This window comes from Sphingomonas sp. JUb134 (assembly GCF_004341505.2).
Classification (GTDB): domain Bacteria; phylum Pseudomonadota; class Alphaproteobacteria; order Sphingomonadales; family Sphingomonadaceae; genus Sphingomonas.
Genome location: NZ_SLYP02000001.1, coordinates 1 through 57,671 on the forward strand (window position 1 = coordinate 1; position 57,671 = coordinate 57,671).

Annotated in this window: 48 protein-coding genes and 2 tRNA genes (1 of these 50 running past the window's edge); 30 read left to right on the plus strand and 20 right to left on the minus strand. The window is 66.7% G+C overall.

Annotated features, from left to right (window positions below; genetic code table 11):
- Positions 1-303: CDP-alcohol phosphatidyltransferase family protein (locus tag EDF69_RS00005; RefSeq protein ID WP_204991275.1), on the minus strand; the 303-nt coding region annotated here is incomplete at its 3' end.
- A 238-nt stretch (positions 304-541) separates the two neighbouring features.
- On the opposite strand from EDF69_RS00005, the gene EDF69_RS00010 reads away from it, so the two are divergent.
- The 5 genes from EDF69_RS00010 to EDF69_RS00030 all read left to right on the plus strand — a co-directional run bounded on the left by EDF69_RS00010 (position 542) and on the right by EDF69_RS00030 (position 6,221).
- Complete coding sequence (locus EDF69_RS00010) at positions 542-877, plus strand: DUF6481 family protein (RefSeq protein WP_132883482.1); 336 nt, start codon at positions 542-544, stop codon at positions 875-877.
- Positions 874-1,551 carry a spermidine synthase gene (locus EDF69_RS00015; protein WP_132883481.1) on the plus strand — a complete coding sequence of 226 codons (678 nt, stop codon included), beginning with the start codon at positions 874-876 and terminating at the stop codon, positions 1,549-1,551. Before EDF69_RS00010 ends, EDF69_RS00015 begins: the two co-directional genes overlap by 4 nt.
- Positions 1,552-1,721: 170 nt before the next feature.
- Positions 1,722-2,153 (plus strand): 50S ribosomal protein L11, encoded by a 432-nt coding sequence (gene rplK, locus EDF69_RS00020; protein ID WP_125960771.1) that lies wholly within the window; start codon positions 1,722-1,724, stop codon positions 2,151-2,153.
- A gap of 4 nt (positions 2,154-2,157) precedes the next feature.
- On the plus strand, positions 2,158-2,850 hold the full coding sequence (rplA, locus tag EDF69_RS00025; RefSeq protein WP_125960770.1) for a 50S ribosomal protein L1: 693 nt from the start codon (positions 2,158-2,160) through the stop codon (positions 2,848-2,850).
- A 245-nt stretch (positions 2,851-3,095) separates the two neighbouring features.
- Positions 3,096-6,221, plus strand: a complete 3,126-nt coding sequence (locus tag EDF69_RS00030) for a TonB-dependent receptor domain-containing protein (protein WP_132883480.1) — start codon at positions 3,096-3,098, stop codon at positions 6,219-6,221.
- Between the two features lie 84 nt (positions 6,222-6,305).
- Here EDF69_RS00030 and EDF69_RS00035 read toward each other — a convergent pair whose 3' ends face one another.
- Together EDF69_RS00035 and EDF69_RS19755 are read right to left on the minus strand one after the other, a co-directional pair.
- Positions 6,306-6,872 (minus strand): L,D-transpeptidase family protein, encoded by a 567-nt coding sequence (locus EDF69_RS00035; protein WP_132883479.1) that lies wholly within the window; start codon positions 6,870-6,872, stop codon positions 6,306-6,308.
- 247 nt (positions 6,873-7,119) lie between these two features.
- Positions 7,120-7,251, minus strand: coding sequence for a hypothetical protein (locus EDF69_RS19755; RefSeq protein WP_274611200.1), 132 nt, complete (start codon positions 7,249-7,251; stop codon positions 7,120-7,122).
- 46 nt (positions 7,252-7,297) lie between these two features.
- Between EDF69_RS19755 and rplJ the strand changes: the two genes are divergently transcribed.
- Together rplJ and rplL are read left to right on the plus strand one after the other, a co-directional pair.
- Positions 7,298-7,819 (plus strand): 50S ribosomal protein L10, encoded by a 522-nt coding sequence (rplJ, locus tag EDF69_RS00040; RefSeq protein ID WP_125960767.1) that lies wholly within the window; start codon positions 7,298-7,300, stop codon positions 7,817-7,819.
- Between the two features lie 54 nt (positions 7,820-7,873).
- Positions 7,874-8,254 carry a 50S ribosomal protein L7/L12 gene (gene rplL / locus EDF69_RS00045; RefSeq protein WP_125960766.1) on the plus strand — a complete coding sequence of 127 codons (381 nt, stop codon included), beginning with the start codon at positions 7,874-7,876 and terminating at the stop codon, positions 8,252-8,254.
- A 331-nt stretch (positions 8,255-8,585) separates the two neighbouring features.
- Here rplL and EDF69_RS00050 read toward each other — a convergent pair whose 3' ends face one another.
- On the minus strand, positions 8,586-9,467 hold the full coding sequence (locus tag EDF69_RS00050; protein WP_132883478.1) for a hypothetical protein: 882 nt from the start codon (positions 9,465-9,467) through the stop codon (positions 8,586-8,588).
- Between the two features lie 812 nt (positions 9,468-10,279).
- Between EDF69_RS00050 and rpoB the strand changes: the two genes are divergently transcribed.
- The 4 genes from rpoB to EDF69_RS00070 all read left to right on the plus strand — a co-directional run bounded on the left by rpoB (position 10,280) and on the right by EDF69_RS00070 (position 20,272).
- Entirely contained in the window at positions 10,280-14,425 is a 4,146-nt protein-coding gene (gene rpoB, locus EDF69_RS00055; RefSeq protein WP_132883477.1) for a DNA-directed RNA polymerase subunit beta, read from the plus strand.
- 73 nt (positions 14,426-14,498) lie between these two features.
- Positions 14,499-18,764: a DNA-directed RNA polymerase subunit beta' gene (gene rpoC / locus EDF69_RS00060; RefSeq protein ID WP_132883476.1), complete on the plus strand. Its 4,266-nt coding sequence runs from the start codon at positions 14,499-14,501 to the stop codon at positions 18,762-18,764.
- Positions 18,765-19,009: 245 nt separating this feature from the next.
- A complete protein-coding gene (locus EDF69_RS00065; protein ID WP_132883475.1) occupies positions 19,010-19,798 on the plus strand; it encodes a TorF family putative porin in 789 nt (262 codons plus the stop codon).
- A 63-nt stretch (positions 19,799-19,861) separates the two neighbouring features.
- Positions 19,862-20,272: a low affinity iron permease family protein gene (locus EDF69_RS00070; RefSeq protein ID WP_125960812.1), complete on the plus strand. Its 411-nt coding sequence runs from the start codon at positions 19,862-19,864 to the stop codon at positions 20,270-20,272.
- Between the two features lie 65 nt (positions 20,273-20,337).
- Here the strand turns inward: EDF69_RS00070 and EDF69_RS00075 are convergent, their stop codons facing one another.
- From EDF69_RS00075 to EDF69_RS00085, 3 genes are all read right to left on the minus strand, one after another.
- Entirely contained in the window at positions 20,338-21,840 is a 1,503-nt protein-coding gene (locus tag EDF69_RS00075) for a S10 family peptidase (protein WP_132883474.1), read from the minus strand.
- Between the two features lie 70 nt (positions 21,841-21,910).
- Positions 21,911-22,654 carry a 2-phosphosulfolactate phosphatase gene (locus tag EDF69_RS00080; RefSeq protein ID WP_239555179.1) on the minus strand — a complete coding sequence of 248 codons (744 nt, stop codon included), beginning with the start codon at positions 22,652-22,654 and terminating at the stop codon, positions 21,911-21,913.
- A gap of 35 nt (positions 22,655-22,689) precedes the next feature.
- Positions 22,690-24,558 carry an ABC-F family ATP-binding cassette domain-containing protein gene (locus EDF69_RS00085; RefSeq protein WP_132883473.1) on the minus strand — a complete coding sequence of 623 codons (1,869 nt, stop codon included), beginning with the start codon at positions 24,556-24,558 and terminating at the stop codon, positions 22,690-22,692.
- 96 nt (positions 24,559-24,654) lie between these two features.
- On the opposite strand from EDF69_RS00085, the gene EDF69_RS00090 reads away from it, so the two are divergent.
- From EDF69_RS00090 to EDF69_RS00100, 3 genes are read left to right on the plus strand one after another with little or no spacing between them, the layout of a single operon-like run.
- A complete protein-coding gene (locus tag EDF69_RS00090; protein ID WP_132883472.1) occupies positions 24,655-25,614 on the plus strand; it encodes a cation diffusion facilitator family transporter in 960 nt (319 codons plus the stop codon).
- 3 nt (positions 25,615-25,617) lie between these two features.
- Positions 25,618-26,790, plus strand: coding sequence for an NAD(P)/FAD-dependent oxidoreductase (locus EDF69_RS00095; RefSeq protein ID WP_132883471.1), 1,173 nt, complete (start codon positions 25,618-25,620; stop codon positions 26,788-26,790).
- Positions 26,787-27,284, plus strand: a complete 498-nt coding sequence (locus EDF69_RS00100; RefSeq protein WP_339537386.1) for a DNA-deoxyinosine glycosylase — start codon at positions 26,787-26,789, stop codon at positions 27,282-27,284. The genes EDF69_RS00095 and EDF69_RS00100 overlap by 4 nt, the downstream gene beginning before the upstream one ends.
- A gap of 4 nt (positions 27,285-27,288) precedes the next feature.
- Here the strand turns inward: EDF69_RS00100 and EDF69_RS00105 are convergent, their stop codons facing one another.
- Positions 27,289-27,462, minus strand: coding sequence for a hypothetical protein (locus tag EDF69_RS00105; protein ID WP_165890021.1), 174 nt, complete (start codon positions 27,460-27,462; stop codon positions 27,289-27,291).
- Between the two features lie 131 nt (positions 27,463-27,593).
- Here EDF69_RS00105 and EDF69_RS00110 point away from each other — a divergent pair, with 131 nt between their 5' ends.
- The 3 genes from EDF69_RS00110 to EDF69_RS00120 all read left to right on the plus strand — a co-directional run bounded on the left by EDF69_RS00110 (position 27,594) and on the right by EDF69_RS00120 (position 32,976).
- Complete coding sequence (locus tag EDF69_RS00110; protein WP_339537390.1) at positions 27,594-29,027, plus strand: L,D-transpeptidase family protein; 1,434 nt, start codon at positions 27,594-27,596, stop codon at positions 29,025-29,027.
- A gap of 254 nt (positions 29,028-29,281) precedes the next feature.
- Complete coding sequence (locus EDF69_RS00115) at positions 29,282-31,789, plus strand: TonB-dependent receptor (RefSeq protein WP_132883469.1); 2,508 nt, start codon at positions 29,282-29,284, stop codon at positions 31,787-31,789.
- On the plus strand, positions 31,783-32,976 hold the full coding sequence (locus tag EDF69_RS00120) for a YdcF family protein (RefSeq protein WP_339537393.1): 1,194 nt from the start codon (positions 31,783-31,785) through the stop codon (positions 32,974-32,976). Before EDF69_RS00115 ends, EDF69_RS00120 begins: the two co-directional genes overlap by 7 nt.
- A 150-nt stretch (positions 32,977-33,126) precedes the next feature.
- On the opposite strand, the gene EDF69_RS00125 is transcribed toward EDF69_RS00120, so the two are convergent.
- Both EDF69_RS00125 and cpdR read right to left on the minus strand, forming a co-directional pair.
- Positions 33,127-33,201: transfer RNA gene (locus EDF69_RS00125), tRNA-Val, on the minus strand.
- A gap of 74 nt (positions 33,202-33,275) precedes the next feature.
- A complete protein-coding gene (cpdR, locus tag EDF69_RS00130; RefSeq protein ID WP_125960709.1) occupies positions 33,276-33,653 on the minus strand; it encodes a cell cycle two-component system response regulator CpdR in 378 nt (125 codons plus the stop codon).
- A 96-nt stretch (positions 33,654-33,749) separates the two neighbouring features.
- On the opposite strand from cpdR, the gene EDF69_RS00135 reads away from it, so the two are divergent.
- Complete coding sequence (locus EDF69_RS00135) at positions 33,750-34,598, plus strand: N-formylglutamate amidohydrolase (RefSeq protein ID WP_339537395.1); 849 nt, start codon at positions 33,750-33,752, stop codon at positions 34,596-34,598.
- A gap of 270 nt (positions 34,599-34,868) precedes the next feature.
- Here EDF69_RS00135 and EDF69_RS00140 read toward each other — a convergent pair whose 3' ends face one another.
- On the minus strand, positions 34,869-35,642 hold the full coding sequence (locus EDF69_RS00140) for a SapC family protein (RefSeq protein ID WP_125960707.1): 774 nt from the start codon (positions 35,640-35,642) through the stop codon (positions 34,869-34,871).
- Positions 35,643-35,672: 30 nt separating this feature from the next.
- Positions 35,673-37,118, minus strand: a complete 1,446-nt coding sequence (locus EDF69_RS00145) for an FAD-binding oxidoreductase (protein ID WP_132883468.1) — start codon at positions 37,116-37,118, stop codon at positions 35,673-35,675.
- A 77-nt stretch (positions 37,119-37,195) separates the two neighbouring features.
- Here EDF69_RS00145 and EDF69_RS00150 point away from each other — a divergent pair, with 77 nt between their 5' ends.
- From EDF69_RS00150 to EDF69_RS00160, 3 genes are all read left to right on the plus strand, one after another.
- Complete coding sequence (locus EDF69_RS00150) at positions 37,196-37,663, plus strand: hypothetical protein (RefSeq protein WP_132883467.1); 468 nt, start codon at positions 37,196-37,198, stop codon at positions 37,661-37,663.
- An 88-nt stretch (positions 37,664-37,751) separates the two neighbouring features.
- A complete protein-coding gene (locus tag EDF69_RS00155) occupies positions 37,752-39,110 on the plus strand; it encodes a DEAD/DEAH box helicase (RefSeq protein ID WP_132883466.1) in 1,359 nt (452 codons plus the stop codon).
- A 14-nt stretch (positions 39,111-39,124) separates the two neighbouring features.
- The gene (locus EDF69_RS00160) at positions 39,125-39,349 is read left to right on the plus strand and encodes a DUF1289 domain-containing protein (protein ID WP_204991276.1); all 225 of its coding nucleotides are present in this window, start codon (positions 39,125-39,127) and stop codon (positions 39,347-39,349) included.
- Positions 39,350-39,366: 17 nt separating this feature from the next.
- Here EDF69_RS00160 and EDF69_RS00165 read toward each other — a convergent pair whose 3' ends face one another.
- The 4 genes from EDF69_RS00165 to EDF69_RS00180 form a co-directional block, all read right to left on the minus strand.
- On the minus strand, positions 39,367-40,245 hold the full coding sequence (locus EDF69_RS00165) for a dienelactone hydrolase family protein (protein ID WP_132883465.1): 879 nt from the start codon (positions 40,243-40,245) through the stop codon (positions 39,367-39,369).
- A 122-nt stretch (positions 40,246-40,367) separates the two neighbouring features.
- The gene (locus EDF69_RS00170) at positions 40,368-41,030 is read right to left on the minus strand and encodes a DUF1013 domain-containing protein (protein ID WP_204991407.1); all 663 of its coding nucleotides are present in this window, start codon (positions 41,028-41,030) and stop codon (positions 40,368-40,370) included.
- A 211-nt stretch (positions 41,031-41,241) separates the two neighbouring features.
- Positions 41,242-42,951 carry a flotillin family protein gene (locus EDF69_RS00175; protein ID WP_132883464.1) on the minus strand — a complete coding sequence of 570 codons (1,710 nt, stop codon included), beginning with the start codon at positions 42,949-42,951 and terminating at the stop codon, positions 41,242-41,244.
- Between the two features lie 2 nt (positions 42,952-42,953).
- Positions 42,954-43,571: a YqiJ family protein gene (locus EDF69_RS00180; RefSeq protein ID WP_132883463.1), complete on the minus strand. Its 618-nt coding sequence runs from the start codon at positions 43,569-43,571 to the stop codon at positions 42,954-42,956.
- A gap of 190 nt (positions 43,572-43,761) precedes the next feature.
- Here EDF69_RS00180 and EDF69_RS00185 point away from each other — a divergent pair, with 190 nt between their 5' ends.
- Positions 43,762-44,958, plus strand: a complete 1,197-nt coding sequence (locus tag EDF69_RS00185; protein WP_132883462.1) for a threonine ammonia-lyase — start codon at positions 43,762-43,764, stop codon at positions 44,956-44,958.
- Between the two features lie 33 nt (positions 44,959-44,991).
- Here the strand turns inward: EDF69_RS00185 and EDF69_RS00190 are convergent, their stop codons facing one another.
- Entirely contained in the window at positions 44,992-46,005 is a 1,014-nt protein-coding gene (locus tag EDF69_RS00190) for an NAD(P)H-quinone oxidoreductase (protein ID WP_239555183.1), read from the minus strand.
- A 79-nt stretch (positions 46,006-46,084) separates the two neighbouring features.
- Here EDF69_RS00190 and EDF69_RS00195 point away from each other — a divergent pair, with 79 nt between their 5' ends.
- The 4 genes from EDF69_RS00195 to EDF69_RS19915 all read left to right on the plus strand — a co-directional run bounded on the left by EDF69_RS00195 (position 46,085) and on the right by EDF69_RS19915 (position 50,517).
- Positions 46,085-46,282, plus strand: a complete 198-nt coding sequence (locus tag EDF69_RS00195) for a DUF1192 domain-containing protein (RefSeq protein ID WP_125960698.1) — start codon at positions 46,085-46,087, stop codon at positions 46,280-46,282.
- Positions 46,283-46,415: 133 nt separating this feature from the next.
- Positions 46,416-48,728 carry an ATP-dependent Clp protease ATP-binding subunit ClpA gene (clpA, locus tag EDF69_RS00200; protein ID WP_132883461.1) on the plus strand — a complete coding sequence of 771 codons (2,313 nt, stop codon included), beginning with the start codon at positions 46,416-46,418 and terminating at the stop codon, positions 48,726-48,728.
- 105 nt (positions 48,729-48,833) lie between these two features.
- Positions 48,834-50,435 carry a 7TM diverse intracellular signaling domain-containing protein gene (locus EDF69_RS00205; protein WP_132883460.1) on the plus strand — a complete coding sequence of 534 codons (1,602 nt, stop codon included), beginning with the start codon at positions 48,834-48,836 and terminating at the stop codon, positions 50,433-50,435.
- Positions 50,377-50,517: a hypothetical protein gene (locus EDF69_RS19915; protein WP_425336662.1), complete on the plus strand. Its 141-nt coding sequence runs from the start codon at positions 50,377-50,379 to the stop codon at positions 50,515-50,517. Before EDF69_RS00205 ends, EDF69_RS19915 begins: the two co-directional genes overlap by 59 nt.
- A 33-nt stretch (positions 50,518-50,550) precedes the next feature.
- Here the strand turns inward: EDF69_RS19915 and lepA are convergent, their stop codons facing one another.
- Positions 50,551-52,359 (minus strand): translation elongation factor 4, encoded by a 1,809-nt coding sequence (gene lepA / locus EDF69_RS00210; protein ID WP_132883458.1) that lies wholly within the window; start codon positions 52,357-52,359, stop codon positions 50,551-50,553.
- Positions 52,360-52,521: 162 nt separating this feature from the next.
- Between lepA and EDF69_RS00215 the strand changes: the two genes are divergently transcribed.
- Positions 52,522-52,598 (plus strand) — tRNA-Pro (locus EDF69_RS00215).
- Between the two features lie 102 nt (positions 52,599-52,700).
- On the opposite strand, the gene EDF69_RS00220 is transcribed toward EDF69_RS00215, so the two are convergent.
- Complete coding sequence (locus EDF69_RS00220) at positions 52,701-53,297, minus strand: hypothetical protein (protein WP_132883457.1); 597 nt, start codon at positions 53,295-53,297, stop codon at positions 52,701-52,703.
- A gap of 260 nt (positions 53,298-53,557) precedes the next feature.
- On the opposite strand from EDF69_RS00220, the gene EDF69_RS00225 reads away from it, so the two are divergent.
- The 3 genes from EDF69_RS00225 to EDF69_RS00235 all read left to right on the plus strand — a co-directional run bounded on the left by EDF69_RS00225 (position 53,558) and on the right by EDF69_RS00235 (position 57,535).
- Entirely contained in the window at positions 53,558-55,102 is a 1,545-nt protein-coding gene (locus tag EDF69_RS00225) for an MDR family MFS transporter (RefSeq protein WP_132883456.1), read from the plus strand.
- A gap of 72 nt (positions 55,103-55,174) precedes the next feature.
- A complete protein-coding gene (locus tag EDF69_RS00230) occupies positions 55,175-56,965 on the plus strand; it encodes a DUF885 domain-containing protein (RefSeq protein WP_132883455.1) in 1,791 nt (596 codons plus the stop codon).
- Between the two features lie 126 nt (positions 56,966-57,091).
- Positions 57,092-57,535, plus strand: a complete 444-nt coding sequence (locus tag EDF69_RS00235) for a DMT family transporter (protein ID WP_164521252.1) — start codon at positions 57,092-57,094, stop codon at positions 57,533-57,535.
- Here EDF69_RS00235 and EDF69_RS00240 read toward each other — a convergent pair.
- Positions 57,532-57,671: the 3' portion of a general secretion pathway protein GspK gene (locus EDF69_RS00240; protein ID WP_132883453.1), read on the minus strand. The gene runs 748 nt beyond the window's last position; the window shows 140 of its 888 coding nt (coding positions 749-888); its start codon lies beyond the right edge, outside the window; the stop codon is at positions 57,532-57,534. The genes EDF69_RS00235 and EDF69_RS00240 overlap by 4 nt on opposite strands.

Sequence of the window (57,671 nt, forward strand, 5' to 3'; positions counted from 1 at the left end):
TGCCCGGCCCAGCGGGCTAGCCGTGCCGGTGGCCCTCGCGATCATGCCGTCGAGTCCGTCCGCGATCAGCCAAGTGACCGACAGCACCGATCCCGCCACGACGAACGGCCAATGTTCCCAGCGGCCGAAGGCAAGAGCGGCCAAGACGCCGAGCGTCAGCCCCCCGACCGACACGGCGTTCGCCGAGATTCCCCGTGCGATGAACCAGGGCAGCAGCATCCGCCCCGCCGGGTGTATGACCCACAGGTTGGTAGGATCCTCGATCCGGCGATCGCGTGACTGGTCCGGTGGAGGGGGGGTCATCGAAATGTCACGTACAGGTGCATCGGCCTTTCCAGCAAGCAGTTTGCGACGAGGCATCAAGCACTCAAGCCTTGAAGTGGGCGCGGCCACGCAGCTGGGCATGAATACTGGAGGGTTTTGCAGGCCGCTTTCGACATCGCTGCCGGATCCGCACCATTCGCATGCGAGACTCTGCGGGAGATTGGTCTAAAGGGCTCCCTCTCCGGTCGCGACGGTCGCGACCCAAGACGGACTAGACATGGCAGGGTACAAGACTCCCAATTTCTCCGAACGTGCAGCCGCATCGCGTGCCGCCAAGCAGACGGCGCTCGAAAAGCTCCGCAACAAGCCCGCCGCGGATCCGGCGACCATCGCGGCGCGCGAGGCGACCCAGGCAGCCCGCAAGGCTGCCGCGGCCGAGCGTCGTGCCGAGCGCCTGAAGGCCGCCGAGGCCGAGAGGGCAGCCAAGCTGGCCGAGGCGGAGGCAGCCCGTGCCGCCCAGGCACCTGCTGCGCCCAAGCCCCAGAAGACGGCGGAAGAGCTGAAAGCCGCTCGCGACGCCCGCTACGCTGCGCGCAAAGCCCGCAAACGGTGACTCCGCGCGAGCTGATCGGAGTCGCCGAGGTCCCGGGAGGGCCGCCGCTGCGGCTAGTCCGCCGCGGCAGCGACTTCATGATCCTGCTCGAACGCAATGAGTTGATGAGCAGCCGCATGCGCGGATCCGAGGTGGCGCTGGGCACGATGACCTGCGATCGACTCGGGACGCGCCCGGCACCGCGGCTGCTGATCGGCGGCTATGGCATGGGCTTCACGCTGCGTGCAGTGCTCGGCCTGGTGGGTCCCGAGGCCCAAGTGACCGTTGCCGAACTGGTGCCCGGCATCATCGAATGGGCGCGCGGCCCGATGGCGGAACTCGCCCAGGGATGTCTGGACGATCCGCGCGTCACCATCCGGATAGGCGACGTAGGCTCGGCAATCGGCGAGGCTGCAGCAGGCCCCGAGCGCTATGACGCGATCCTGCTGGACGTCGACAATGGTCCGGACGGTCTTACCCGGCAAGAGAATGACGGCCTGTACACGGCGCGCGGGCTGGCGCGGGCGCGGGCAGCGCTACGACCGGGCGGCATCCTCGCCGTGTGGTCGGCCGCGCCCGATCCGGCATTCGCACGGCGACTTGCCCAGGCGGGCTTTGCCGTCGACGAGGTCCGCGTCCGCGCCCGGGAGAATGGCAAGGGACCGATGCACGTCATCTGGTTCGCACGGGTCTGAGGCTCCGGCACGGCCAATTGCCTTTCGCCCCGGCTTCGGCTATGCGCGCGCCTTCCAACGTCATGCGTGGAAAACTTGCGGGAGGCGTCTGTCCATCGGACGGCCGATCGAACCGCTAAACTTGAAACGGGCGAGGTCGCCAGACCCTGCCCCGCTACAGAGTGAGAAACATGGCAAAGAAGATCACCGGCTATATCAAGCTGCAGGTTGCAGCTGGTGCCGCCAACCCGTCGCCGCCGATCGGCCCGGCGCTGGGTCAGCGCGGCGTGAACATCATGGAATTCTGCAAGGCGTTCAACGCGCAGACCGGCGACGTAGAGAAGGGTACCCCCCTCCCCACCGTCATCACCGTCTATGCCGACCGCTCCTTCTCGTTCGAGACTAAAACGCCGCCGGCGACCTACCTTCTCAAGAAGGCAGCGAACCTGAAGTCGGGCTCCAAGGAGCCGGGCAAGGTGACCGCGGGTTCGATCAAGCGTTCGCAGGTGGCCGACATCGCCACCGCGAAGATGAAGGACCTGAACGCCAACGACATCGAGGCAGCGACCAAGATCATCGAAGGCTCCGCCCGCGCGATGGGCCTCGAAGTGGTGGAGGGCTGAGATCATGGCCAAGCTGACCAAGAAGCAGAAGACCTGGACGATCGACAGCGAGAAGCTGCACGGCGTTGACGAAGCGATCGCGCTGGTGAAGTCCAACGCGACCTCCAAGTTCGACGAGACCGTCGAAGTCGCGCTGAACCTGGGCGTCGATCCGCGCCACGCCGACCAGATGGTCCGCGGCGTCGTGACCCTGCCCAAGGGCACCGGCAAGACGGTGCGCGTGGGCGTGTTCGCCCGCGGCGCCAAGGCTGACGAAGCCACGGCAGCCGGTGCGGACGTCGTCGGCGCCGAGGACCTGATGGAAGCGATCCAGGGCGGCAAGATCGACTTCGATCGCTGCATCGCCACCCCGGACATGATGGGCCTGGTCGGCCGCCTCGGTAAGGTGCTGGGTCCCAAGGGCCTGATGCCGAACCCGAAGCTCGGCACCGTGACCATGAACGTCGCAGCCGCCGTGGAAGCCGCCAAGGGCGGTCAGGTCGAGTATCGCGTCGAGAAGGCCGGCATCATCCATTCCGGCATCGGCAAGGCGAGCTTCTCGGCCGAGGACCTGCGCGAGAACTTCGACGCGCTGGTCGATGCGGTCGTCAAGGCTAAGCCGTCGGGCGCCAAGGGCAAGTACCTCAAGAAGGTCGCGCTCTCGTCGTCGATGGGCCCGGGCGTGCGGGTGGACGTGGCGGAAGTCGCCACCGCCTGATCCCTTCGGGACTCGAGACAAACGGAAAGGGGCCGGGAGCGATCCCAGCCCTTTTTGTTTGTGCGGCCGGGAGGATCTGCGGGACGGCACTATTTACCTTTGTTTACATAGTGTTGCCCGTAGACAACACCCTGCATGTTTTTGCAGCAATGCTGCGCAGCATGTTGTTCTTCGTGCGGGAGGGGTGTCTCACGTCTAGCTGGCGCAGCCGAGTAACGGGCAGCCGTGTAGACAGAGGGTTTCACATGACACGCGTATTTGTACGGAAGGCAGTCCTCGGGCTGACGGCCTCCACCATCGCATTGGCTCTCGCTGGCAGCGCTGCTGCGCAGACCACCACCCCGGCCGACGCGGAGTCGGCCTCCACCGACCAGAACCAGATCGGCGCTCCCCAGACCGAGGTTCCGGCTCCCGCGCTCGAGGATACGGGCGGCGAAGTCATCGTTACCGGCTCGCGCATTTCCCGCCCGACGCTCAACTCGCCGATTCCGGTAACCAGCGTGACTGCGGCGGACCTGACTCGCACGGGCGCAGTCGTCGTCGGCGACGTTCTGAACGACCTGCCGTCGCTGCGCTCGACCTACAGTCAGGCGAACTCGACTCAGTACATCGGCACTTCGGGCGTCAACTTCCTCGACCTTCGGGGCCTCGGCGTCACCCGCACGCTGGTGCTGGTCAACGGCCGCCGTCACATTACCGGATCGGAAGGCGACTTCCTAGTCGACACCAACACCATTCCAACCGACCTGCTCGACCGGGTGGACGTAGTCACGGGTGGCAGCTCGGCCGTGTACGGTTCCGACGCGATGGCCGGCGTGGTCAACTTCGTGCTCAAGCGGAACTTCGACGGCATCACGCTAAACGCACAGGGCGGCCTCAGTGATGAGGGGGACCGCGGCACCTATCGCGTATCGGGCACGTTCGGAAAGAACTTCGCCGAGGGTCGCGGCAACATCGCGCTTGCACTTGAGTATAACCGTCAGAACCTGCTGACCTACAGCGACCGTCCGGATCTCACCGGCGCCTTCACGGGCCGCCGCCAGTTCCAGCTGGTCGACAGCCCGGCTGCCGACAACGACACCCCCAACCGCACCTATCTGAACCGTGTTCGCAGCTTCGGCTATGACAACGGCGGCAACTTCATTGCGTACAGCGGCGCGGGCATCGGGACGTGCGGCAACGGCGTGACCATGGCGTGCCTGCCGAACGGCTATCCGCGCGTGTTCGGCTTCAACACCGACGGTTCGCTGCGCGAGTACAACTACGGCCAGGACTTCCGTCCTGCCGGCTCGAACAACAACAATGGCGGCGACGGCGCGATCCTCAACGACCGCGGCACACTCAACCCGTCGTTGAAGCGCTATGTCGCGAACCTGCTTGGTCACTACGACGTGTCGGAGGGATTTAAGCCGTTCTTCGAAGCCAAGTTCGTCCGAGTGGAGAGCTTCAACCAGGGCACGCCGACCTTCGCCCAGGGTGGCGAGCAGGGCCTGGTTGCAGATACCGATGATGACGGGAACGATATTCTCCGCCCCGCAAATTCGGGCTTCGCGCGCCAGTCGATCGGCATCCCGATCTCGCTCGACAACCCGTATCTGCAGCCCGGCGCAGCGGCGACGATCCGCTCGATGCTGCCGGCAGGTGCGACCTTCTTCCGTCTGAACCGGAACAACAACGACTTCGGCACGCGCGACGAATATGACCGCCGCGACACCTATCGCATCGTCGTCGGCGCCGAAGGTACGTTCAACGAGGACTGGAAGTACGATTTCTCGGTCAACTATGGCGAGTTCCGTAGTCGTTCGACCTTCTATAACAACCGCATCAATCAGAACTTCTACAACGCGGTCGACGCGGTGCGGAACGGTGCGGGCGAGATCGTCTGCCGGATCAACCAGGCGTCGGTCACCGACCCGAACTGCGTGCCGCTCAACGTCCTTGGCGAAGGTGCGCCGAGCCAGGCGGCGCTGAACTACATCAACACCAACTCGACTCGCACGGGCAAGGCCACCGAATTCGACATCAATGCGAACGTCGTCGGCGACAGCTCGCAGCTGTTCGAACTGCCGGGTGGTCCAGTTCGCTTCGCCTTGGGCGCAGAATATCGGCGCGAAACCGCGTCCTATGCCTATGACGAGCTCGTGAGCAGCGGCGCGACTTTCCTGAACGCCATCCCGCCGTTCAACCCGCCGTCCTTCGAAGTGAAGGAAGCCTATGGCGAGATTGAACTGCCGGTTCTACGCGACATGGCATTTGCAGAGGAACTGACCGCAACCGGCGCCGTGCGCGTCGCCGACTACAAGGGCTCGACGGGGACCGTCTGGGCCTACAACGTGGGCGGCATCTACGCACCAGTCCGCGACATCAAATTCCGCGTGAACTATTCGAAGGCGGTACGCGCACCGACCCTGTCGGACCTCTACTCCTCGCCCACGCAGAACTTCGCGCAGCTCAACGATCCGTGCGATGTGAACTTCATCAACACGGGTCGACCAAACCGCGTCGCCAACTGCGCCGCAGCGGGCGTTCCGACGGGCTTCGTCAACAATGCGGCACGCGCGGGCAGCACGGAGATCCTGTCTGGCGGCAATCCGAACCTGGAAGCCGAGCGCTCGCGCAGCTGGACCTATGGCGTCATCGTTCAGCCGTCGTTCCTGCCGGGACTCGCGATCACCGCTGACTACTACGACATCAAGATCAGCAACGTGATCGCTTCGGTCGACGCGCAGACCATCCTCGACGCGTGCTATGACGCGGCTTCGCTGGAGAACCAGTTCTGCGGTCTGATCAATCCGCGCCAGGCGAATGGCGAGTTCGCACCAACCGCGCTGCTGCAGAGCACGGTGAACTTCGCGGCGCTCCAGGCACGCGGTATCGACATGGATATCGCCTACAACCACAGCTTCGACGCGGACAACCGCCTCGCGCTGCGGGCAGTCGGCACCTGGGTGCGCACGCGGGACGACTATCCGTACCTCGACAATCCGGAGCAGCGCGAGCGGATCAAGGGCGAGCTTGGTGATCCGATCTGGAACATCAACTTGTCGGCGGATTACACCCACAAGAACGTCACGCTGGGCTATCAGCTGCGCTACATCGGCCGTCAGTCGATCACCGACTGGGAGGCCCAGCACGACACCTATGGCGTGCCCGCGCTTGATCCAAACTATGCGGACGTCGTCTACTATCCGCGTGTGTTCTACCATGCGATTCGTGCGTCGGCGGAGGTGAACGACCAGTTCCGTCTCTATGGCGGCATCGACAACCTCACCGACAAGCGGCCGCCCTATGGCCTGCTGGGCAACGGCGAGGACGCGATCTACGACAACGTCGGTCGCTTCATGTACGTGGGCGTCTCGGTGAAGATGTAAGCCAAGCGCTTTTGAATAAGAGACAGCCGGTCGGACCCATGGTCCGGCCGGCTTTTTTTTGCGTTCGGCTCCGCGAGCACCTCGCTAGTCTGCGGAGGCCACCTGCACCCCTTCGGCACCATACACCTCCGGCATCCAGTCGCGCGTCACTAGGACGGTGTCGCCCTTCCTGGCCTGCGCATAGAGCAGCGCTGCGAACTCGTCGGGGACGCCGATGCAGCCGTGGGTCGCGTAGCGGCTGTCGACGTCTTCGCCCGACCCGTGGATCGCGACCCCGCCCCAGGTGAGCCGCAGCATGTACGGCATCGGCGCATTGTAGAGGTTCGAGACATGGTCGCGATCCTTTTCCAGGATCGGGAAGCTCCCCGTCGGCGTCGGCTTGTGGTCCGCACCATAGATGATCAGCGTCCGCCCGATTTCCACGCCGCCGCGATAGACGTAGAGCCGCTCGCGCCGGAGATCGACCACGATGGCGAGCTTGCCCGGCGGCACGCCTTCCGGCGCCCAGAGATACTCGCCGGGTTGCAGCACGCCGCCGGTCTCCATCACGCTCACCACCTTCGGCTGCGGTGGCGCAGCTAGAACCGGCGCGGCCGCGAGCACCGTGCCCGCGAGCGCAGTTGCAAGGAAAAGGGAACGGGCGAAACGCATTGAACGGCCTCCGGGCCCTGGCACCGTGCCACGAGCCGAGTCTTAACGTTTCGTTTACCAGCTTGGCTCCCGATGTTTACCAGCAGCAGCTAAGTTGCTGGGACCGGCTTGTTTCGTTCCGGGACCCCGATCGGTTTCGCTTGCTTCGCCGCGCCGGTCTGCTATGGGCGCCACCTGATCCGGCGCGCGTGCGCGTCCGGCTCGCCGTCCGAGACAGCAGGTGCCGGCTTCCGGCTTAATGCCCTGCCTAGACGGGGAAGGTGATTCTATCCCTGGCGACCTGCATCCGCAGCGCCGGGTCCGCCATCGGGTTGATCCGCTGGCACCAGAGCCCATGCCCCTCGGACACGTCGCCCCCGGTGGTTCGCCATCGGGACATGTACCGGGCTGTGCCTAGCGCACCGCCCATTTGTGAGGAGAACGGCATGGATCGCGCTCAAAAGAGTGAGCTGGTATCCGAGCTGAACCGCACCTTCAACGAGGTCGGCGTGGTGGTCATCACCCGCAACCTCGGGATGACCGTCGCCCAGTCGACGGCACTCCGTACGAAGATGCGTGAAGCCGGCGCCAGCTACAAGGTCGCGAAGAACCGCCTTGCCAAGATCGCAGCGGAAGGCACCGACTATTCGGTCATCGCCGACCTGCTGACCGGGCCGACCGCGCTTGCGACGTCTGCCGATCCCGTGGCTGCTGCCCGGGTCGTCAACGACTTCGCCAAGACCACGGACAAGCTCGAGATCGTCGGCGGGGCGATGGGCGGCCAGCTTCTCGACGCGGAAGGTATCAAGGCACTTGCCGGCCTGCCGTCGCTCGACGAGCTGCGCGCAAAGATCGTGGGGCTCATCGTGGCACCTGCGACCAAGCTCGCGACCATCACCCAGGCACCGGCGGCGCAGATCGCTCGCGTGCTTGCGGCGCATGCGGACAAGGAACAGGAGGCCGCCTGATCGGCGCCCCTGCCCTGACTATCAACCCGAACTATCTGATTTTGGAGATTACACATGGCTGACCTGAACGCGATCGTCGACCAGCTGAGCGAACTGACTGTCCTCGAGGCCGCTGAGCTCTCGAAGCTGCTCGAAGAGAAGTGGGGCGTTTCGGCCGCTGCTGCGGTTGCGGCTGCTCCGGCTGCTGGCGGCGCTGCTGGCGGCGCTGCTGCTGTCGAAGAGAAGACCGAGTTCGACGTGATCCTCACCGGCGACGGTGGCAAGAAGATCAACGTCATCAAGGAAGTCCGCGCGATCACCGGCCTGGGCCTGACCGAAGCGAAGGCTCTCGTCGAGGGCGCGCCGAAGCCGGTCAAGGAAGGCATCGCCAAGGACGAAGCCGACAAGATCAAGGCGCAGCTGGAAGGCGCCGGCGCGACCGTCGAGGTCAAGTAAGCGGCGCCCGGCTTCGGCCGGGCGGCACTTGCCGACAAGAAGAGGGGCGGCTCCGACCAGGAGCCGCCCCTTTTTCGTGCTTGAAGACGCCGGATGCGGGTCGCCGCGCCGACCGAAGCAGACACGGCCCTGCGCCTTGCCGTGCAAACGCGCCTTAGAAGCCCGACACCGGAGCTCACGCGCTTTTCTGTAAGGCCGGTCGAGTACAGCGGCTTAGGCCCTGGGCCCCTGCCTGCGCAGGAGCCCGATGCTCTCGGAAGCCCCAGCTTCCGCCGGCAATGTCACGGCCCCGCCCGCCTCCTGGAAGAGGCTAGGCGAGGCTGTGCCTCCCTCAGTCCCGACGAACCTCGCCGTGGAGCCGCGCCTCGAGCCGATCGACCATCCGGTCGCCACGGTCGAGGAACACCGGTGCCAGCTTGTCGCTGCCCTGGATCTGACGACCGACCACGAAGGCGACGCGCGTCCGGGCCTCGCGCCCGTCGGCCCAGCGATACCGCGCGTCGATCGCCATCACGGGCACGAAGAAGCGGCGATCACCCGCGCTCAGCACCGGCAGGTTGTCGAGCGGGAGCGACACGGTCGCCTCGACCTTGCGCGCCTCGCCCGCCTCAACCGGGAACGGCTGGAGCTGCGCGTGGAGCGGCATCTCCGCAAAGAAGCGTTCGATCTCCGCGTCCTGCTGGGGGCTGGCTCCGAACAGGCCGGCGGCGAAGCGCAGCTCGGGCACAGCCATGTCGGTCGAATTGCCGGCCCCGAGTTCGAAGCGGATCACCGCATTGTTGCCGTCCGTGCCCATCGCCATCGGCAGGAAGGTGAAGTCGAGCGGCGCCCGCTCCGTCGCCGGCGCTGGAGCCGGGGCCGGTAAGACGGGCGGCGTGCGGAAAGCGGTCGACACGACCAGGCCCTCTGGTTCCGGCATCGGGCGCGTGAGGAAGCTCGGGCCTTCCGGCTCGGATGCTTGGACCGGAGCCGCAGGCGCTGGTGCCGGCACAGGGCCGGGCACCGCGCGGGTCAGGAAGCGCGGCTGCGCAGGCGTTGCGGGTTCCACCGGAGCGGCAGGCTCCGGTGCGGCCATCACGCGCGGCGGGGCGACCGGCGCAGGATCCGCCGTCACTTCGGCAACCTCGTCTGAGGTTTCTTCGGGCTTGCGGCGGCGCCAGAACAGCAGCGCGGCCAGTGCGGCGACCAGCCCTGCCGCGAGCAGGATCCACAACAGCGAACTCCGCGACTCCCCTGCGGGCTCTGGCCTCGCCGGCGGCAGGTCGGTTGGGACCGATGGCTCCGGCGCGAGTTCGGCCTCGGGCTCGGCCTGGATCACCGGCGTCGGCTCAGCAGTCGGCGCGGCTTCCGGGATTGTTTCAGCCGTCGGTAACGCTTCGGGAGTCGGCGAAGGAGTTGGCCGCGGTCGTGGCGCCGCGACCGGTGCTGGCGCAGGCGTCGCGGTCGGCTGCGGGCGCGCCGTCCGGCGCGGGGTTGGCGTCGGTCGGGGCTCAGCTTCCGGACCGGGCGGCGTCGCTGCCGGCGGCTCGACCGCTGGCGGTGTCACACTGTTGCCGGGCGGCAGCGTCCAGGGAAGCGGAACCGGTCCTGGCGCCGCATCCTGCGCGGCGGCTGCCAGAGGCAGGAGAAGAACGGTGGTTGCAGCAATGGCGCGAATGGTCATGCGTTCCGCCAACGCCGATCCGCGTCTGCGCCGCCAGCACCCATCACGCCCCGGCGCGCCGAACCGTGGCAATGCTGCGCCAGGCCGAACCATACCCCGGATCGGGATCAAGCCGCGCCCTCGCCCGACGTTCGCGTTTCCTTGACTGTTTCCGGCCCCTGCCCTATATCCCGGCTCTGCCTCACGATCGGGAAATGATGCGTCGTCGCGCAACGCATTGGACGAATGGATCGGCCGAGGTCTTTCGAGACGCCCCGAAGCTGCGATCCCATCAGGGATGACGCGGCTTTTTGCGTCTCGTTCGCGCACCTGCCCGGGCCAGCCCGGGCGCGAAATTTGACCAAGCGAGGCGACCTACTCCCATGGCGACCAAGGCAATCGAGAACGGCACCGCGAAGCGCCGTATCCGCAAGGTGTTCGGCGACATCCACGAAGTGGTGCAGATGCCGAACCTGATCGAGGTTCAGCGCGAATCCTACGAACAGTTCCTGCGGAGCGATCCGTCGACGGGCTATGTCTCGGGCCTCGAGAAGACGCTGCGCAGCGTGTTCCCGATCCGCGACTTCGCCGGCACTGCCGAGCTCGACTTCGTGACCTACGAACTCGAGGATCCCAAGTTCGACGTCGAAGAGTGCCGCCAGCGCGGCATCACCTATGCGGCGCCGATGCGCGTGACGCTTCGCCTCATCGTGTTCGAGGTCGATCCCGATACGGAAGCTCGCTCGGTCCTCGATATCAAGGAGCAGGACGTTTACATGGGCGACATGCCGCTCATGACCGAGAACGGCACCTTCTTCATCAACGGCACCGAGCGCGTCATCGTCTCGCAGATGCACCGTTCGCCGGGCGTCCTGTTCGACCATGATCGTGGCAAGACCCACGCGTCGGGCAAGTATCTGTTCGCGGCGCGCGTGATCCCGTATCGCGGCTCGTGGCTCGACTTCGAATTCGACGCCAAGGACATCGTCAACGTCCGCATCGACCGTAAGCGCAAGCTGCCGGTGACGTCGCTGCTGTACGCGCTCGGCCTGAACTCGGAAGAGATCCTCAACCACTTCTACAACACCGTCACCTTCGTGCGCGGTCAGGGTGGCTGGCAGATCCCGTACGCGGCCGAGAACTGGCGCGGCCAGAAGCCGGCGTTCGACATCGTCGACGCGAAGTCTGGCGAGGTCATCTTCCCGGCCGGCCAGAAGATCAGCCCGCGTGCGGCCAACAAGGCCGGCAAGGACGGCCTGACCGACCTGCTGATCCCGACCGAAGAGATCTACGGCCGCTACAGCGCCTATGACCTGATCGACGAGACGACGGGCCGCATCTACATCGAGGCGGGCGACGAAGTGTCGGCCGAGAACCTCGAGCTGCTGGACAAGGCCGGCATCGATCGCATCGAGCTGCTCGACATCGATCACGTGACCACCGGCCCTTGGATCCGCAACACGCTGAAGGCCGACAAGGCCGAGGAGCGCGAGCAGGCGCTGTCCGACATCTATCGCGTCATGCGCCCGGGCGAGCCGCCGACGCTGGAAACCGCGGAGTCGCTGTTCGGCGGCCTGTTCTTCGATCCCGAGCGCTATGACCTCTCGGCCGTCGGCCGCGTGAAGCTCAACATGCGCCTGGACCTCGACGCCGAGGACACGGTCACGACGCTGCGCACCGAGGACATCCTCGCGGTCGTGAAGACCTTGGTCGACCTGAAGGACGGCAAGGGCGAAGTCGACGACATCGACAACCTGGGCAACCGTCGCGTGCGTTCGGTGGGCGAGCTGCTGGAGAACCAGTATCGCGTCGGCCTGCTGCGCATGGAGCGTGCGGTCAAGGAGCGTATGTCGTCGGTCGACGTCTCGACCGTGATGCCGAACGACCTGATCAACGCGAAGCCCGCGGTCGCCGCGGTGCGCGAGTTCTTCGGTTCGTCGCAGCTGTCGCAGTTCATGGACCAGACCAACCCGCTGTCCGAAGTGACGCACAAGCGTCGCGTCTCGGCGCTCGGGCCGGGCGGCCTGACGCGTGAGCGTGCGGGCTTCGAAGTCCGCGACGTTCACCCGACCCACTATGGCCGTATCTGCCCGATCGAAACGCCGGAAGGCCCGAACATCGGCCTGATCAACTCGCTGGCGTCGTTCTCGCGCGTCAACAAGTACGGCTTCATCGAGACGCCGTACCGCAAGGTCATCGACGGCAAGGTCAGCGACGAGGTCGTCTACCTGTCGGCGATGGAAGAGCAGAAGCACACCGTCGCGCAGGCGAACGCCGAGCTCGATGCCGAGGGTCGCTTCGTCGAGGACCTGATCTCCGCGCGTCAGGCAGGCGAGTTCCTGATGGCGATGCGCGATCAGATCACCCTGATGGACGTCAGCCCCAAGCAGCTGGTGTCGGTCGCGGCCTCGCTCATTCCGTTCCTGGAGAACGATGACGCGAACCGCGCGCTGATGGGCTCGAACATGCAGCGCCAGGCGGTGCCGCTGGTCCAGGCCGAGGCTCCGTTCGTGGGCACCGGCATGGAAGAGACCGTTGCCCGGGATTCCGGCGCCGCGATCTCGGCCAAGCGTGCCGGCGTGGTCGACCAGGTCGACGCGACCCGCATCGTGATCCGTGCAACCGGCGATGTCGATGCGAACGAAAGCGGCGTGGACATCTACACGCTGATGAAGTTCCAGCGCTCGAACCAGTCAACCTGCATCAACCAGCGCCCGCTGGTGAAGGTGGGCGACGTGGTGAAGGCGGGCGACGTGCTGGCCGACGGTCCGTCGACCGAGTTCGGCGAGCTGGCGCTGGGCCGCAACGCCCTCGTCGCGTTCATGCCCTGGAACGGCTATAACTACGAGGACTCGATCCTCATCTCCGAGCGGATCGTGAAGGACGACGTGTTCACGTCGATCCACATCGACGAGTTCGAGGTGATGGCGCGCGACACCAAGCTCGGGCCGGAGGACATCACTCGCGATATCCCGAACGTCGGCGAGGAAGCGCTGCGCAACCTCGACGAGGCGGGCATCGTGTACGTGGGTGCCGAGGTCGAGCCGGGCGACATCCTGGTCGGCAAGATCACGCCGAAGGGCGAAAGCCCGATGACACCGGAGGAAAAGCTCCTGCGCGCCATCTTCGGTGAAAAGGCCTCCGACGTCCGCGACACCTCGCTGCGTCTGCCGCCGGGTGTTGCCGGCACGATCGTCGACGTCCGCGTCTTCAATCGTCACGGCATCGACAAGGACGAGCGCGCGATGGCGATCGAGCGCGAGGAGATCGAGCGCCTGAAGAAGGACTCGGACGACGAGCGCACGATCCTCAACCGGGCGACCTGGAGCCGCCTGCGCGAGATGCTGCTCGACCAGACCGCCGCCGCGGCGCCCAAGGGCGTCAAGAAGGGCGTCGTGATCGACAGCGACGTGCTCGACAGCGTCGACCGCCACGAATGGTGGAAGTTCGCGGTCGCCGACGACACGGTCCAGTCGAACCTGGAAGCCGTGAAGGCGCAGTACGACGAGGCTGCCCGCAAGATCCGCGAGAAGTTCGAGGATCGCCGCGAGAAGCTGGAGCGTGGCGACGAGCTGCCGCCGGGCGTGCTCAAGATGGTCAAGGTCTTCGTCGCGGTGAAGCGCAAGCTGCAGCCGGGCGACAAGATGGCCGGCCGTCACGGCAACAAGGGCGTCATCAGCCGCATCCTGCCGCAGGAGGACATGCCGTTCCTGGAAGACGGCACTCCCGTCGACCTGGTGCTCAACCCGCTGGGCGTGCCGTCGCGCATGAACGTCGGGCAGATCTTCGAGACCCACCTGGGCATGGCCGCGCGCGGTCTTGGCCGGCAGGTCACCGAAGCGCTGGAGCAGTGGCGTGAGGCCAATCCGAACCCGTCGATCGGCGCCATGCCGGACGCGGTCAAGGATCGCCTCAAGACCATCTACGGCGAGCAGTACCATGCGGAGATCGACGCCCGTGACGGCGAGGAGATCGTCGAGCTGGCGCAGAACCTGAAGAACGGCGTGCCGATGGCGACGCCGGTGTTCGACGGCGCCCGCGAAGCGGACGTGTCGCGGATGCTGGAGATGGCAGGGCTCGATCCGTCGGGTCAGGTGACGCTCTACGACGGGCGCACCGGCGACGCGTTCGACCGCAAGGTGACCGTGGGCTACATCTACATGCTGAAGCTCCACCACCTGGTCGACGACAAGATCCACGCGCGTTCCATCGGGCCGTACAGCCTCGTCACCCAGCAGCCGCTGGGCGGTAAGGCGCAGTTCGGCGGTCAGCGCTTCGGCGAAATGGAGGTCTGGGCACTGCAGGCGTATGGCGCGGCCTATACCCTGCAGGAGATGCTGACGGTGAAGTCGGACGACGTGGTCGGCCGCACCAAGGTCTACGAAGCGATCGTCAAGGGCGACGACACCTTCGAGGCCGGCATCCCGGAGAGCTTCAACGTGCTCGTCAAGGAAATGCGTTCGCTGGGCCTCAACGTCGAGCTCAAGGCACTCGAGGAAGACGACGGTCTGGCCGAGGCGGCGGAATAAGGGAGCGGGGGCGCCGCGCAGGCGGTGCCCCTCCCCGTTTCGCCCGGAGTTTTGCCCCTAGAGGGAATACGACATGAACGAACTGACCAACTTCGCGAATCCGGTCCAGAAGCCGGAGACCTTCGACCAGATCCAGATCGGCATCGCCTCCCCCGAGCGCATCCGTTCCTGGTCGTTCGGCGAGATCAAGAAGCCCGAGACGATCAACTATCGCACGTTCAAGCCCGAGCGTGACGGCCTGTTCTGCGCGCGCATCTTCGGTCCGATCAAGGACTACGAATGCCTGTGCGGCAAGTACAAGCGCATGAAGTACAAGGGCATCGTCTGCGAGAAGTGCGGCGTCGAGGTGACCGTCTCGAAGGTCCGCCGCGAGCGCATGGGCCACATCGAGCTGGCCGCACCGGTCGCGCACATCTGGTTCCTGAAGTCGCTGCCGTCGCGCATCGGCCTGCTGCTCGACATGCAGCTCAAGCAGCTCGAGCGCGTGCTCTACTTCGAGAGCTACATCGTGATCGAGCCGGGCCTCACCAGCCTGGAGAAGTATCAGCTCCTCACCGAGGACGAGCTGCTCGAGGCGCAGGACCAGTTCGGCGAGGACGCCTTCTCCGCCGGCATCGGCGCCGAAGCGGTCAAGACGATGCTGATGGAGCTCGACCTCGAAGGTGAGCGCAAGGAGCTTCTCGAAGAGCTCGCCGTCACCAAGTCCGAGCTGAAGCCCAAGAAGATCATCAAGCGCCTGAAGGTCGTCGAGAGCTTCATCGACTCGGGCAACCGCCCCGAGTGGATGATCCTGGACGTCGTTCCGGTCATTCCGCCCGAGCTGCGCCCGCTGGTGCCGCTGGACGGTGGCCGCTTCGCGACCTCGGATCTCAACGATCTGTATCGCCGCGTGATCAACCGTAACAACCGCCTCAAGCGGCTGATGGAGCTGCGTGCGCCGGACATCATCGTCCGCAACGAAAAGCGCATGCTGCAGGAAGCCGTCGATGCGCTGTTCGACAACGGCCGCCGCGGTCGCACGATCACGGGTGCCAACAAGCGTCCGCTCAAGTCGCTGTCCGACATGCTCAAGGGCAAGCAGGGCCGTTTCCGCCAGAACCTGCTCGGCAAGCGCGTCGACTATTCGGGTCGTTCGGTCATCGTGACCGGCCCGGAGCTCAAGCTGCACCAGTGCGGCCTGCCCAAGAAGATGGCGCTCGAGTTGTTCAAGCCATTCATCTACGCGCGCCTCGATGCCAAGGGTCTGTCCATGACCCTGAAGCAGGCCAAGAAGTGGGTCGAGAAGGAGCGCAAGGAAGTCTGGGACATCCTGGACGAGGTGATCCGCGAGCACCCCGTGATGCTCAACCGCGCACCGACGCTCCACCGTCTCGGCATTCAGGCGTTCGAGCCGGTGCTGATCGAGGGCAAGGCGATCCAGCTTCACCCGCTGGTCTGCTCGGCGTTCAACGCCGACTTCGACGGTGACCAGATGGCCGTGCACGTTCCCCTGAGCCTCGAGGCTCAGCTGGAAGCGCGCGTCCTGATGATGTCGACCAACAACATCCTGAGCCCTGCAAACGGCAAGCCGATCATCGTGCCGTCGCAGGACATGGTCCTGGGCCTCTACTACATCTCCATGGAGAAGCAGAACGAGCCCGGCGAAGGCATGATGCTGTCGGACATGGCGGAGGTGCACCAGGCACTGCATGCCGGCGCCGTCACGCTGCACACCAAGATCATCAGCCGCGTTCCGCAGACGGACGAGGACGGCAACACCTACATGAAGCGCGTCGAGACGACGCCGGGCCGCATGCTGCTCGGCGAGACGCTGCCGAAGAGCCACAAGGTGCCGTTCGAGACCGTCAACCGCCTTCTCACCAAGAAGGACGTGGGCGACGTGATCGACGAGGTCTATCGCCACACCGGCCAGAAGGAGACGGTGCTGTTCGCCGACGCCATCATGGCGCTGGGCTTCCGCAATGCGTTCAAGGCCGGCATCTCCTTCGGCAAGGATGACATGATCATCCCGGCCGCCAAGGAAGGCATGGTCGACGAGACCCGCGCGCTCGTGAAGGACTATGAGCAGCAGTATCAGGACGGCCTGATCACGCAGCAGGAGAAGTACAACAAGGTGATCGACGCCTGGAGCCGTTGCGGCGACCAGGTGGCGGCAGCCATGATGGACGAGATCCGTGCGGTGAAGCACGAAGACAATGGTCGCGAGAAGCCGGTCAACGCCATCTACATGATGGCGCACTCGGGTGCTCGTGGTTCGGCAGCGCAGATCAAGCAGCTGGCGGGCATGCGCGGCCTGATGGCCAAGCCGTCGGGCGAGATCATCGAGACGCCGATTATCTCGAACTTCAAGGAAGGCCTGACCGTCCTTGAGTACTTCAACTCGACCCACGGCGCCCGCAAGGGCCTCGCGGATACCGCGCTGAAGACCGCGAACTCGGGTTACCTGACCCGCCGCCTCGTCGATGTGTCGCAGGATTGCGTCATCATGGAAGAGGACTGCGGTACCGAGCGTGCGCTCGAGATGAAGGCAATCGTCCAGGGCGGTTCGACCATCGCGTCGCTCGGCGAGCGCATCCTGGGCCGCACCACGGCCGAGGACGTGATCGACACCAAGACCGGCGAGGTCGTCATCCCTTCGGGCACGCTGCTCGACGAGGCGATGATCACGCAGATCGAGGCGCTGAACGTACCGGGCATGAAGATCCGCAGCCCGCTCGTCTGCGAGGCCAAGATCGGCGTGTGCGGCAAGTGCTACGGGCGTGACCTCGCTCGCGGTACGCCGGTGAACATCGGTGAAGCCGTTGGCGTCATCGCGGCGCAGTCGATCGGCGAGCCGGGCACGCAGCTGACGATGCGTACCTTCCACATCGGTGGTGCGGCACAGCTCAACGAGCAGTCGAACCTCGAGGCGCCGGTCGACGGCAAGGTCGAATACCGCGACCTGCGCGTCATCATGGACCAGCGTGGCCGCCGCGTGGTGCTCAGCCGCTCGGGCGAAATGGCGATCGTCGACATGGACGGTCGTGAGCTCTCGGTGGATCGCATCCCGTACGGTGCCTATGTGCTGTGCGACGATGGCCACATCATCAGCGCGGGCGACCGCATGGCGGAGTGGGATCCGTTCACCATGCCGGTGATCACCGAGAATCCGGGTACCGTGAAGTACCAGGACCTCATCGACGGCAAGACCCTGACCGAACAGGCCGACGAAGCGACGGGCATCACCCAGCGCGTCGTCACCGAATATCGCGGCAAGTCGAAGGAGGATCTGCGTCCTCGCCTGACCCTGCTCGACGAGAATTCGGGCGAGGCCGGCCGCTACATGCTGGCGCCGGGCGCGACGCTCTCGGTCGAGGATGGTGCGCAGGTCCAGGGCGGCGACGTTCTGGCTCGTGTCAGCCGCGAGGCTGCCAAGACCCGCGACATCACCGGCGGTCTGCCGCGCGTCGCCGAGCTGTTCGAGGCACGCAAGCCGAAGGAGAATGCGATCATCGCAAAGGTCTCCGGCCGCGTCGTGTTCGGCAAGGACTATAAGGCGAAGCGCAAGATCGGCATCCAGCCGGAGGACGGCGGCGAGGTCGTCGAGTATCTGGTGCCGAAGTCGAAGGTGATCGACGTTCAGGAAGGCGACTACGTCAAGCGTGGCGACAACCTGATCGGCGGCAGCCCGGATCCGCACGACATTCTGGAAGTGCTCGGCATCGAGCCGCTTGCGGAATATCTCGTGTCGGAAATCCAGGAAGTCTATCGACTGCAGGGCGTGAAGATCAACGACAAGCACATCGAGGTGATCGTTCGCCAGATGCTGCAGAAGGTCGAGATCACCGACGGTGGCGACACCACCCTGCTGGCGGGCGAGCAGCTCGACCGCGACGAGATGGACGAAGCCAATGCCAAGCTGGCCCCGGGCCAGCAGCCGGCACAGGGCAAGCCCATCCTGCTGGGCATCACCAAGGCGTCGCTGCAGACCCGCAGCTTCATCTCGGCCGCCTCGTTCCAGGAGACGACCCGTGTGCTCACCGAAGCTTCGGTTCAGGGCAAGATCGACTCGCTGAACGGCCTGAAGGAGAACGTGATCGTCGGCCGGCTCATCCCGGCGGGTACCGGTGCGGGCATGAACCGCCTGCGCGTGGCGGCAACCAGCCGCGACGTGGCGCTCCGCGCACAGCAGCGGGCGCTCCAGGCCGCTCTCATCGCGCCGAACAGCGCCGAGGAAGAGCATGAGGCCGAGCATGCGCGTTCTGTCCGCGACGACCAGGGCACGAGCGACGCCCTTGCGTCGGTCACCCCGAGCGGTCACGGCACTGACGAGGACGCCGGCGAGTATCTGAACGACTGATCGCCGCGATCAGCCTGAACAACGAAGCCGCCGTCCGGGAAACCGGGCGGCGGTTTTGTTTTGCGGATGATCCGGCGCCCCGCGCCGACAGGTGTGTCGCAGCCGATGAGGATCACCGCTCGGGGTGGCGCGACGCAGAGCGCATCGCTATCGCAGCCACGTCGAGGCAGGCCTGCCGAGCCTCCACACCCAGCTGGTCGCGTTTGCCGAACGCGATCGCACCACCCAATCTTCGGAGATCTTCGATGCGCACGCGCTGTTCCGCCCCGGGAGCCAAGTCCCGCCTGTTTCTTCTGGTCGGCAGCGCCCTTCTCTCCGTTGCCGCCGCCCTGCCCGCCCGTGCCCAGAGCGAAACGGAGCGCTCAACCCTCTCCGTGGAACTCACCACCGACGACCGCGAGCGGGGAATCAGCTGGAGCGACGGCGACGTCAGCCTGCGGGGTACGGCGACCATCCCGCTAGGGGGCCAGGGCTTCTCGGTCACGGGTTCGGTCGCGACGCTGAACGACAGCCCGCGCCACGGCGGCGCTGCGGTGGGGATCGATCTCGCCGCCAGCTACGCACAATATCTGGGACCGGTCCGCCTGGACGGTGGGGTCACCGGCCACTTCTTCCCGGGCAGCGACCGCGCGCTCAGCTATCTCGAGCTCGGCGGCGGCGCCGGCTTTGCGCTGGGACCCGTGCAACTCGACGGCTTTGCACGCTATGCGCCGAAGCAGTCGGCGATCGGCGGCGACAATTTCTACATCGGCGCGGAAGGACGCATGGGCATCCCCGTGACGCCGTTCACGGTAATCGCAGGGATCGGCCGCAGCTCCGGGAACGTCGACAACACGCTGCGCGCTGCGCGCCTGCGGCCCGGCGGCAACTACATGGACTGGCGCCTGGGCGTGGAGCATGTCACCGGGCCATCGGTGATCGGCATCGACTATGTCGATACCGACATCTCCGATCGAGCGATCGTCGACTCCCCCTATGCGGATGGCCGCAACGCGGACAGCCGGCTGCTGGCGCGGGTCGGACTCAACTTCTGATGCTATGACCAGGGCGCGGCGCTGCTTGCTTTCGCGGCAGTTCGCGCTTTGGGTACGCGCATGCTGGACAACATCTTCACTGCCATATCGACCCGCATCGCAACTGCTGCCGGACAGCCGCTGACGTTCGTGCTTGCGCTCGTTACGATCCTAGCCTGGGGGGTTAGCGGGCCGATCTTCGGCTATTCCGACACGTGGCAGCTGGTGATCAACACCGCGACCACCATCGTCACCTTCCTGATGGTGTTCCTGATCCAGAACTCCCAGAACCGGGACGCAGCGGCGATGCAGGCGAAGCTCGACGAGCTCATCCGTGCCCTTGGCCCGGCTCGCGGCGAGTTCATCGGCATCGAGCATCTGACCGACCGGCAGATCGAGCAGATCCGGGCTGCGCTGGAGCAGGAGGCCGGCCATGAGCCGGGCAAGATCGGCACCGTCGACGACAGCGTGGAGACGCTGCTCAAGCGTCGCTAAGACGCCACCGCGAGCGAGTATGGCGCTGCCGATCGCGCCCGTTTGCGCGACCGGCAGCTACGGGCTCAGCGATACAGCGCCTGGGCATCCTGCTTGAACGACGCGCCGCTGTCGCTGCGGCTGTAGAACATGTGCCCGCCCGGATAGACACGCAGCTGCACGCGCTCCGCCTGGCCGAACGCCGGCATCTGGTCGACGATCAGGCGCGAGGCGAAGAAGGGGCAGGAGAGGTCGTCCCAGCCATGGACGATCATCACCCGCATCTTGGGATCGTTGGCGATCGCCTTGCGCAGGTCGCTCACCGGCGTGTCGTCCGGCTTGCCGCGATCCCAGGCCTGGTTCACCTCGTACGAAAGCGCATGGTAGCGCGCATCCGTCTTCCAGCCCACTTCGCGGGTGACGAAGTCGACCATCGCGCTGGTGGTGGGCGCGATCAACGCGTCCAGGATCGGGTCGTTCGATTGCTGCTGGGCCGACCAGGGGAAGGGATCGAACGCCGTCACGTTGGAATCATAGATGCTGCCGATCCGTCCTTCGTTGCGATGGATTTCGCGAAGGTAGGTGCGGCTGTCGATCCGGCCGCCCAGCTTCTGCACCATCGCAGGATCGAGTCCGGTCAGTTCCGCCACGCGCTGCGAGATGCGCGCGGTCGCTTCGGGATCGGATCGGCCGCGCAGCAGGTCGCGGGCATAGTCGCCGCGGACATAGGCCTCCACTTCCGCCATCGCGGCGGGCGTCAGGCGTCCCTGCCGCTCCAGGTTGGAGGCCGCCATCGACGGCAGGTCGATCATCCACGGCAGCGGCGACAGCGCGGTCGCGCCGTCCCCGGAGGCGGGATCGAGATAAGGGGACACCAGAATCATCCCGTTGACCCCGACGCCGATCTGCGACTGGAGCTCATAGGCGATCCGCGGCGCGCGATACCCGCCGTAGCTCTCGCCCATCACATATTTGGGCGAGCGCAGCCGGCCTTCCTTGACGAGCCAGTCGTAAACGACCTTCGACAGATACTTGATGTCGGGATCGTTGGCGTAGAACGCCTTCTTGGTCTCCGCCTCGTCGACCAGGCTGCGGCTGAAGCCGGTGCCGACCGGATCGATGAACACCAGGTCGGTGAAGTCGAGCCAGCTATTGGGATTGTCGCTCGCGATCGGGGCGTCGGAGGGCGCATCGCCCTGCGCACCGAACTGGACGCGCTTGGGCCCGATGGCGCCCAGGTTGAGGTAGACCGACGCGGCGCCCGGGCCGCCGTTGAAGGCGAAGGTCACCGGACGCGCCGGATCGCGTCCCGGCACGGTGTAGGCCGTATAGGTGACCTGGCCGATCTCCTTGCCCTTTCCGTCGCGCACGGGAATGGTTCCTACGGTCGCCTTGTACGACAGCGTGCGCCCGCCGATCCGCGCCGACTGGCTGATCGTCTTGTCGCCAGGCAGCGGCGGTGGCTTGGTCTCGTCCTCCGCCTTCTTCTTCTCGACGGTGGTGGTGGTCTCCGCCGACTGGGCATGGGCAAGGCTGCTGGTGCAGGCGAGCAGCAGGGCGGCGGCGGATAGGCGCAGAATCGATCGCAAGTGTTGGGCTCCCCTTCGCAAGGGCGCGAATGTTGCAGCGCGGAGACTGCGAGGCAATGATGAAGCCGGTTCAGAGGGCCTGGTACGCACCCTCGCGCATCATCGGCACGACGTCGGTAACATTTACCTCAAGCGCGACCTCGGTGTCGGCAGCGTATCCCCAACCGGAGAGTTCGCGGCCCGAGCGGCTGTCGCGGAGGATTTCGGCCAGGCGAGGCTTCGCTGCCCGGTACGCTTCGGCTGCCAGGTCGGCCTCTGCATTGCGTGTCCCGCCAAGAGCATCGATGATGGCGCCTGCTCCGAGCCAATCCTCGATGGCGGGTCGCAGCGTTTGATCCGGCCACCGCTCCCCTGCAGCAATCACGACGATCGTTCCATCGCCGGCGAGGCGCCTTGCCGCCGCACCGACTGCTCGGGCGTTGCGGAAGCAGCCGCAGATCGTCGGAGTGTCACCAGTGGCCAGCGACAGCCGGGAGCCATTCGGCGAAGGCAGCAGGAGGCGGCCCCCCGGCGCGACATGCTTCAGGCTGGCCGGCGAAAGACTGAGCTGCCCTCCTCCTGCACTACGCGGTGAAGCTGCAACCGCTCCACGCCGAGCAGCTTCGGCCGCTGCCGCGGCGGCGTCCCCGTACGGGAAGGGGAACACGATCGCACCGTTTCCGACGGCTACGCTCACCGCTGTCGAGAAGGACAACACGTCGACGATGATGAAGAGGTCCGCACAGGCCTTCCAAGCCTCAGTTCCGGACAGGCCCCATTCACAGGCTATTTTCGGCATCATCGGACTGATGCCAGAGGGAAGCAGGCCTGCCAACCAGCCGGCCCCCACCGCGCCGACCAGTGTGGCCGCTACGCCGCTGCGCCCTCCAACGCCTCGCTGATCTCCATCCAGCGCGTCTCCGCGGCCTCGATCCGCTCGGACAGATCCGCTCGGCGCTTCATCAACTCGGTCATGGTGAGCTTCGCAAGCGCCGGCGCCGCCTCCGCAGGGGCGAACATCGCCTGGTCGATCGCCGTACGCTCGGCGGTGAGCTTCACCACCTCGCGCTCGGCAGCCTGCGCCTCCTTGCGCAGCCCCTGGGCACGCTCGCGTGCTTCGGCCGCGACCCGGCGGTCCTCCTTCTTGTTGGCTTTTTTCTCGGCCTTGTCCGCCTTGCTGCCGCCGCCCAGCACCAGCGCGATATAGTCGTCCAGGCTGCCGTCGAAGTCGCTGGCGGTGCCGCCGTCGACCAGCACCAGACGGTCCGCGGTGGTCTCGAGCATGTGGCGGTCGTGGCTGACCACCACCACCGCACCGGTGTAGGCGTTCAATGCCTGGATCAGCGCCTCGCGCGCGTCGACGTCGAGGTGGTTGGTCGGCTCGTCGAGGATCAGCATGTGCGGCGCGTCGCGGGTGATGAGCGCAAGCGCGAGCCGCGCGCGCTCGCCGCCGGAAAGCTTGCCGACCAGCGTCGTCGCCTTGTCGCCCGAAAAGCCGAAACGCCCGAGTTGCGCGCGCACCGCGCCCGGCGTCTTGCCCTTCATCAGCCGGGTCATGTGCTCGAGCGGCGTGTCGCGCGCGTCGAGTTCCTCGACCTGATACTGGGTGAAGTAGCCGACCCGCATCTTGGACGAGGATGCCATCTCGCCTTCCATCGGCGTCAGCTGTGCGGCGAGCAGTCGGGCGAGCGTGGTCTTGCCGTTGCCGTTGCGGCCAAGCAGACCGATGCGATCGTCGGGGTCGAGCCGCAAGTTCAGCCGCTTGAGGATCGGTTTTTCACCATAGCCGACGCTCGCCATGTCGAGCGTCACCAGCGGGGGGCGCAGTTCGTCGGGATCGGGGAAATCAAACGACAGCGACGGATCCTCTGCCATCGCGGCGATCGGCGCCATCTTGGCAAGCGCCTTGATGCGTGACTGCGCCTGCTTGGCGGTCGAAGCGCGCGCAGAGTTGCGGGCGATGTAATCCTGCAGCTTTGCGCGCTGCGCGACCTGGTTGGCCCGCGCCGCCTCCAGCTGCGCCATCCGCTCGGCGCGTTGCCGCTCGAACGCGTCATAGCCGCCCGGGTAGAGCGTCACCTTGCCGCCTTGCAGGTGAAGGATGTGATCGACGACGTTGTTGAGGAAGTCGCGCTCGTGGCTGACGATCACGATCGTCGCGCGATAGCTTTTGAGGAAGTCCTCCAGCCACAGCACGGCTTCCAGGTCGAGGTGGTTCGAAGGCTCGTCGAGCAGCAGCACGTCGGGCTGGCTGAACAACAAGGCGGCGAGCGCGACGCGCATGCGCCAGCCACCGGAAAAGCCGTCGAGCGGCGACTGCTGCATGCTCTCGTCAAATCCGAGGCCCACCAGAATGCGCGCGGCGCGTGCCGGCGCGGTATGGGCGTCGATTGCGAGCAACCGCTCGTGCACCTCGGCCAGGCGGTCGGGGTCGTGTGACGTCTCGGCCTCTTCCATCAGCGCTGCCCGCTCCGTGTCGGCGGCGAGTACCGTTTCGAACGGCGTGGCGCTGCCAGCGGGCGCTTCCTGCGCGACATAGCCCAGGCGGCTGCCGCGCGGCATCTCCGCGGCGCCCCCATCGGGCTCCAGCTCGCCCGCGATCACGCGCACCAGAGTCGACTTGCCGGCACCGTTGCGGCCGATCAGGCCGACGCGGCTGCCAGGCGGAAGCGCCGCGTTCACGCCGTCGAGAATGAGCCGCCCGCCCAGGCGCACCGTGATTCCATTGAGGTTCAGCATCGCCGCCGCCTAGCAGCCCGAACGCCGCCACGCGAGGGCTGGCGGAACCACTGATGCTGCCCAGACTTCAGCATCCGCACAGGCAGGGAACGGTTCATGGCGAAGGACGGCGCGGGCGCGCACATCAAGAACAACCTCGTTCTCTATGGCGCGCTCGCGGCGAATCTCGGGATCGGTGTCGCGAAGTTCATCGCCGCCGGTATCACCGGCTCGTCCTCGATGCTGACGGAGGGCGTGCATTCGGTAGTGGACAGCGGCAATCAGGTGCTGCTGCTCTACGGGCAGAGGCGCGCGCGCCGGCCGGCCGATCCGAAGCACCCGTTCGGCTATGGCCGTGAGCTCTACTTCTGGGCATTCGTGGTCGCCCTGCTGATCTTCGCGGTCGGCGCCGGCGTATCGATCTACGAAGGCTACCTCCACATCCTGGACCCGGAGCCACTCAGCGATCCCGTCGTCAACTACGTCGTGCTGGGCGTCGCCGTCCTGCTGGAGGGTTCGTCCTGGACGATCGCCGTACGCGAGTTCAACGCCAAGCGCGGGGACACCGGCTGGTGGCGCGCGATCCACGAGTCCAAGGATCCCGCCGGCTTCATCGTTCTGTTCGAGGATTCGGCGGCGCTGATCGGCCTTGCCGTCGCCGGCGCTGGCGTGTGGGCCAGCCATTATTTTGGGGATCCCCGCATCGATGGCGTCGCATCGATCCTCATCGGCCTGATCCTGGCGACCGTCTCCGCACTGCTGGCGCGGGAGGCCAAGGGGCTGCTGATCGGCGAGCGCGCGGACCCGGTGCTGATCGAGCGGGTGCGGTCCGTGGTGGGCGCGAAGCCCGGCATCTCGGCGGTGAACCACGTGCGCACCATCCACACCGCACCCGATGCGGTCTTCGTTGCGATCAGCGCCGATTTCGACGATGCGCTGACCATGGGCGCAGGCGAAACACTGATCGAGGAACTGGAGGCCGAACTGAAGGCCGCGATCCCCACCCTCACCTCCATCTACATCCGTCCGGAGAAGCACGAGGAGGCCATCCTCAGCTTCGCGCCTGCCGCCGGCTGATCGATGGAGAGCTTCGATGCGATCGTGCTCGGCGCGGGTGGCGCCGGGCTGATGGCTTCGGCCGTCGCCGGGCAGCGCGGCAGGCGCGTGGTCGTCGTGGACCATGCGCCGGAGCCGGGCCGCAAGATCCTGATTTCGGGCGGCGGTCGCTGCAACTTCACCAACCTGGGCACCGCGCCAGACCGGTACCTGTCCGCCAACCCGCATTTCGCCAAATCGGCGCTCGGCCGCTACACCGCCGGCGACTTCCTGGAGATGGTCGAGCGGCACGGCATCGCCTGGCACGAAAAGACGCTCGGCCAATTGTTCTGCGACGGCTCCGCCCGGCAGATCGTGGCCATGCTGCTGGACGAGTGCGCGGCAGGCGCCGTGGCGATGCGCCTGGGTGCGGCGATCCGGGACGTCTCGCATGCGGACGGACGCTTTACGGTGGTGCATGGGGACGCCACGCTCACGGCGCCGGCATTGGTGATCGCCACCGGCGGTCCCTCCATCCCGAAGCTCGGCGCCACCGGCTTCGCCTATGATCTCGCCCGCAAGTTCGGGCTGAAGGTCGTCGAGCCGCGCCCGGCGCTCGTGCCGCTGACGCTGCCGCCGGAGGAAGCGCTGTTCCGCTCCCTGTCCGGCGTGGCCACCGAAGTGGTCGCGCGCTGCGGCAAGGCGGCGTTTCGCGAGGCGGCGCTGTTCACCCACCGCGGCCTGTCGGGTCCGGCGATCCTCCAGGTGTCCTCCTATTGGCGCCACCGCGATGCGATCGGCATCGATTTCCTGCCCGATCAGGATGCGGGGTGGCTGCTGGAGGCGAAGCGCACCCGCCCCCGTGCGGGTCTGCGCACGGTGCTTTCGACGGCGCTTCCCGACCGACTTGCCGAGGCCCTCGCCGAACGCCTGGCGGTGGTGGGAGAACTCGGCAACCAGCGTGACGCCACGCTTCGCGATGCCGAGCAGCGGCTTGGCGACTGGCGCTTCGTCCCGAACGGCAGCGAAGGCTTTGCCAAGGCGGAGGTGACGGTAGGCGGCATCGCGACCGAGGGGCTCTCGTCGCGCACCATGGCGGCGCGGCACCTGCCGGGGCTGTACGTCGTCGGCGAGGCGATGGACGTGACCGGCTGGCTGGGCGGCTACAACTTCCAATGGGCCTGGGCGAGCGGCTGGGCGGCGGGCCAGGCGCTGTGACCGACACGCTCAAGCGCAGCTTCCCGCCCGTGGTCGACGCCACGACGCGCGTCCTGGTGCTCGGCAGCCTGCCCGGCGAGCGCTCACTCGCCGAGCAGCGTTATTACGCGCACCCGCAGAACCAGTTCTGGCGGCTGATGTCGCCAGTCGCCGGGCGGGACCTGGTGCCGCTCGCCTATGCGGAGCGGCTCGCCGCCTTGCAGGCCTCCGGGATCGGCTTGTGGGACGTCGTCGCCCAGGCGCGGCGGACCGGCAGCAGCGACGCGGCCATCCGTGACCTCGCCGCCAATGACCTCGCCGCGCTGGTCGCGACGCTGCCGCAGTTGCGCGCGATCGGCTTCAACGGCGGCACGGCGCTTCGCCATGGGCGGGCACAGCTGGGCGAGGCGGCGGCGCATTATGCGATCGTTGCCCTGCCCTCCAGCAGCCCGCTGCACACCGTCGGGGTTGCGGCCAAGCAGAAGGCCTGGCTCGCGCTCGCCGACTATCTCTGACCGGTCAGCGGCCGCTCGGCTGCGGCTTGCCCACGTCGCCGGCGGGATCGAAGTCCTTGGCCGGGGACACCTCGTCCGCAGGCTTGTCGAGCGTGTCGCTCGGAAGGGCTGCGTCCCCCGTCTTCTGATGCTCGGTGGACAGATTGTGATCGGGCGTACCCATGTCGCGGTCGACCATGACGCGTCTCCTCTTCTTCCCCCTCAACCGACGAACCGCCCCGCGGTTGCGGCAACGGCTCGGAAGGCTCCTTGCGGGAGCGAAACGGCAGTCCGGACGTTATCTGCCTGCAAAATAACGAGGAGAAGCGGGTGCGCGTCGGTCTTATCGGTTCATCGTTGCTGGCGATGTCGCTCACGCTGTCGGCGTGCAACGTCAACACTTCCCCGTCCAACCAGACCGAAGCCGGCGAGAGCGCCCAGCCCGCGCAGTGGTCGAAGTCCACAGCCGACCAGCTGCGCGACGCCCTCAACAAGCGCGCCGCCCATGGCCTCGACAAGATGAACTTCGAGGTTCCGGCCGGCGAGGACGAAGCGCCTTTGACCAAGGCGGCGCTCGCCTATGCCGGCGCGCTGGCTCGTGGCGCAACCGATCCGACCAAGCTCTATGAGGTCTACACCGTTCCCCGGCCCAACCCCGATCTGAAGCAGGGGCTCGTCCAAGCGCTTCAGCAGGGCAAGGTCGGCGAGTGGCTGGAAAGCCTGGCCCCGCAGGACGCGAACTACCGCAAGCTGTCGCAAGCCTATCTGGCGCTGCGCAAGCAGGGCGAGGGCGCGACGCCGGTGATCCCGGACAAGGGCGAGCCGCTGAAGCCGGGCGCAACCGACGCGCGCATCCCGCTGATCGCCAGCCAGCTGGTCGCTTCGGACTATCTGGATCGTGCGGCGGCAGGCGGCAATCGCTACACGCCCGCCATGGCGGCTGCCGTCAAGCAGATGCAGGCCGACTACGGCATCAAGCCGGACGGCGTGATCGGCAGCGACGCGCTGGCCATCCTCAACCTTTCCGACGCGGATCGTGCGCGCGCGATCGCGGTGAACATGGAGCGGCTGCGCTGGATCGAGCGCACCCCTCCCGGTACCCGCATCGACGTCAATGTGGCGGCGGCACGGCTGAGCTACTGGCGCGACGGCAAGCTCGTGAACAGTCGCAAGGTCGTGGTGGGCGAGCCGGACAACGAGACCCCGCAGCTGGGGTCGCCGATCTTCCGCCTGGTCGCCAACCCGACCTGGACCGTGCCCCGCTCGATCCAGGAAAAGGAGATCGCCGGCAAGGGATCGGACTATCTGCGCCGCAACAACATGGCGTGGGAAGACGGCTGGATCGTCCAGCAGCCTGGCCCGAAGAACTCGCTCGGCCTCGTCAAGTTCGACATGCAGAACGATCACGCCATCTACCTGCACGACACGCCGGCCAAGCCGCTGTTCCAGCAGGTGCAGCGCCAGCGCAGCCACGGCTGCGTTCGCGTCGAGGATGCGCTGGGCTTTGCCGAGATGCTCGCCAAGGACGAGGGCGTGATCGACGAGTGGAACAAGGCGCGCGCGACCGGCAAGGAGACCTTCGTCAAGCTGCCGCGCGAGATCCCGGTGCGGATGCTCTACCAGACCGTGCTGTTCGACGAAGCCGGCGAACCGGTAATCCGCAACGATCCGTATGGCTGGAACGACCGCGTCGCCCAGGCACTCGGCCTCGGCACCACCACCAACTATCGCCTGAAGCCCGACGGCGCGGACGTAGGCCCCTGATGCAACATGAGGGCGGAGCTGACGGCATCAGCTCTGCCCTCGCCGATGCCCCGCCTAAGCCAGCGCTATTCCCGTCCTCGCGCATAGTACCAAAGACATGCCGGCTTGCCCTTCATTGATGACCAGAAGACTCGGCCAGCAGGCAAATAGGCCTGCAACCGGTTCGACTCCGTAACAGATCTGTCATGGCTTTGCCGTAGCCGCTCGGCCCCAGTCGCCTGCCCTTTCCGGGTACTGTTCAGAACTGGGATATCATGCCGAACATCAAGCAGCTCGCCTACGCCGCTCTTCCCGCGCTGTGCTTCGTCGCCGCACCTTCCTGGGCGCAGGAAACGACTTCAGCGGCTGCATCGGCCGAAGCGTCGGACCCGCAGGCAGCAGTCGGCGACGTGCCGCCCGAAGAAATCATCGTCACCGGATCGACCCGCGCGCAGCGGCGGTTCGATGTGTCCTATGCCATCAACACCATCTCCCAGGCGGACGTCGAGAAGATCGCACCGGTCAACTTCGCCGACCTGATCGGCCAGCTGCCCGGCTTCCAGACGGAGATCACCGGCGGTGAGGTGCAGAACATCTACCGTATCCGCGGTCTGCCGAACGACGGCGGCTTCGTCAGCTTCCAGCAGGACGGCCTTCCCCTGTTCCACGAGAACGACGGCGTGTTCTTCCGCGGCGACGCGATCCTCAAGCAGGACCTGATGACGGACCATGCCGAAGTCGTCCGCGGTGGTCCGGCCCCGGTCTACGCCAGCTATTCGGGCGCGATCATCAATGCCATCACCGTCACCGGTGAGGAGACGCCGCGCGGCAAGGCGCAGCTGACGCTGGGTGACACGGGCCTCTACCGCCTGGATGCCTATCAGTCCGGCCCCATTGCCAAAGACACCTACTACGCCGTCGGCGGCTTCCTGCGGTATCACGACGGCTACCGCGACAACGGCTTCCCGAACGACAAGGGCGGCCAGATCCGCGCGAACCTCAAGCACGACCTCGACAATGGTTCGATCAAGCTGAACCTCAACTACGTCAACGACCACAACGTCTTCTATCTGCCGATCCCCATCGCCGACCCGCGCGACCCAAGCGTCTCGCTCGATCCGTACATCGACTATTTCACCGGCACGATGAACTCGCCGGCGCTGCGCAACGTGAACCTGAAGTATCGCGACGGCGCCGGCGTGATCCAGAGCCGCACCAGCGATCTCTCCGACGGTCGCCACATGCAGATGGTGAACTTCGGCGCACAATATGACGCCGATTTCGACGGGTGGCTCGTTTCGGCCAAGGTCGGATACACGCAGGGCAAGCTCGACTTCACCGCCTTCTACTCGACCACCAATCCGGCCGACGCCGACAGCTTCGCCAACGGCTATCTGGCGCGCGCGACCGCTGCGTTCGGGGCGGTGAACCGCTTCGGCTATGTGCTGGCGGGGACCAACACCGTCTATGATCCCGATGCGGCATCGGGCCTGGTGATGCAGGGCCAGTATCGCGACATCCACTCGAAGTTCTATTCGGGCCAGGGCAATTTCACCGTCGCCAAGAAGTTCGAGACCGGCATCGGCAGCCACGACATCAAGCTCGGCCTCTACGCCAGTCTCTATGGCGAGGACAGCCGGACGCTCTACCAGAACTATCTGATCGAGGTCGCGGGTAAGCCGCGCACGCTGGACCTCGTCGCCTATTCGGCCTCGGGTGCAGAACTCGGCCGGGTGACGGACAACGGCGTGCTTAATTACGCCGCCACGCTGAACCAGGGCGACTCTGACGCGAAGATGTTCGCCATCTATGCCAACGACACCTGGGAGATCGTCCCGGGCCTGCGCATCGACGCCGGCATCCGCCACGAGCGCTACAGCTACGAAGGCTGGGCGGCACTGACCGAGCAGGCCGACCTGGGCGATCGCACCACGCTGGCGGACGATGCCACCCGCGCCTTCACCGGAGCGATCATCAACCAGAAGGGCAAGCCGAACGTCACCAACTGGACGGTCGGCGCCAACTATGACTTCAGCGACCATGTCGGCGTCTATGGCCGCGCCTCGCACCTCGAGACGCCGCCCAGCGTCCAGACGGTGATGAGCATCAACCCGACCATCATCACCACGGTCGCCGACCAGTTCGAGGCCGGGCTGAAGCTCGCCGCCGGGCGCTCCTACCTCTACGTCACCGGCTTCTACACCAACTTCGACCCGCTCAACGCCTCGTTCCTGGCGTACGACCCGACCACCGGCCGCAACGACGTGAACGTCCCCTTCATCGGCGAGGCGCAGGTCAAGGGCGTGGAATTCGATGGCGCCTGGTCCGTGACCCCCTGGTTCACCCTGAACGGCGCGCTCACCGTCAGCGACCCGAAGTACAAGAACTTCGAAAGCGCGACCGGCGCCGATCCCGAGCAGGCGGAAGGCAATCAGATTGTGCGCCAGCCCAAGATCTACGGCAACATCCGGCCGAGCTTCGACTTCACCTCGGGCGAGACGGACATTTCGGTCTATGGCCGCTACACCTACATGGGGAAGCGCTACGTTGACCTCTACAACAACACCGCGCTGCCCTCCTACGGCACGATCGGCGCGGGCGTGACGCTGCGCCGGGCGAGCTGGCAGGTGCAGGTGGTCGGCGACAATCTGTTCAACGCGCATGGCCTGACCGAAGGCAATACCCGCACCGACTCGCTGAGCGGCCAGGGCAGCAGCGAGGCCATCTACGGTCGCCCGATCTTCGGCCGGAACTTCCGTCTGGTCGTCTCCAAGTCGTGGTGAGGCACCGGGCGCTTCGCATCACCCTCGCCGCCGTGATGTGCGCGGCGGCGGTTCAGCCTGCTGTGGCAGCCGAGGTTCGCGACCGCGCGACCGAGGTTCTGGCGCAGCGGCTGTTCCCGATGCTCGATGCGATGGGTCGGTCGCCGGAGACGATCACCCGGCTCCGCGCCGATCGCAGCCTCGCCACCACACTTGCGACGCGTGCGAAACGCACCGCCGCCTGCGCAGAGGCGGCCCCGTGCGTGGCGGAGGCCGCGCTGTGGGATGAGCAGGAATTGGCAGCGCTTGCGCATGCGGTGGAGCGGAATGCCGCCCCGCTGCTGCGCGATCGGCGGCTGGTTCCCGACGACGGCCTCGCCTCCGGCCTTGCCCGGGAGATCCGCGGGCTGAACGCGATCGTCCGAGTCTATGCATTGGGAATGCCCGCGCGCTACCCTTCCATCGACGGGCCATCGGCGGCGTTCGGCAGCACGGAGGCGCAGACGCGCCTGGCGGCTGCGGTCCGCCTGCGCAACACGCCGCGTGCCGGCTCCTTGCAGACGCTCGATCCGAGCATGGAACTGGGCCTGGCGCTGCTCGACGTGAACGACCGCACCGATGCCAGCGGATTCGAGCCGATCGACGGCGGTGACAACGCCGCGGCGATGGCGCGGGCCCGCGGCCTCGACTGGTCCCGCTACCGCTATACGGCCGTCGTGCTGACAGGAATCGGCCCCGAGGTTCCCGACATGCCGCTCAGCCCCGGCGGAAAATACCACGTCCGGCTCGCCGCGAACCGCTTTGCGGACGGAGACGCCCCCTTCATCATCGTGAGCGGTGGCCGCGCACACCCGCACGGCACGCCCCATAACGAGGCCGCCGAGATGCGCCGCGCGCTGATCGAGCGCTATGGCGTGCCTGCCGAGGCGATCGTCATCGAGCCCTATGCTCGACACACCACCACCAACCTGCGCAACGCCACGCGACGGCTGATGGCATTGGGAGCGCCGCTCGATCGCGAGGCGCTCATCGTCTGCAACCCGGACCAGAGCCGGATGATCGAGAGCCCCGCCTTTGGGGAGAGGAACCGCCGCGAACTCGGCTACGAACCCGGCGTGATCGGCCGCCGGCTCTCGCCTACCGAGCTCACCTTCCGCCCCGATCCTCGTTCGGCACGGATCGATCCGCTCGACCCGCTCGATCCCTGATCGGCGGGCTGAAGCGGGTTTGTCGGGAACCACCGGCCCGTCGGGCGGCGCCAAGTCGTCGAGATGTCGGACGAAAGATGTGCCGAATTTCTGGCACAGGGCACCAACATGAAAAAACCCGCCAACGCAGTGCGCTGGCGGGTTTTTCCGTGGTGGGCGTGGCAAGGATTGAACTTGCGACCCCTGCGATGTCAACACAGTGCTCTACCACTGAGCTACACGCCCGCCGGGAGTGCGGCCTCTAGCGGGGAGCGCTGGGGAGCGCAAGCACCGAAAGTGGCCGAACCCAAAAAATCTGCTCAGCTGTGCGAGGGGACGCTGTCCTCCGCAAACAGCTGGTCCACTTCGCGCACCAGGTCGCGCAGGTGGAAGGGCTTTGACAGCACCCGGGCCTGGGGCACGGCCTTGCCCGCCTTCAGCGTCACTGCCGCAAAACCGGTGATGAACATCACCCGCATCTCGGGTGCGATCTCCTGCGCCTTTTGTGCGAGTTCGATGCCGTCCATCTCGGGCATTACGATATCGGTGAGGAGCAGATCGAACGTCTCGCTCTCCAGCAACGGCAAGGCGGCCGTCCCGCGATCGACCGCCGCCACGCGGTAGCCGGAACGTTCGAGCGCGCGCGTCAGATACTCGCGCATCACCTGATCGTCCTCGGCCAGCAGAATCCTGTACATGCATCCCTCTCGTACGAGCGCCCGCGTCTATGGGCGAACCCCTGCCGCTTTTCCAGCGCGTTGCTCCGGATCGCCGCGGGGCCTAGCATCCAGGGCGTGCCCGCGCCGCCTCTCCCCTTTGACCTGCACGGTCCCGCCGATCCGGTAACGCCGCTGGTGCTTTCGGTGCCGCATGCCGGCCGCGCCTATCCGGAGGCGATGCGGGATCTGCTGCGGGTGCCGCTTGCGGCGCTGCTACCGCTGGAGGACCGGCTGGTCGACCAGGTGGCGCTTGCGGCGCGCGGACCTCACACGCTGTTCGTCGCCAAGCTTCCTCGCGCCTGGATCGACCTGAACCGGAGCGAGCAGGAGCGCGATCCGCAGGTCGACGCGGGCGCCGACCCCATGGTGCAGCCCCGGGCCTCGGCGCGGCTGCGCAGCGGGCTGGGGCTCATACCCCGGCGCGCCAGCAGCGCGGGCGACATCTGGAAGCGCCGGTTGCACGCGGACGAGGTTACTGCCCGCATCATGGCCCAACATCGTCCCTACCACGCCGCGGTGGCTGCCGCGCTCGCGTCGGCGCACGCGCGGTTCGGCGTCGCCATCCTGCTCGACATCCACTCCATGCCATCGCTGCCGGGCGTCACGCCTGCGCAGGTCGTGCTGGGCGACCGACACGGGCGCTCGGCAGCGCGGCGCCTGGTGGATGCGCTCGAAGCCGCCGCGCGGGATGCCGGCCTTCGGATCGCCCGTAACCAGCCCTACGCCGGTGGGCACGTGGTGACGACCCATGGGGCGCCCGCACGCAACGTGCACGCGGTCCAGATCGAGTTCGATCGCGGCCTCTATCTGGATCCCACGCTGACGGAGGTTGGTCCCGGCTTTCCCCGCCTCGCTGCCGCCCTCGCCCACATGATCGCAGCCGTCGCCGCGGAAGCGCTTCCGCCGGCGCTTGCCGCCGAATAGCGCATAAAAAAACCACCCCGTGCACGAAGCACGAGGTGGCCTAGGTTCAGGGAGGAGACACGCTGAAAGCGTGTCACACGATCCCGCGAAAGGGGGGAACACGAGACCGCGTACCAGAGAATATAGATATCAAGCGCAAAGGTTCAAGCGTTTGCCGACACTTGCGATGCATTGCCTGACGCGCACGACGAAACGCCGCCCATCGGGAAGACGGACGGCGCTTGCGATTCGTACTGCGTCTCGCCGGGCTTGACCCGGCGGGACGTCCGATCAGGCGGTCGGCTGGGGCGCGATCATGCCCGCGCGCACTTGACGCGCGAACAGGTCCCGCATCAGCGACAGCGAGAAGATGTGCGCATAGAGCAGCGGCAGCATGCCGTTCTGCTGGATCTTGCGCAGCTGGTCGCCACGAAGCTCGTTGAGCTTCTTTTCGTCGACCATCTGGAAACCACGGTAGATGAACGGCTGCTCGGCGCCGTCCGGCTGGATCGAGACTTCACCGTCGATCAGAAGGCCCAGGTCCTTGACCTCCTTCATGAACATCGCGGTGCGCTGGCCGGCCTGCTCGAACTGCTCGTTGAACTGCAGGATCTGCTTGGTGGTCTCGCTCGGCTCGGTGCCGTCGAACAGCGCCTCGCCGTCCTCGAACGCGCCGATCGTGTCCGCGGTCGGATCGAAGCACAGCGACAGGTCCTCGCTGTCCGGACGCAGGCGGGCGAGCATGTACGGATAGCGGCGGACATAGGCCGGGACGTACACTTCCGGGTCGATCAGCCGGCCGTCGGCGTCGATGAAGGTGTTGACGCCCTCGTTCAGGCCCATCAGCGCGAGCGGAACGGGATCCTCGCCCACCGAGAAGACGATCGGCATGCGACGCTGCACCAGCGGGAATTCTTCGACGGTGACCGGCACGGCATGCTCGTTGACCAGGAACGGCGCACGATCCGCAACGCGAACCTTGTAGTTGGCGTGCTGCTGGCTCGAAAGCGGTTCGAGCTGGTTGTAAAACAGAGGAAGCCCGTTGTTCTTCGGCGCCGTGGCCATTCTTGATCTCCTGGAACCCAGCTTGCGCGTCTATTTCGCCCCGTCGACGGGCGCAAGCGTCACCAGTTTGCCGGGATTGAACAGGTTCATCGGGTCGAGCCCCTGCTTGATCCCCCGCAGCGCCGCCAGGCGGGCGGGCGAGCCGAGACGGGCCAGTTCGTCGCGCTTCATCTGGCCGATGCCGTGCTCGGCCGAGATCGAGCCGCCGGCGGCAACCACCAGGTCGTGAACGAAGGTGGTGATGCCGGGCGCCTCCTCCGCGATCCAGCGTGCCGGATCGACGCCCGCAGGCGCCCGCACATGAAAGTGGACGTTGCCGTCGCCCAAGTGTCCGAAGGCGGTGGCGTGGGTGCCGGGAAAGCGCGCCTCTGCCGCCGCTGCCGCCTCGACCATGAAGCGCGGCATCCGGTTCACCGGCACGGAGATGTCGTGCTGTACCGCCGGGCCTGCGGCGCGCTCTGCTGCCGAGAGCGAGTCTCGCAGCCGCCAGAACGCCTCCGCCTGCGCCTCTGATGTGGCGATCACCGCGTCGGCAACGAGACCGGCGTCCAGCGCGTCGCCGAGCAGTCGCGCGAGCAGGGCATCCGGCGCCTCGGCCTCCGGGGTCGCAGCGACCGCCTCGATCAACAGGTGCCATGGGTGGGTGCCGCTGAGCGGCGACCGCGCGTCCGGCAGATACTGCACTGCGCGCTCCAGCGTGTCGCCGGGGATGATCTCGAAGCTCTCGATCGCATCGGTCGCCCCTCGCATCCGTCGCAGGAGCGCCAGCCCCGCCTCCGGGTCGGCGATGCCCACCCAGGCGACAGCGCGGCCAAGGATCGCGGGGGCAAGGCGCAATGTCGCGGCGGTGATGATCCCCAGCGTGCCTTCGGCGCCGACGAGCAGTTGGTCGATGTCGTAGCCGCGATTGTCCTTGGGCAGCGGCGTGAGCCCATCGTGGATGCTGCCATCGGGCAGCACTGCCTCCACCCCGGCCACGAGCCGCCGCATCGTCCCCCAGCGCAGCACCTGGGTACCGCCTGCGTTTGTCGAGATCAGGCCGCCGATCGTCGCCGTCCCGCGCGAGCCCAGGGTGAGCGGAAAGCGGCAGCCGGCTTCCGCAGCGGCCTCATGAAGGTTCTGCAGGATCACGCCTGCCTCGGCCACCGCGAGTGCAGCCCCAGCGTCGAGGCGTCGAATGCGATCGAGGCGGCGAGTAGACAGCAGCAGCGCCGATCCGTCCGCAGGCGGCGTCGCGCCGCCCACCATCGATGTGTTGCCGCCCTGTGCGACCAGCGGCACCCGATGCTCAACCGCCAGGCGAACCATGGTGGCCACCTCGGCGGTGGAGGTCGGCAGCAGCATCGCGGCGGCCGCGCCATGGAAGCGCCCGCGCCAATCGGTGAGAAAGGGCGCGATCTGGTCGGCGTCGGTGGTGAGGCTGCACTCGCCTAGCGCTTCCCGAATGGCATGGATCAGGCGGGTCTGTGCGGTCATCCCGTCGCGCTACACGGCCGAGAGGCTTGCCGCCAGTTCATCACCGGTTAAAACCCAGGGGCTGAGAAGAGAGCCCCATGCCCGTACCGAAGCCTGTCCCCGTGCTTCTGCTGCTGACGCTCGCGGCCCCCATGGCCGGGGCCCAGCAGCGCGTGAGCGTTCCGGCCGGCACGGTCGTGCACAGGGAGGTGCGCATCCAGCGAATCATCGTGCGGGTGCCGCGCATGGAAGTCACCCCCGCCTCCAGTTCGCGTGCGCTGCCGGCGATCAACTGGGTGGAGAAACGCACCGACCGCTGTGTGCCCGTCGCCAATCTGGCGGCGGTGTCGATCACCCGCACCGACAGCGTCGACCTGATGCTGACCGGCGGGAAGCGGCTGCGGGCGCGCCTGGAGGAGGATTGCCCGACGCTCGACTTCTACTCGGGCTTCTACCTCAAGCCGACCGCGGACGGGATGGTGTGCGCGTCGCGCGATACGATTCGCTCCCGCTCTGGGGGGCAGTGCCGCATCTCGTCTTTCCGAATGCTCGTTCCCGGCCGCTGAGGCGCGTTCTGCTTGACAATCCGGCAGAAATCCGCAAGGCGCGGACCTGCATTCCGGTGCCGCGACGGTGCCGTTTTCCGGAAACCCCATGAACTTTGCCGATCTCGGTCTTTCCGATGAACTGCTGCACGCCGTAACGGAGGCGGGCTATACGGAGCCGACGCCGATCCAGGCGAGCGCGATTCCGTCTGTGTTGATGATGCGCGACCTGATCGGCATCGCCCAGACCGGCACCGGCAAGACGGCCGCTTTCGTGCTGCCGATGATCGACATTCTGGCGCAGGGTCGCAGCCGCGCGCGCATGCCGCGCTCGCTGATCCTGGAGCCCACCCGCGAACTCGCGGCCCAGGTTGCCGAGAACTTCGAGAAGTACGGCGCTGGCCACAAGCTGTCGATGGCGTTGCTGATCGGCGGCGTATCGATGGGGGACCAGCTGGCGGCGCTCGAAAAGGGCGTCGACGTGCTGATCGCGACCCCGGGGCGGTTGATGGACCTGTTCAGCCGGGGCAAGATCCTGCTCACCGGCTGCAATCTCCTGGTGATCGACGAAGCCGACCGCATGCTCGACATGGGGTTCATCCCCGACATCGAGGAAATCTGCACCAAGCTTCCCAAGCAGCGGCAGACGCTGCTGTTCTCGGCCACCATGCCGCCGCCGATCAAGAAGCTGGCGGACAAGTTCCTTGAGAACCCCAAGACCATCGAGGTCGCGCGACCGGCGACCACCAACACCAACATCACCCAGCGGGTGGTCCATGTCAGTGCGGCCAAGAAGCGCGACGTGCTGCGCCGGCTCCTGTCCTCGGACGAGGTCCGCACCGCGATCATCTTTTCCAACCGCAAGACGACCGTGCGCGAGCTCAACAAGAGCCTGCAGCGCGCGGGTTTCCGTTCGGCCGAGATCCACGGCGACATGGAACAGTCGGCGCGTATCGCCGAGCTGGACCGGTTCAAGAACGGCGAGGTCAACATCCTGGTCGCGTCAGACGTCGCCGCGCGCGGCCTGGACGTGAAGGGTGTCAGCCACGTCTTCAACTATGACGCGCCCTGGCATCCGGACGACTATGTCCACCGCATCGGCCGCACCGGCCGCGGTGGCGCGACGGGCACGGCTTATACGTTCGTCACGCCCGACGATGCCGAGAACATCGCCAACATCGAGAAGCTGACCGGCCAGAAGATCGAGGTGCTCGATCTGGGCGGCGTGCCGGCTGCGGAAGCGGAAGCTACGCCGGAGCCACGGGCACCGCGGGCCGATCGTTCACGCGATCGCCGCAGCCGCGAGGATCGCACCCCGCGGTCCGAAGAACCTCGCCGCACCCGGGAGGAACGGGCGCCCCGCCATGAAGAACCGCGCCGTCGCCGCGAGGCCGAGGATGCGGTGGCGGACGATGGCGGCTGGAACGGCCCCATCCCGGCTTTTCTGGACGTTCGACTCACCGCCTGATCGGGCAAGGCCGCGTGGACGATTTCATCGACTATGTTGCGCCGGTCGCGGTCGAAAGCCCGTGCGTCCTGGTGTGCACGCTCGACCTCGAGAGCGGCTGGTGTTTCGGCTGCGGCCGCACGCGCGAAGAGATCGCCAACTGGACGGCGATGTCGGCCGAGGAGCGGAGCACCGTGTTGGCGGCCCTCCCCGCGCGCTGCGGCACACTCGAACAGCGGATTGCAGCCTCGATCGGCTGATCGCCGGCTTCGGCGGCCTAGCCGTCGATCCGGGCATGCAAGAAGCGCGTAGTCCGCTCCCAGGCGAGCTTTGCCGCCGCGGGATCATATCGTTGTGCCGACGTGTCGTTGTTGAAGGCGTGATCGACGTCCGGATAGACGTGGGTCTCGACCTGCTTTCCTGCCGCCTCCAGCGCCTTTGCCCAAGGCAGGCCCGTTGCGTTCACGCGCTGGTCCTTGCCCGCATAGTGTAGCAACAGCGGCGTCTGGACCTTCGTCGCCTCGGAAGGGGCGGGCGCAGGTCCGTAATATGCCACGCCTGCGCTGAGCGCAGGTCCGGCGGCGATCGCCAGGCGATTGACGAAGGCGCCGCCCCAGCAAAAGCCGACCGCGCCCACCTTTCCGGAGCCGCCCCGCTGCCGCGCCGCACGATCGATGGTGGCGACTGCCTGACGAAGGGCCAAGTCCATGTCGATGCTGGCGATCATCTCGCGTGCGCGGTCCTCGTCGGCAGGCGTGCCGCCCTGCGGCGCCAGCAGGTCGAGCGCGACGGCTCGGAACCCGCTCAGCGCCGCGCGCCTTGCCACGTCGCGAATATGCTCTGTCAGGCCCCGGTTCTCGTGGATGACCAACACCGTACCGAGCTTGCGACCGCCGGCCTCTCGGGGTGCCGCGAAATAGGCTGCGGCCGGCTTACCCGCCTCGACCCCTTTGCGCGTGGCAGTACGAAGGCGAGGATCGTCGGGCTGGACCTGCTGCGCTGCGGCAGGAGACGCCGCGATCGCTGCGACCAGCGCCTCGGCAGCGACGGCGGAGCCCGTGAGGGCGACCATCTCCCGCATGAAGGCGCGACGATCGCGGTGCTCGTGGGTGAAGGCGTCGTAGAGCGCGACAGCGCGCTCGCGAAGGTCGGTCATGCCAGTTATCCCCGAGTCGGACGGGGAGAAGCTAATCGGCTTTCTGCCTCAGCAGAAGCGGCAGGGCCTCGGGCCCGCCGAGCCCGTCCCCCGCAAGCGCGGAGGGACGGGAACGTTGGCGATCAGCGCTTGAACGGATCAATGAAGGCCGGGGCAGGCTCGGCAGTCTCGCCGTTCGCCAGTGCCTCGGCATCGCGCACCGCCTGCTGCCGCTCGTTGCGCAGCTGCTCCAGCAGTGCCTCGCGGTCGCCCTCCAAGCGCGTGTCGGTCGGTGCTTCCATGCCCGCGGCCTTGGCGGCCTTGGTCACCAGTGCATCGAGCTCCCGCTGCGAGCACAGGCCGAGCGTGACCGGATCCTTCGGCACGATGTTGCCGATGTTCCAGTGCGTACGGTCGCGGATCGCGGCGATGGTGGTGCGGGTGGTGCCGATCAGCTTGCCGATCGCGCCGTCCGAGATCTCCGGATGGTTGCGGATGATCCAGGCGATGCCGTCCGGCTTGTCCTGGCGCTTCGACACCGGGGTGTAACGCGGCCCCTTGGTGCGGCGGACCTGCTCGGGACCCTTCTGGATCTTGAGGCGATAGTTCGGATCGGCCTGGCCCTTTTCGATCTCGTCCTGCGTCAGTTCGTGGGCGCGGACCGGATCGCGGCCGGTGAGCTTGGTTGCGGCAGTGTCGTCGGCGATCGCCTGCACTTCCAGGATGTGCAGGCCGCAGAAGTCGGCGATCTGCTCGAACGACAGCGACGTGTTATCGACCAGCCAGGAAGCGGTCGCATGCGGCATCAACGGCTGGGCCACGGCAGTTCTCCAGAAACAATAAGGGCCACCCCTCGCGGGGTGGCCGTATCCGGAACAGACTTAGTGCGCGAAGTGGACAGAGGCAAGCACAGCTGCCGGCAAAGCGTTATTCCGGCAATGCTTTGCGAAAAGGGGCGCGGGTCCGATCAGACCGCCCTGCGCAGGAGCAACACCGCTTCCCCTTCGCTTGGCGCCGCTACTCCGCCGCAGCCGGCAGGTTCGCGGCGGCTGGCGTCACCGGACCGCTGGCCGTAAGCGCCGCGCCCTTTACCAGCCCGTCCAGCGAGCCGCCGTCGAAACCGAGCTCCTTCATCAGCCCGTCGATCATCGGCGCCTGCGCGCGATAGCGGAGCGCCGCCTGCACCGCGGAGTTGGCGAGGTTGCGATCGCCGCCGCCGTCCGCGGGGACACCCGCCCCCGCCGTCCCGCCGGCGCCGGTCAACCCGTCGACCTGGACGATCTTGATGCTGTCGATCGCCTCGAGCGGCTTGGATGCTTCACGGATGACCTCCGGCAGCACCTTCAAGAGCGCGAGCTTGGTCTGGAGCGACACCTGGTCCGACGACAGCAGGTTCGCCGCTTCGTTGACCGCACGCTGGCCGGCGGCCTCCACCTCGAAGCGGACGCGGTCGGCCTCGGCGCGCAGCTTGGCGGCCTCCGCCTCGCCCTCTGCGGCAAGGCGCGCGGCCTCTGCGCGATCGGCGGCGGCCTGTTTCTCCGCCTCTGCTTCGACGCGGATGCGGATCGCGGCGCGTTCGGCCTCCCGCGCGGCGTCGATCAGTTCGATCCGCTTGGTGCGCTCGGCGATCTCGGTCTCGCGGCTGGTCGAAACCTGTTCCTCGGCCGCCACCGCATCGGCGCGCGCCTTGTCGGCCTCGGCACGAGCCTGGCTCTCGTCGCGGCTCTTGTTCTGGACGGCGATCTGCTGCTCCTGACGGGCGAGTTCGAGCGCCTGTTCCTGGGCAATGCGCGCTTCCTTGATCGCGCGATCCGCCTCGATTTGCTGCGCGTCGATCTGGCGCTTGGCCTCGATCCGCGCGGCATCGGCTTCGCGCTGCCGGGCAGCCTGCTCGCGCGCGACCTCGGCCGCCTGCTCGGCGCGGCGCACCTCCAGCTCGCGCTCCTGCTCGAGCCGGGCGAACTCCTGGTCGCGGCCGATCAGGAACGACTGGCGTGCCGCTTCCAGGTTCTTGGTCTCGATCTGGACGCGGGTGTCCTGTTCGATATCGTTGCGCGCCTTCTTGCGCAGCTCGATCTGCTCGGTGAGCTTGGTCAGGCCCTCGGCGTCGAACGCATTGTTGGCGTTGAAGTGCTCGATCGACGTCTGGTCGAGGCCGGTAAGCGAGACGCTCTCCAGCTCCAGGCCGTTCATCGCCAGATCGGCCGACGAGACCTGCTGCACCTTCTGCACGAATTCGCTGCGCTGCTCGTGCAGCTGCGCCATGGTCATGCCGGCCGCCACCGAGCGCAGCGCGTCGACGAACTTGCCCTCGACCAGTTCCTTGAGTGCATCGGGGTGCATGGTGCGCATGCCCAGCGTCTGCGCGGCGATCGCGATCGACTGGGCGTCCGGCTTCACGCGGACGTAGAACTCGGCCTTCACGTCGATCCGCAGCCGGTCGAGCGTGATGAGCGCGTCGCTGTTCTTGCGCTCCACCGCCAGCCGGACAGTGTTCATGTTGACAGGCATGGTCTCGTGAAAAACCGGCAGCACCAGCGCACCGCCGTTGATGACCACCTTTTCCCCGCCGGCGCCGGTGCGGACGAAGCCGATCTCCTTCGAGGCGCGCTTGTAGAGCTTGGCGAACAACAGGCCGATCACCAGCAGCAGCAGGAGCGCGGCGCCTGCCACGATGCCGACGGTGGTCAGCATTCCGGATTGGGGCACCACCACGTCGGTATTCATCGTCACGCTCCTAGCTGGGGCAACTTGTGATCGCCGCGAGAAATGGCACGGAACACGTCGTTCTCGCGCCGGACGAGCAGCACCTGCTCCCCCTCTTCAAAGATCTGTCCGGGGTTGTCGGGTTCGACCATGACGTAGTGCGGCTGCCCGTGACGGTCCTCGACCCGAGCCCGAGCAGGCGCGCCGGGAACTGCACGACCCATCACGATCCGGGCGAAGCGACCGACCAGCTCCTCGAGCAGGATTGCAGTGGTGTGGTCTTGCGGGAGCACCCGCGCCAGGCCACGCGCCGCGAGCCCGGTGAGCGGCAGCGCGGCGATGCCCGCGGCCGGCACGGCGATCCAGCCGCTCAGCAGGGCGCCCGTCCATTCGAGCGCCGCCTGTTCACCCAGCAGCCCGATCGAGCCGAAGATCCCGAGGAACAGGACCAGCAGCATCAGCAGCGGCACTCGGCCGACTCCGAGCCACGACAGCAGGTCGCCACCCATGTCGGCGTCCAGATCTGCATCGGCATCCAGCTCGACGCCGAAGCCGATCAACTGCACCAGTCCGATCAACAGCATCAGAACAAGCGCCGCAGTAAAGGCGATGTTCTGCGGCAGGCCCAGAAACTCGAGCAACTCCCCCTCCCCGATTCGAAGTCGAGCTTAGGGGTGCTTCTACTCGCACTCTAGCGGAATCGGATCGACGCGGGGGAAGTCGCTACGCGGTATACCCCGCGGCTTTTCCTTGTCCGGTTGCGGCTTTGGTGGTTGTAGGCAGGCGCGGCGCATCGCGCCGCCGACGAGGCACCAACGAAGAGGGCCGTACGTGATCACTTCCCAAGACGTCCACGCAGCCGCTACCCGGATCGCCGGCAAGGTGATCCGCACCCCCGTAGTGCACAGCGACGCGATTAGCCGGATTACCGGCGCGGACGTCTGGCTGAAGCTCGATACGCTGCAGGTTACCGGCGCGTTCAAGGAGCGCGGCGCCGCCAACCGGCTCGCGCTGCTCTCCGCAGAAGAGCGCGCGGCGGGGGTGGTTGCGATGTCGGCGGGGAACCACGCCCAGGCAGTCGCCCGGCACGCAGCGCTGCTCGGTATCCGCGCGGTGATCGTGATGCCGGCCTTCACGCCCTCCACAAAAGTCACCCGCACCGCCCGCTGGGGCGCCGAGGTCGTGCTGCACGGCACGACCCTGGCCGAGGCCGCCGCCCACGCCCACAATCTCGCCGACGACCAGGGGCTGGTGTTCGTCCACCCCTATGACGACGACGCGGTGATCGCGGGCCAGGGGACGCTCGCACTCGAACTGATCGAGGATGTGCCCGAACTCGACACGCTGGCGATTCCGGTGGGAGGCGGCGGGCTGGTCGCAGGCGCGGCGCTCGCAGCACAGGGCGCGGGCCGGCCGATCGTCACCTATGGCGTCGAGGTCGAGAGCTATGCGGCCATGGCGCAGGAACTGGCGGGAGCGCCCGTCAGCGTCGGCGGTGCGACCGTGGCGGAAGGCATTGCCGTCCGCGACATCGGCCGCAAGCCGCTGGAGATCGTGCGCCAGCTGGTGAAGCAGGTGCTGACCGTGCCCGAACGCGCGATCGAGAGCGCGATCGCGCTCTTGGCCGAGGAAGCCAAGATCGTCGCCGAGGGCGCAGGGGCGACCGGCGTCGCCGCGCTCCTGACCTATCCGGAGCTGTTCCGTGGCCGCAAGGTGGGCGTGCCGGTGTGCGGGGCGAACATCGACAATCGCGCGCTCGCCAATGTGCTCCAGCGGGTGATGGTGCGCGACGGGCGGCTGATGCGACTGATCCTCGACATTCCCGACCGCCCGGGTGTCCTCGGCGAGATCTCCACGCGGATCGGGGCGGCCGGAGCCAACATCATCGAGGTGTCGCATCACCGGCTCTTCACCTCCCCCAGCGTCCAGGCGGCGCGGCTGGAGGTGATGTTCGAGGCACGCGACGCGACCCACAGCGATGCCGTGGTGGCCGCGCTGCAGGAGCATTATGCGGTGACGCGGCTGTAGAGGCGTTCCGCCGGCGACCGGGTCGCCGGCGGTTCAGTCGCCGATCGTCAGCACGATCTTGCCGACGTGGTCGCCCGCCTCCATGCGCCGGTGCGCCTCGGCTGCTTGCGAGAGCGGAAAGCTGCGGTCCATCAGCGGGCGCAGCTTGCCTTCGACCACGAAGGGCCAGACCAGCCGCGCGATCTCTTCGGCGACCAGTGTCTTGAACTCCGCATCTCGCGGGCGCAGCGTCGAACCGGTCAGCGTCAGGCGGCGGCGCATCACCTGCCAGATCGGGATGGTCGCCTCCGCGCCACGCTGCACCGCGATCGAGACGTGGCGCCCATCCTCGGCCAGGCACTTCAGGTTGCGCGGCACATAGTCGCCGCCGACCATGTCGAGCACCGCCGCGACGCCTGCGCCGCCGGTGATCGCCTTGACCCGTTCGACGAAGTCCTCGGTCTTGTAGTTGATCGCGTGGGTCGCGCCATGCGCCAGCGCCGCCTGGGCCTTGTCGTCGGAGCCTACCGTCACGATGATCTCGACCCCGAACAGCGCGCACAGGCTGATCGCCATGGTGCCGATGCCGCTGGTGCCACCATGGACGAGCACCGTATCCCCAGCCTGGACATAGGCGCGCTCAAACAGGTTGGTCCACACGGTGAACAGCGTCTCCGGCAGTGCCGCCGCCTCTGCCATCGAAAGCCCCTCGGGAACCGGCAGGCACTGGCCAGCGGGTGCCAGCGCATATTCGGCATAGCCACCGCCAGCCAGCAGCGCGCAGACGGTGGCACCGCTCAGTCCCGGATCCACGCCCTCGCCGATCGCGGCGACCGTGCCGGCGACCTCAAGCCCGGGGATGGACGGCGCGCCAGGCGGCGGCGGGTAATTGCCCGCGCGCTGAAGCAGGTCGGGCCGGTTTACGCCGGCCGCCGCGACCCGGATCAGCACCTCGCCGGGCGCCGGCTGTGGCACCGGACGTTCGACCGGCACCAGCACCTCGGGCCCGCCCGCCACCTCCGGGTCGATCGCGATCATGGTACCCGGAATGCTCTCGGGAAGGTTCATCGGCATCTGGCTCCCTTTGCTTCCCCGCGCGTTGCCCAGCGTTATTGACATCGCGCAAAGGAGGGTCAACGCTGTGCCGATGGACGCCGAGGAATTTCTGCCGCGTCGCAAGGACGATCCGCTGGCGCAGCTGGCCCGCGAGGACCTGGATCCGTTGTCTGTCGCGGAGCTTCACGCACGCATCGCAGCGCTGGAGGCGGAGATCGCCCGGTGCCGAAGCCAGGTTGAGCGGGCGACGACCCATCGGGCCAGCGCCGACGCGCTCTTTCGAAGGTGACCATCGGGGCGCTGGTCAAGGGAACGTTCCTGGAACGCCGGGGCCGGCAGCCGCTTGATGTGGGCCCCTTGCGTTCCGACATAGATGCAAACGGCCGATGCACGCTCGTCGGCCCGGTTGGAGTATCCGTCTGATGCCATCCTTTGCCTCCGCCCTCGAAACCACGCTGCACAAGGCGCTCGAGGCTGCGTCCACCCGCCGGCACGAATATGCCACGCTCGAGCACCTGCTGTTCGCGCTGGTGGAGGACGAACATGCGTCCAAGGTCATGAACGCCTGCGGCGTCGACCTGGGCGAGCTCAAGGCGACCGTCGCCCAGTATCTCGACACCGAACTCGACGCGCTGAAGGTCGATTCGGCCACCGATCCCTCGCCCACTTCGGGCTTCCAGCGCGTCGTCCAGCGCGCGATCCTTCACGTCCAGTCCTCCGGCCGCGACGAAGTGACCGGCGCCAACGTGCTCGTTGCGCTGTTTTCCGAACGCGAAAGCTACGCCGTCTACTTCCTCCAGCAGCAGGACATGAGCAGGCTCGATGCGGTCAGCTATATCAGCCACGGCGTCGGCAAGGGCGGCTCGCCGTCCGAGGCACGCGAAGTGAAGGGCGCCGACGAGGAGAAGCCCAAGGCCGATCCCAAGGGCAAGGGCGAGAGCGCGCTGAAGCAGTTCTGCGTCGACCTCAACGAAAAGGCCAAGAACGGCAAGGTCGATCCCCTGATCGGCCGTTCGGCCGAGGTCGATCGCACGGTGCAGATCCTGTGCCGCCGCTCCAAGAACAACCCGCTCTATGTGGGCGATCCGGGCGTGGGCAAGACCGCGATCGCGGAAGGGCTGGCGCGCAAGATCGTCGAGGGTGACGTGCCGGAAGTGCTGCTGCCCGCCGTCATCTATTCGCTCGACATGGGCGCGCTGCTCGCCGGCACCCGCTATCGCGGCGATTTCGAGGAGCGGCTGAAGCAGGTCGTCAACGAGCTCGAAAAGCTGCCGCACGCGATCCTGTTCATCGACGAGATCCACACGGTGATCGGCGCGGGTGCGACCTCGGGTGGGGCGATGGATGCGTCCAACCTGCTGAAGCCGGCGCTGTCGGGCGGCGCGATCCGCTGCATCGGCTCGACGACCTACAAGGAGTTCCGCAACCACTTCGAAAAGGATCGCGCGCTGCTGCGCCGGTTCCAGAAGATCGACGTCAACGAGCCGTCGGTCGAGGACACGATCAAGATCCTGACCGGCTTGCGCACCGCGTTCGAGGGGCACCATTCGGTGAAGTACACCCCCGACGCGATCAAGTCGGCGGTGGAGCTCTCCGCGCGCTACATCAACGACCGCAAGCTGCCCGACAAGGCGATCGACGTGATCGACGAGGTCGGCGCGATGCAGATGCTGGTGGCGCCCAACAAGCGCAAGAAGACCATCACCACCCGCGAGGTGGAGGCGGTGATCGCCACCATGGCGCGCATTCCGCCGAAGTCGGTCTCGACCGACGACACGCGCGTGCTCGCGAACCTCGACACCGACCTCAAGCGGGTCGTGTTCGGGCAGGATCCGGCGATCGAGGTGCTTTCCTCGGCCATCAAGCTCAGCCGGGCCGGCCTGCGCGATCCCGACAAGCCGATCGGCAACTATCTGTTCTCCGGCCCGACGGGCGTCGGCAAGACCGAGGTTGCGCGCCAGCTCGCCGAGATCTTGGGCATTCCGCTCCAGCGCTTCGACATGTCCGAATATATGGAGCGCCACTCGGTCAGCCGGCTGATCGGTGCCCCTCCGGGCTATGTCGGCTATGACCAGGGCGGCCTCTTGACGGACGCGGTCGACCAGAACCCGCATTCGGTGCTGCTGCTCGACGAGATCGAGAAGGCGCATCCGGACCTGTTCAACATCCTGTTGCAGGTGATGGACAACGGCAAGCTGACCGACCACCACGGCAAGACCGTCGATTTCCGCAACACCATCCTGATCATGACGACCAACGCCGGTGCGTCGGACATGGCCAAGGAGTCGATCGGCTTTGGCCAGATCAGCCGCGAGGACGTGCAGGAGGAGGCGGTGAAGAAGCTCTTCACCCCGGAATTCCGTAACCGCCTCGATGCGATCGTGCCGTTCGGGTACCTGCCGACCGAAGTGGTCGAGCGCGTGGTGGAGAAGTTCATTCTCCAGCTCGAGCTCCAGCTTGCCGACCGCAACGTCCACATCCACCTGGATGAGGCCGCCAAGGCGTGGCTGACCGAGCGCGGCTATGACAAGCTCTACGGCGCACGGCCGATGGGCCGCCTGATCCAGGAGAAGATCAAGCAGCCGCTCGCCGAGGAGCTGCTGTTCGGCAAGCTCGTCCACGGGGGCGAGGTGTCGGTGAAGCTGAAGGACGGCGCGCTCGCCTTCGAGATCACCCCGGCAGCTCCCCGCAAGCCCAAGAAGGGCGGCCGGGCCAAGGCACCCGCCAAGGCGTAACCAATCTCCGGCCCCGGTCCTCGCGACCGGGGCCGGCGCTTTCCTCCAATTATTTCCGAACTAGGTTAATGGTTTTTTCGTTGGCGTAACGATATTGCGCCAGCGGTGACCGGGAGCCTGATTCGAATAGCGCAGATGCTGTGCGCTCTGCTGTTGGCGAATGTCGCCCTTGCTCCCGCGTCCGCCGTATCGCTTTCCGTCGAGCCGCTTGCCACCTGCGTGCTGCCGGCGGCGGCCAGCCACGACTCACGCGCGCTTTTTGCCCGGCCGGACTGGTTCAACTGCACCAAGCCCCAGCAGGACTGGGGACCCGGCAGCTTCTGGGTAATATCCAACCCGCTGACGCTGCGGGGAAGCACAGAGGAGCCGCTGCGGCTGCGGATGGGCAGCCTTTGGCAGCGCGCGGTGGTGCTGCACATTCTCTATGCCGATGGCCACATCGCGTCGTTCCGTGCCGATCAGCAGGAACTGACGCGCCGCATCCAGATGGGCGCGCTGGTGGAGTTCGCCCTTCCCACCCGCACCGCGCCTGCCACCCGGCTGTTGTGGCGAGTGGAGGACTCCGCCAATTTGCGTGGCCTGGTGGTCGGGCCGAAGCTCGTGACGCGCAGCGAGGCGGAGCGCGAGACGCTCACGCTGACGGCGGTGTACGCCGCCTTCCTGGGGCTGTGCGTGGCGCTGATCGTGTACAATCTGGCCTTGTGGAAGGTGCTGCGCCACCGCTTCCAGCTCGCCTATTGCGCAATGCTGCTGTGCCTGGCGGGCTATGCCTTTTCCTCGTCGGGCGCACTTGCCTGGCTGTTGCCCGACATCGCCAACAACCAGCGGATCACCGTCAACTATGTGTTGCTAGCCTGGGCCGCAGCGGCCGCGCTGGCGTTCAGCCGCAGCTTCTTCGAGGCGCGGATCTTCCAGGGCTGGGTCGGCCGGGTGACCGAAATCGCGATGGTGGCCATGCTGGTGCTGGGCGTAGTGTTCCTGCTGCTGGCGCCTGTCGCGATCCGTACACTGGACCCGATATTCTCGCTGATGTTCGTTGCGCTGACCGCCGTGGTGGTGCCGTTCCTGTGGCGAGCGTGGCGACGGCGCAGCAACTATCTATGGCTGTTCGCGCTCACCTGGGCGTCACCGCTCGCGATGGCGGTGCTGCGGATCTCGGCCAATGCCGGGCTGGTGCCGTGGAATTTCTGGATCGACAACTCGACCGTTCCGGCAATGACCTGGGAAGCGCTGCTCACGAGCCTGGCGATTGCATATCGCATCCGCCTGCTCAGCATCGAGCGCGATACGGCCGTCCGTCAGGAAATCAGCACGCGGCGCCTGGCCGAGACGGACCCGCTCACCGGCCTGCTCAACCGCCGCGCCTTTCTGGAACAGGCGATCGGCCGCGCGGCCGACCAGCAGTTGCTCGTGGTAGATGTTGACCACTTCAAGCAGGTCAACGAGGCGGTCGGCCATGATGGCGGCGATGAGGTGCTGCGCGTGATCGCTCGCACGCTGCGCCGAGCGACGCCCCCCGGCACGCTGATCGCGCGCATGGGGGGCGAGGAGTTCGTGATCCTGGCCGATGCGCGCGTCGCGCTCGATGCCGAGGCTCTGCTGGCGGCGGTACGCTCTGCGCCCATACGCGCTGGAGGTCACCGCCAGCATCGGCAGCTGCACCGGTCCGCTTCACGACAAGACCGACTGGCAGCAGCTGTACCATGAGGCAGACGGGGCGCTGTTCGCCGCCAAGCACGCCGGCCGCAACCGGGCGCATCACGCCCGGCCCGCGCTTCACGCCGCCTGAGACGCGCCCGCCGCCGTCAGCAGGGCAACGATGCTATTGCTCGTCGCCCATCCGCAAGGCGGCGATGAAGGCTTCTTGCGGGATGCTGACCGAGCCGTACTCGCGCATCTTCGCCTTGCCCTTCTTCTGCTTCTCCAGCAGCTTGCGCTTGCGGGTGGCGTCGCCGCCATAGCATTTGGCGGTCACGTCCTTGCGCATCGCGCTGATCGTCTCGCGCGCGATCACCTTGCCGCCGATCGCCGCCTGGATCGGGATCTTGAACATGTGCCTGGGGATCAGCTCCTTCAGCCGCTCGACCATGCCGCGGCCACGCACTTCGGCGGTGCCGCGATGGACGATCATGCTCAGCGCATCGACAGGCTCCTCGTTGACCAGGATGCTCATCTTGACGAGGTCGCCCTCGCGATAGCCGATCTGCTCATAGTCGAAGCTCGCATAACCCTTCGACAGCGACTTCAGCCGGTCGTAGAAGTCGAACACCACTTCGTTGAGCGGCAGTTCGTAGGTCGCCTGCGCGCGGCCGCTGACATAGGTCAGGTTCTTCTGGATGCCTCGCCGGTCTTGGCACAGCTTCAGGATCGAACCGAGATATTCGTCGGGGACATAGATCGTCGCCTCGATCCATGGCTCGCTGATGCTCGCGATCTTGTTGGGATCGGGCATGTCGGCCGGGTTGTGCAGGTCGATCTTTGTCACGCCCGCGGGATCGGGATGGGTCAGCTCAATCTCATACACGACCGACGGCGCGGTGGTGATGAGGTCGAGGTCGTATTCGCGGGTCAGCCGCTCCTGGATGATCTCCAGGTGGAGCAGCCCCAGGAAGCCGCAGCGAAAGCCGAAGCCCAGCGCCGCCGAGGTTTCCATCTCGAAGCTGAAACTCGCGTCGTTCAGCCGCAGCTTGCTGATTGATTCGCGCAGCTTCTCGAAGTCGTTCGCGTCGACCGGGAACAGCCCGCAGAACACCACCGGCTGGACTTCCTTGAAGCCCGGCACGGCTTCGGCCGCGGGTCGCTTGGCATCGGTGATCGTGTCGCCGACCGCGGTCTGGGCGACTTCCTTGATCTGCGCGGTAATGAAGCCGATCTCGCCCGGGCCAAGGTCGGTCAGTTGCTCGATCTTCGGCCGGAAGCAGCCGACGCGGTCCACCAGGTGCGTGGTGCCCGCGTTCATGAACTTGATCTGCTGGCCCTTCTTGAGGGTGCCGTCGATCACGCGGACCAGGATGACGACGCCCAGATACGGGTCGTACCAGCTGTCGACGAGCATCGCCTTCAGCGGCGCGTCCGCATCGCCCTTGGGCGCGGGGATCCGCTCGACCACCGTGTCGAGGATTTCCTCGATGCCGATCCCCGCCTTTGCGGAGGCAAGCACTGCGTGGGACGTGTCGAGGCCGATCAGGTCTTCGATCTCGGCCTTCACGCGTTCGGGCTCGGCGGCGGGCAGGTCGATCTTGTTGATGACCGGGATGATCTCGTGATCGTGCTCAATCGACTGGTAGACGTTGGCGAGCGTCTGCGCCTCTACGCCCTGCGCCGCGTCCACCACCAGCAGCGCGCCTTCGCACGCCGCCAGGCTGCGCGAGACTTCATAGGCGAAGTCGACGTGGCCGGGCGTGTCCATCAGGTTGAGGACGTGGCCCTTCCATTCCAGGCGCACGGTCTGCGCCTTGATGGTGATGCCGCGCTCCTTCTCGATCTCCATGTTATCGAGCACCTGCGCCGACATCTCGCGGTCGGAGAGGCCTCCGGTGCGCTGGATCAGCCGGTCCGCAAGCGTCGATTTGCCGTGATCGATGTGCGCGATGATCGAGAAATTGCGGATCTTGCTGAGTTCTGTCGCCATGATCCCGCGCGGTTAGCACCGGGCCGGGCGGATGCGAAGGGGGCGCGCGTGCAGACCGCGTGTCCCGACGGCAGAAAAGCGCAAAAGAGACGCTTGTCACCCGCGAAATCGCTGATATAAGCCGCCGCCTGCCACCTGGTCAGCGACTGGGATGGCATCGGTCGGGGAATAGCTCAGCCTGGTAGAGCACTGTGTTCGGGACGCAGGGGCCGGAGGTTCGAATCCTCTTTCCCCGACCATTTTCTTCCAAGACATCAATAAGACACCCCCTTCGGGGAGCGTTCGCCGAGGCGAGCGCGACGCCGGGCTACGTGCCGTTCGGTCCGCTTTTCAGCGTCCAGCTAGCGCGAACCCTGCGTAGCCGAGGTCCTGCTCCGCACGAACGTCTCTGCCTGGGCATGGCTGATCTGCTCGACCGGCCCGAAGGTTTCCGTCGAGCAATCCGTGGTTGCCTCGGTATCTTCGTCCGCCTGCACCTCCGCAAGCGAAGGGATGTGGCCATCCAGTCGGTAGCGGATCGACCAGCTCGCGATCGAAATCGCTAGGGGCGCGTCGAACGCGTAGACGGCAAGGAAGCCCGGCCGCTTGCCCGGCGCCGCGACAAGGAAATAGTTCGTTCCTTCAGAGACCATCGGCGAGCAGTATAGCGCCTGCACCTTGAAGCCCTTGCTCCGGAGCGCCTGCACCGGATTGAACCCGAAGGGCTGACCGGGCGGGCCGTCCCATTCGAAGGTGAGTTCCGAGACCGCAGCGGCGTTGGGCGCAAGAACGGTGCCGCCTGCAAGCTTGCCGATGGTTCGAAGCGTGTCTTCAGCCGAGGGCGGTGCGTCGATCCACCGTATCGGTGAGGCCTTTGCCCGCAGCGCAGCGATCGTGGGCGTGCCGACGGCATGCGCTTCCGGGGCGAGCGCGAGCAGGGTCTCTGCCAGCGCGTCCATCGGTGCGGAAGTCCTGGATCCCTGCCGACCAGCGGCGCGCACTTCCGCCGGCCCCGAAGCCGCCAAAGCGGCAATGCAGATGCTCGCGACGACCGCGTGACGCATTCTGGTCCCCTTCCCTGAGATACCCCCGACGCCTGCGAACGCCGCGGCGTCGACATACCGCGACGGCCATGGTGGGCGTCAAGCGACAGCACGTGCGGCGTCTTTGTGCACCCGCAGCATTGCATCGGCGACTCCAGACGCCAAATTGCGGGTTCATGTCTTTGCACCTCCCGCACGGACTCGATCCGCGCAACTTCCTTCGCCCGCGGCGTCGCGGCATCGCTTCCGTCCACTCCGAAGTGCGCGACGGCATCGTGCCGGCGGGGGAGCGGATCGCCGAGACCACCGACCAACAGGGCGGCGCGCCGGCGAGCGCCAACTACCGGACGGTGGCGCTGATCATCGCCTGCGCGATGTTCATGGAGAATCTCGACGCCACCGTGCTCGCGACGGCGCTCCCGACGATGGCGCGGGATTTCGGCGTGCGCGCGCCGGAGATGAGCATCGCCCTCACCTCCTATCTGCTCGCGCTCGCCATGTTCATCCCCGCCTCTGGCTTCGTCGCCGATCGCTTCGGTGCCAAGCCCGTGTTCCGGTGGGCAATCGCGGTATTCGTGCTGGGTTCGCTCGCCTGTGGCCTCGCGCCCAACCTGCCGACCATGGCAGTCGCGCGCTTCCTGCAGGGCGTGGGCGGTGCGATGATGATGCCGGTGGGGCGACTGGTGCTGCTGCGCTCCGTCGCCAAGCGCGACATGGTGTCGGCGATGTCGTGGCTGATCATGCCGGCGCTGATCGGGCCGATCCTGGGTCCGCCGGTAGGCGGCTTCATCGTCACCTATGCCGACTGGCGCTGGATCTTCTGGCTCAACCTGCCGATCGGCATCGTCGGCTTCGTGTTGGTGGGCAAGTTCATCGCCGACATTCGCGAGGGAGAGGCCCAGCCGTTCGATCGAACCGGCTTCCTCCTGTCGGCGGCAGCGCTGGGCTGCCTGCTGCTGGGGTTCGAGATGATGAGCCGATCGGAAGGGGCAGGTGTCGCGGTGCCGCTGATCGTCGTCGGCGCGGTGACCGGCCTGCTCTATGTGCTGCACGCGCGCCGCACCGAACACCCGATCCTCGACCTTTCGCTGATGCGCATCCCGACTTTCCGGCTTTCGGTCCTGGGCGGCTCGCTGGCGCGGATCACCCAGGGCGCGCAGCCGTTCCTCCTGCCGCTGATGATGCAGCTGGGCTTCGGCCTCACCGCCGCGCAGAGCGGCGGGATGACGGTTGCCACCGCGATCGGATCGTTCGGGATGAAGGGCGTGGCACGCCGCCTGCTTCATCGCTTCGGCTTCCGGTCTAGCCTGGTGGTGATGGGCGTGCTCGGCACGGCGGCCTACGCGGTCTGCGGCCTGTTCCGCCCGGATTGGCCGCTGCCAGCGATCTTTGCGGTGCTGGTGGTCTCGGGCTTCCTGATGTCGTTCCAGTTCACCGCCTACAACACCATCGCCTACGACGAGATCGACAAGGAGCGGATGAGCGCGGCGACCAGCTTCTACTCGACGTTCCAGCAGCTGATGCTGTCGCTCGGCATCTGTACGGCCAGCGTCGCGCTGCACGTATCGATGGGCGCGAGCGGCCGGGCGAGCCCAGGCTTCCCCGACTTCTCCGCCGCATTCTGGACGGTGACGGCGATCTCGCTGGCAGCACTGCTGGTCAACCTGCGCTTCGACCCGCAGGCGGGCGCCGAGCTGAGCGGCCGGGCGAAGCCGGCGTAATCCGATCCCGCCGCTTGCCGCCGGGCGGTGCGCTGCATAGACCCGAACCACTGGAACTTGTGGGGGTCGTCGATGCGCTCTGGTCTGTTTGCCCTGTTGCTCCTGGCCGGGGCGACGTTGCCCGGCAGCGCGATCGTCGCCAAGCCTGCAGCACCCGCCGCCGCTTCCGCACAGGACGCGGCGTTCGAAGCGCTGGGCAAGCGTTTCCTGGACGAGATGGCGCGGCTGCGCCCGACCTATGCGACGTATCTGGGCGACCATCGCTTCGATGCAGAGGTCGACGACCTGTCCGCCGCGGGCCGTGGGCGCGAGGTAGCGGCGCTGAAGCGTACCCAGGCGGCGCTGGCGCGGATCGATCGCAGCAAGCTGAGCCGCGAGAACCAGGTCGATGCGGCGCTGCTCGCCAACGAGCTCGCCTACCAGCTGTGGACGATCGAGACGCTGAAGCCCCACGAATGGGACCCGCAGGGCGCCAACGAGTCCGTTTCCGGAGGCCTCTACCTGCTCGCCGCGCGCGACTTTGCGCCGTGGCCGCAGCGGCTGCGGGCGGCGATCGCGCGGATGGAGAAGACGCCGCAGCTGTTCCAGCAGATGCGCGCCAGCCTGGTACCCGCACGCGTGCCGGAGGTGTTCGCGAAGACCGTGGCACAGCAGAACTCGGGCGTGCTGCAGATCGCCGAGGGGATGCTGGCGCCGCACAAGGGCGAGCTTTCCGCCGCCGACCAGAAGCGCTTCGATGCCGCGCTCGCAACGCTCAAGACGGCGGTCGCGGACCAGCAGAAGTGGCTCGACACGGTGCTGGTGCCGCAGGCGAAGGGCGATTTCCGGCTTGGCGCCAACCTCTATGACCAGAAGCTGCGCTTCGCCCTGGTGACCGATCTCACCCGGCCCGAGATCAAGGCGCGGGCGCTCAAGGCCAAGGCGGATGCGCGGGCGGAGATGTATGCGATCGCGCGCACCGTGCTGGCGGGCAAGCCGAACGCGCCGGCGCTCCCCGCCTCCCCTACGCCCGCCCAGCAGCAGAAGGCGATCGAGGCGGCGCTGGAGCTGACCTATGCCAAGCACCCCGCACGGGGCGGCGTGATCGCGGAGGCGACCAAGACGCTCCAGCAGGCGACCGCGTTCGTGCGCGCCAAGAATCTCATCACCGTGCCCGACACGCCCGTCCAGATCATCGAGATGCCCAAGTTCCGCCAGGGCGTAGCGGTCGCCTATTGCGACAGCCCGGGGCCGTTCGAGAAGCAGCTCGGCACCTTCTTTGCCGTGTCGCCGATCCCTGAGGACTGGAGCGACGCGCAGGCGGAGTCCTTCCTGCGCGAATACAACGACTACATGATCCACGACCTGAGCGTGCATGAGGCGATGCCGGGGCATTACCTCCAGATCGCGCACGCCAACGAATATCCGTCGATGCTGCGCGCGGTGCTCGCCTCCGGACCGTTCATCGAGGGCTGGGCGGTCTATGCCGAGGGGATGATGGCGGACCAGGGCTATTTGAACGGCGATCCGCTGTTCAAGCTCACCGTCCTCAAGATGCGGCTGCGCTCGATCACCAACACGCTGCTCGACATCGGCATCCATACCGAGGGGATGACCGAGGCGCAGGCGATGGAGCTGATGATGCAGGGCGCGTTCCAGCAGGAGCGCGAGGCCGCCGGCAAGTGGACGCGCGCGCGCCTCTCCTCCACCCAGCTGCTGAGCTATTTCGTCGGCTACTCCGAGCATCTGGAACTGCGCGCGGCGGCGGAGAAGCGCGAGGGCGCGGCGTTCGACCTGAAGCGCTACAACGATGCGGTGCTGGCGCACGGATCCCCGCCGGTCCGCTACGTCCGCGCGCTGATGCTGGACGAGGCCATTCACTAGGGCGGGTTCGCCTCCTCGGATCATTTGCCGCTGCCGGTGGTTGCTGGCGGACGATCCGAGGGAGAAGCCGATTGCCCGAACCCAGCGCCGCGCCGTTCCTCCCCTGTCTGCGGCAGGGGTAAGGGCGTGTACCTGCTCTTCATCCTGTTCGCGGCCGGCGCCGGCATCACCAGCGCGCTCCAGTCGGGCACCAACAATGCCCTGCAAAAGGCGCTGGGCACGCAGCTTTGGACGGTCTCGATCGTCTCGGTGGTGACGCTCACCGTGTCGCTGCTGCTATCCCTGGCAGCGGGCGAGCGGCTGCCGAGCGGCCAGGCGATCGCGCAGGCGCCGTGGTGGTCGTGGACCGGGGGCGTGCTCGGCATCGTGTTCGTGCTGGCGACCGTCTATGCCTCCCCCCGGCTGGGCGCGGGGCTGTTCGTAGCGCTGATCGTTACCGCCTCCACGGTCGCGGCACTGGTGCTCGACCATTTCGGCTGGATGGGGTTCGAGGTGCACCAGGCGGGCTTCGGTCGCATCGCCGGCGCGGTGCTGATGATCCTGGGCGTCGCGCTGATCTCGATCTTCTAGGCAGCTGGCTTGCGGGGCGCCACGAACGCCGGCGCTTCGGGCGGAACCGCGGCGTTGCGCCAGCGGGCGACCGGCACCACCACCGGGCCCTCCTCGCCCGCGCGGCGCTGGATCAGGGTGGCGCCTTGCTGCGCGG

What these genes read in the sequence shown, in the direction of transcription:
- rplA (WP_125960770.1), top strand. Translation starts at nt 2,158, where the DNA reads ATGGCCAAGCTGACCAAGAAGCAGAAGACCTGGACGATCGACAGCGAG.
- EDF69_RS00030 (WP_132883480.1), top strand. Translation starts at nt 3,096, where the DNA reads ATGACACGCGTATTTGTACGGAAGGCAGTCCTCGGGCTGACGGCCTCC.
- EDF69_RS00195 (WP_125960698.1), top strand. Translation starts at nt 46,085, where the DNA reads ATGGACGCCGAGGAATTTCTGCCGCGTCGCAAGGACGATCCGCTGGCG.
- EDF69_RS00230 (WP_132883455.1), top strand. Translation starts at nt 55,175, where the DNA reads ATGCGCTCTGGTCTGTTTGCCCTGTTGCTCCTGGCCGGGGCGACGTTG.
- rpoB (WP_132883477.1), top strand. Translation starts at nt 10,280, where the DNA reads ATGGCGACCAAGGCAATCGAGAACGGCACCGCGAAGCGCCGTATCCGC.
- rplL (WP_125960766.1), top strand. Translation starts at nt 7,874, where the DNA reads ATGGCTGACCTGAACGCGATCGTCGACCAGCTGAGCGAACTGACTGTC.
- EDF69_RS19755 (WP_274611200.1), bottom strand. Translation starts at nt 7,251, where the DNA reads ATGTCCCGATGGCGAACCACCGGGGGCGACGTGTCCGAGGGGCATGGG.
- EDF69_RS00140 (WP_125960707.1), bottom strand. Translation starts at nt 35,642, where the DNA reads ATGGCCACGGCGCCGAAGAACAACGGGCTTCCTCTGTTTTACAACCAG.
- EDF69_RS00220 (WP_132883457.1), bottom strand. Translation starts at nt 53,297, where the DNA reads ATGGACGCGCTGGCAGAGACCCTGCTCGCGCTCGCCCCGGAAGCGCAT.
- EDF69_RS00115 (WP_132883469.1), top strand. Translation starts at nt 29,282, where the DNA reads ATGCCGAACATCAAGCAGCTCGCCTACGCCGCTCTTCCCGCGCTGTGC.
- cpdR (WP_125960709.1), bottom strand. Translation starts at nt 33,653, where the DNA reads ATGTACAGGATTCTGCTGGCCGAGGACGATCAGGTGATGCGCGAGTAT.
- EDF69_RS00095 (WP_132883471.1), top strand. Translation starts at nt 25,618, where the DNA reads ATGGAGAGCTTCGATGCGATCGTGCTCGGCGCGGGTGGCGCCGGGCTG.
- EDF69_RS00150 (WP_132883467.1), top strand. Translation starts at nt 37,196, where the DNA reads ATGCCCGTACCGAAGCCTGTCCCCGTGCTTCTGCTGCTGACGCTCGCG.
- rplJ (WP_125960767.1), top strand. Translation starts at nt 7,298, where the DNA reads ATGGATCGCGCTCAAAAGAGTGAGCTGGTATCCGAGCTGAACCGCACC.
- rpoC (WP_132883476.1), top strand. Translation starts at nt 14,499, where the DNA reads ATGAACGAACTGACCAACTTCGCGAATCCGGTCCAGAAGCCGGAGACC.
- rplK (WP_125960771.1), top strand. Translation starts at nt 1,722, where the DNA reads ATGGCAAAGAAGATCACCGGCTATATCAAGCTGCAGGTTGCAGCTGGT.
- EDF69_RS00225 (WP_132883456.1), top strand. Translation starts at nt 53,558, where the DNA reads ATGTCTTTGCACCTCCCGCACGGACTCGATCCGCGCAACTTCCTTCGC.
- EDF69_RS00145 (WP_132883468.1), bottom strand. Translation starts at nt 37,118, where the DNA reads ATGACCGCACAGACCCGCCTGATCCATGCCATTCGGGAAGCGCTAGGC.
- EDF69_RS00065 (WP_132883475.1), top strand. Translation starts at nt 19,010, where the DNA reads ATGCGCACGCGCTGTTCCGCCCCGGGAGCCAAGTCCCGCCTGTTTCTT.
- EDF69_RS00155 (WP_132883466.1), top strand. Translation starts at nt 37,752, where the DNA reads ATGAACTTTGCCGATCTCGGTCTTTCCGATGAACTGCTGCACGCCGTA.
- lepA (WP_132883458.1), bottom strand. Translation starts at nt 52,359, where the DNA reads ATGGCGACAGAACTCAGCAAGATCCGCAATTTCTCGATCATCGCGCAC.
- EDF69_RS00165 (WP_132883465.1), bottom strand. Translation starts at nt 40,245, where the DNA reads ATGACCGACCTTCGCGAGCGCGCTGTCGCGCTCTACGACGCCTTCACC.
- EDF69_RS00035 (WP_132883479.1), bottom strand. Translation starts at nt 6,872, where the DNA reads ATGCGTTTCGCCCGTTCCCTTTTCCTTGCAACTGCGCTCGCGGGCACG.
- EDF69_RS00085 (WP_132883473.1), bottom strand. Translation starts at nt 24,558, where the DNA reads ATGCTGAACCTCAATGGAATCACGGTGCGCCTGGGCGGGCGGCTCATT.
- clpA (WP_132883461.1), top strand. Translation starts at nt 46,416, where the DNA reads ATGCCATCCTTTGCCTCCGCCCTCGAAACCACGCTGCACAAGGCGCTC.
- EDF69_RS00175 (WP_132883464.1), bottom strand. Translation starts at nt 42,951, where the DNA reads ATGAATACCGACGTGGTGGTGCCCCAATCCGGAATGCTGACCACCGTC.
- EDF69_RS00190 (WP_239555183.1), bottom strand. Translation starts at nt 46,005, where the DNA reads ATGAACCTTCCCGAGAGCATTCCGGGTACCATGATCGCGATCGACCCG.
- EDF69_RS00170 (WP_204991407.1), bottom strand. Translation starts at nt 41,030, where the DNA reads ATGCCGCATGCGACCGCTTCCTGGCTGGTCGATAACACGTCGCTGTCG.
- EDF69_RS00090 (WP_132883472.1), top strand. Translation starts at nt 24,655, where the DNA reads ATGGCGAAGGACGGCGCGGGCGCGCACATCAAGAACAACCTCGTTCTC.
- EDF69_RS00105 (WP_165890021.1), bottom strand. Translation starts at nt 27,462, where the DNA reads ATGGTCGACCGCGACATGGGTACGCCCGATCACAATCTGTCCACCGAG.
- EDF69_RS00010 (WP_132883482.1), top strand. Translation starts at nt 542, where the DNA reads ATGGCAGGGTACAAGACTCCCAATTTCTCCGAACGTGCAGCCGCATCG.